Annotated in this window: 45 protein-coding genes (2 of these 45 only partly in view); 9 read left to right on the top strand and 36 right to left on the bottom strand. The window is 47.7% G+C overall.

Annotation, left to right across the window (positions count from 1 at the left end; genetic code table 11):
- The 13 genes in view from rfbD to kdsA are tightly spaced (at most 55 nt apart) and all read right to left on the bottom strand, a layout consistent with a single transcriptional unit that may run on beyond the window.
- Positions 1-694: the 5' portion of a dTDP-4-dehydrorhamnose reductase gene (gene rfbD, locus M2277_RS25440; protein WP_280755924.1), read on the bottom strand. Its footprint begins 191 nt before the window's first position; 694 of the gene's 885 nt are visible here — the first part of the coding sequence; the start codon lies at positions 692-694; the stop codon falls past the left edge of the window.
- Positions 691-1,713 carry a dTDP-glucose 4,6-dehydratase gene (rfbB, locus tag M2277_RS25435; RefSeq protein ID WP_063477948.1) on the bottom strand — a complete coding sequence of 341 codons (1,023 nt, stop codon included), beginning with the start codon at positions 1,711-1,713 and terminating at the stop codon, positions 691-693. The genes rfbD and rfbB overlap by 4 nt, the downstream gene beginning before the upstream one ends.
- 12 nt (positions 1,714-1,725) lie before the next feature.
- Complete coding sequence (rfbC, locus tag M2277_RS25430) at positions 1,726-2,274, bottom strand: dTDP-4-dehydrorhamnose 3,5-epimerase (RefSeq protein WP_280755923.1); 549 nt, start codon at positions 2,272-2,274, stop codon at positions 1,726-1,728.
- Positions 2,275-2,292: 18 nt separating this feature from the next.
- On the bottom strand, positions 2,293-3,036 hold the full coding sequence (locus M2277_RS25425; RefSeq protein WP_280755922.1) for a sugar phosphate nucleotidyltransferase: 744 nt from the start codon (positions 3,034-3,036) through the stop codon (positions 2,293-2,295).
- Positions 3,033-3,506: an HIT family protein gene (locus tag M2277_RS25420; RefSeq protein ID WP_280755921.1), complete on the bottom strand. Its 474-nt coding sequence runs from the start codon at positions 3,504-3,506 to the stop codon at positions 3,033-3,035. Before M2277_RS25420 ends, M2277_RS25425 begins: the two co-directional genes overlap by 4 nt.
- A complete protein-coding gene (kdsB, locus tag M2277_RS25415; protein ID WP_280755920.1) occupies positions 3,506-4,246 on the bottom strand; it encodes a 3-deoxy-manno-octulosonate cytidylyltransferase in 741 nt (246 codons plus the stop codon). The genes M2277_RS25420 and kdsB overlap by 1 nt, the downstream gene beginning before the upstream one ends.
- On the bottom strand, positions 4,243-5,604 hold the full coding sequence (locus M2277_RS25410) for a capsular polysaccharide export protein, LipB/KpsS family (RefSeq protein WP_280755919.1): 1,362 nt from the start codon (positions 5,602-5,604) through the stop codon (positions 4,243-4,245). The genes kdsB and M2277_RS25410 overlap by 4 nt, the downstream gene beginning before the upstream one ends.
- Positions 5,605-5,659: 55 nt before the next feature.
- Positions 5,660-8,104, bottom strand: a complete 2,445-nt coding sequence (locus tag M2277_RS25405; RefSeq protein ID WP_280755918.1) for a glycosyltransferase — start codon at positions 8,102-8,104, stop codon at positions 5,660-5,662.
- A 19-nt stretch (positions 8,105-8,123) separates the two neighbouring features.
- Positions 8,124-9,674 (bottom strand): ABC transporter ATP-binding protein, encoded by a 1,551-nt coding sequence (locus M2277_RS25400; protein ID WP_280755917.1) that lies wholly within the window; start codon positions 9,672-9,674, stop codon positions 8,124-8,126.
- 9 nt (positions 9,675-9,683) lie between these two features.
- Positions 9,684-10,460 (bottom strand): ABC transporter permease, encoded by a 777-nt coding sequence (locus tag M2277_RS25395; RefSeq protein ID WP_280755916.1) that lies wholly within the window; start codon positions 10,458-10,460, stop codon positions 9,684-9,686.
- A 37-nt stretch (positions 10,461-10,497) separates the two neighbouring features.
- A complete protein-coding gene (locus tag M2277_RS25390; protein WP_280755915.1) occupies positions 10,498-11,481 on the bottom strand; it encodes a KpsF/GutQ family sugar-phosphate isomerase in 984 nt (327 codons plus the stop codon).
- Between the two features lie 18 nt (positions 11,482-11,499).
- The gene (locus M2277_RS25385) at positions 11,500-11,970 is read right to left on the bottom strand and encodes a KdsC family phosphatase (RefSeq protein WP_280755914.1); all 471 of its coding nucleotides are present in this window, start codon (positions 11,968-11,970) and stop codon (positions 11,500-11,502) included.
- A 1-nt stretch (position 11,971) separates the two neighbouring features.
- Positions 11,972-12,799 (bottom strand): 3-deoxy-8-phosphooctulonate synthase, encoded by an 828-nt coding sequence (gene kdsA, locus M2277_RS25380; RefSeq protein ID WP_280755913.1) that lies wholly within the window; start codon positions 12,797-12,799, stop codon positions 11,972-11,974.
- A gap of 186 nt (positions 12,800-12,985) precedes the next feature.
- On the opposite strand from kdsA, the gene M2277_RS25375 reads away from it, so the two are divergent.
- A complete protein-coding gene (locus tag M2277_RS25375; protein ID WP_280755912.1) occupies positions 12,986-15,445 on the top strand; it encodes an O-antigen ligase family protein in 2,460 nt (819 codons plus the stop codon).
- 77 nt (positions 15,446-15,522) lie between these two features.
- Here the strand turns inward: M2277_RS25375 and galU are convergent, their stop codons facing one another.
- Positions 15,523-16,395 carry a UTP--glucose-1-phosphate uridylyltransferase GalU gene (gene galU, locus M2277_RS25370; RefSeq protein WP_280755911.1) on the bottom strand — a complete coding sequence of 291 codons (873 nt, stop codon included), beginning with the start codon at positions 16,393-16,395 and terminating at the stop codon, positions 15,523-15,525.
- Between the two features lie 72 nt (positions 16,396-16,467).
- The gene (locus M2277_RS25365) at positions 16,468-18,432 is read right to left on the bottom strand and encodes a hypothetical protein (protein ID WP_280755910.1); all 1,965 of its coding nucleotides are present in this window, start codon (positions 18,430-18,432) and stop codon (positions 16,468-16,470) included.
- 631 nt (positions 18,433-19,063) lie between these two features.
- On the opposite strand from M2277_RS25365, the gene M2277_RS25360 reads away from it, so the two are divergent.
- Positions 19,064-19,813, top strand: a complete 750-nt coding sequence (locus tag M2277_RS25360) for a MerR family transcriptional regulator (protein WP_280755909.1) — start codon at positions 19,064-19,066, stop codon at positions 19,811-19,813.
- A 94-nt stretch (positions 19,814-19,907) separates the two neighbouring features.
- On the opposite strand, the gene M2277_RS25355 is transcribed toward M2277_RS25360, so the two are convergent.
- The 3 genes from M2277_RS25355 to M2277_RS25345 all read right to left on the bottom strand — a co-directional run bounded on the left by M2277_RS25355 (position 19,908) and on the right by M2277_RS25345 (position 24,166).
- Positions 19,908-22,421: a U32 family peptidase gene (locus M2277_RS25355; protein ID WP_063477960.1), complete on the bottom strand. Its 2,514-nt coding sequence runs from the start codon at positions 22,419-22,421 to the stop codon at positions 19,908-19,910.
- A gap of 378 nt (positions 22,422-22,799) precedes the next feature.
- Positions 22,800-23,057 carry a hypothetical protein gene (locus M2277_RS25350; RefSeq protein ID WP_280755908.1) on the bottom strand — a complete coding sequence of 86 codons (258 nt, stop codon included), beginning with the start codon at positions 23,055-23,057 and terminating at the stop codon, positions 22,800-22,802.
- A gap of 11 nt (positions 23,058-23,068) precedes the next feature.
- The gene (locus tag M2277_RS25345; protein ID WP_280755907.1) at positions 23,069-24,166 is read right to left on the bottom strand and encodes a DNA alkylation repair protein; all 1,098 of its coding nucleotides are present in this window, start codon (positions 24,164-24,166) and stop codon (positions 23,069-23,071) included.
- Positions 24,167-24,584: 418 nt separating this feature from the next.
- On the opposite strand from M2277_RS25345, the gene M2277_RS25340 reads away from it, so the two are divergent.
- Complete coding sequence (locus M2277_RS25340) at positions 24,585-25,793, top strand: MFS transporter (protein WP_280755906.1); 1,209 nt, start codon at positions 24,585-24,587, stop codon at positions 25,791-25,793.
- A 164-nt stretch (positions 25,794-25,957) separates the two neighbouring features.
- Here the strand turns inward: M2277_RS25340 and M2277_RS25335 are convergent, their stop codons facing one another.
- From M2277_RS25335 to uvrB, 7 genes are all read right to left on the bottom strand, one after another.
- Positions 25,958-27,913: a GTP-binding protein gene (locus M2277_RS25335; RefSeq protein WP_280755905.1), complete on the bottom strand. Its 1,956-nt coding sequence runs from the start codon at positions 27,911-27,913 to the stop codon at positions 25,958-25,960.
- Between the two features lie 252 nt (positions 27,914-28,165).
- Positions 28,166-30,100, bottom strand: coding sequence for a copper amine oxidase N-terminal domain-containing protein (locus M2277_RS25330; RefSeq protein ID WP_280755904.1), 1,935 nt, complete (start codon positions 30,098-30,100; stop codon positions 28,166-28,168).
- Positions 30,100-31,176, bottom strand: coding sequence for a S1C family serine protease (locus M2277_RS25325; RefSeq protein WP_148246379.1), 1,077 nt, complete (start codon positions 31,174-31,176; stop codon positions 30,100-30,102). The genes M2277_RS25330 and M2277_RS25325 overlap by 1 nt, the downstream gene beginning before the upstream one ends.
- Positions 31,177-31,414: 238 nt before the next feature.
- Positions 31,415-31,624, bottom strand: a complete 210-nt coding sequence (locus tag M2277_RS25320; RefSeq protein WP_006213009.1) for a hypothetical protein — start codon at positions 31,622-31,624, stop codon at positions 31,415-31,417.
- Between the two features lie 184 nt (positions 31,625-31,808).
- Entirely contained in the window at positions 31,809-33,404 is a 1,596-nt protein-coding gene (locus tag M2277_RS25315; RefSeq protein ID WP_280755903.1) for an S-layer homology domain-containing protein, read from the bottom strand.
- 261 nt (positions 33,405-33,665) lie between these two features.
- A complete protein-coding gene (uvrA, locus tag M2277_RS25310) occupies positions 33,666-36,536 on the bottom strand; it encodes an excinuclease ABC subunit UvrA (RefSeq protein ID WP_006213011.1) in 2,871 nt (956 codons plus the stop codon).
- A gap of 116 nt (positions 36,537-36,652) precedes the next feature.
- Positions 36,653-38,644 (bottom strand): excinuclease ABC subunit UvrB, encoded by a 1,992-nt coding sequence (gene uvrB / locus M2277_RS25305; protein ID WP_006213012.1) that lies wholly within the window; start codon positions 38,642-38,644, stop codon positions 36,653-36,655.
- Positions 38,645-38,952: 308 nt separating this feature from the next.
- Between uvrB and M2277_RS25300 the strand changes: the two genes are divergently transcribed.
- Together M2277_RS25300 and M2277_RS25295 are read left to right on the top strand one after the other, a co-directional pair.
- Positions 38,953-39,747, top strand: coding sequence for a flagellar motor protein (locus M2277_RS25300; protein WP_006213013.1), 795 nt, complete (start codon positions 38,953-38,955; stop codon positions 39,745-39,747).
- Positions 39,731-40,543 (top strand): flagellar motor protein MotB, encoded by an 813-nt coding sequence (locus tag M2277_RS25295; RefSeq protein ID WP_280755902.1) that lies wholly within the window; start codon positions 39,731-39,733, stop codon positions 40,541-40,543. Before M2277_RS25300 ends, M2277_RS25295 begins: the two co-directional genes overlap by 17 nt.
- A 257-nt stretch (positions 40,544-40,800) precedes the next feature.
- Here the strand turns inward: M2277_RS25295 and M2277_RS25290 are convergent, their stop codons facing one another.
- The 3 genes from M2277_RS25290 to M2277_RS25280 are packed head-to-tail and all read right to left on the bottom strand — an operon-like array spanning position 40,801 to position 44,121.
- On the bottom strand, positions 40,801-41,964 hold the full coding sequence (locus M2277_RS25290) for an ABC transporter permease (protein WP_063477969.1): 1,164 nt from the start codon (positions 41,962-41,964) through the stop codon (positions 40,801-40,803).
- On the bottom strand, positions 41,957-43,138 hold the full coding sequence (locus M2277_RS25285; protein ID WP_063477970.1) for an ABC transporter permease: 1,182 nt from the start codon (positions 43,136-43,138) through the stop codon (positions 41,957-41,959). Before M2277_RS25285 ends, M2277_RS25290 begins: the two co-directional genes overlap by 8 nt.
- A 44-nt stretch (positions 43,139-43,182) precedes the next feature.
- On the bottom strand, positions 43,183-44,121 hold the full coding sequence (locus M2277_RS25280; protein ID WP_280755932.1) for an ABC transporter ATP-binding protein: 939 nt from the start codon (positions 44,119-44,121) through the stop codon (positions 43,183-43,185).
- A 194-nt stretch (positions 44,122-44,315) separates the two neighbouring features.
- Between M2277_RS25280 and M2277_RS25275 the strand changes: the two genes are divergently transcribed.
- A complete protein-coding gene (locus tag M2277_RS25275) occupies positions 44,316-45,479 on the top strand; it encodes a sensor histidine kinase (RefSeq protein ID WP_280755901.1) in 1,164 nt (387 codons plus the stop codon).
- 37 nt (positions 45,480-45,516) lie between these two features.
- On the top strand, positions 45,517-46,167 hold the full coding sequence (locus M2277_RS25270; RefSeq protein WP_036639885.1) for a response regulator: 651 nt from the start codon (positions 45,517-45,519) through the stop codon (positions 46,165-46,167).
- A gap of 82 nt (positions 46,168-46,249) precedes the next feature.
- Here M2277_RS25270 and M2277_RS25265 read toward each other — a convergent pair whose 3' ends face one another.
- From M2277_RS25265 to ftsE, 5 genes are all read right to left on the bottom strand, one after another.
- Positions 46,250-47,569: a PDZ domain-containing protein gene (locus M2277_RS25265; protein ID WP_280755900.1), complete on the bottom strand. Its 1,320-nt coding sequence runs from the start codon at positions 47,567-47,569 to the stop codon at positions 46,250-46,252.
- A gap of 106 nt (positions 47,570-47,675) precedes the next feature.
- Complete coding sequence (locus M2277_RS25260) at positions 47,676-49,145, bottom strand: S41 family peptidase (RefSeq protein ID WP_006213021.1); 1,470 nt, start codon at positions 49,143-49,145, stop codon at positions 47,676-47,678.
- 131 nt (positions 49,146-49,276) lie between these two features.
- Entirely contained in the window at positions 49,277-50,545 is a 1,269-nt protein-coding gene (locus M2277_RS25255; protein WP_006213022.1) for a murein hydrolase activator EnvC family protein, read from the bottom strand.
- 27 nt (positions 50,546-50,572) lie between these two features.
- On the bottom strand, positions 50,573-51,481 hold the full coding sequence (gene ftsX / locus M2277_RS25250; protein ID WP_006213024.1) for a permease-like cell division protein FtsX: 909 nt from the start codon (positions 51,479-51,481) through the stop codon (positions 50,573-50,575).
- Positions 51,471-52,157 carry a cell division ATP-binding protein FtsE gene (gene ftsE / locus M2277_RS25245; protein WP_280755899.1) on the bottom strand — a complete coding sequence of 229 codons (687 nt, stop codon included), beginning with the start codon at positions 52,155-52,157 and terminating at the stop codon, positions 51,471-51,473. Before ftsE ends, ftsX begins: the two co-directional genes overlap by 11 nt.
- A 206-nt stretch (positions 52,158-52,363) precedes the next feature.
- Here ftsE and M2277_RS25240 point away from each other — a divergent pair, with 206 nt between their 5' ends.
- Positions 52,364-53,800, top strand: coding sequence for a VanW family protein (locus M2277_RS25240; RefSeq protein ID WP_076150813.1), 1,437 nt, complete (start codon positions 52,364-52,366; stop codon positions 53,798-53,800).
- 69 nt (positions 53,801-53,869) lie between these two features.
- On the opposite strand, the gene M2277_RS25235 is transcribed toward M2277_RS25240, so the two are convergent.
- Positions 53,870-54,604 (bottom strand): hypothetical protein, encoded by a 735-nt coding sequence (locus M2277_RS25235; protein WP_006213027.1) that lies wholly within the window; start codon positions 54,602-54,604, stop codon positions 53,870-53,872.
- A 69-nt stretch (positions 54,605-54,673) separates the two neighbouring features.
- A complete protein-coding gene (locus tag M2277_RS25230) occupies positions 54,674-55,402 on the bottom strand; it encodes a bactofilin family protein (protein ID WP_076150812.1) in 729 nt (242 codons plus the stop codon).
- Between the two features lie 295 nt (positions 55,403-55,697).
- Between M2277_RS25230 and M2277_RS25225 the strand changes: the two genes are divergently transcribed.
- Complete coding sequence (locus tag M2277_RS25225; RefSeq protein ID WP_280755898.1) at positions 55,698-56,471, top strand: alpha/beta hydrolase; 774 nt, start codon at positions 55,698-55,700, stop codon at positions 56,469-56,471.
- A 210-nt stretch (positions 56,472-56,681) separates the two neighbouring features.
- Here the strand turns inward: M2277_RS25225 and argH are convergent, their stop codons facing one another.
- Positions 56,682-57,671: the 3' portion of an argininosuccinate lyase gene (gene argH, locus M2277_RS25220; protein WP_006213030.1), read on the bottom strand. It continues 426 nt past the right edge of the window; only the last 990 of its 1,416 coding nucleotides appear in the window; the start codon falls outside the window, past its right edge — the gene reads right to left on this strand; the stop codon is at positions 56,682-56,684.

The following is a 57,671-nucleotide window of genomic DNA, read 5'->3' as shown; positions in this document are numbered from 1 at the left end:
GTCCCAATTGTTCTCGTGCTTCTTCAAAAATAGCCTGAGTGAATTCATACCATGTACAAGAGCCGTTGTTGGAGGCATGATATAAGCCGTATTTTTCGGTGGAGATGAGGTTTAACAAAAATTGTGCCAGATCTACCGTGTAGGTGGGAGAACCCTTTTGGTCATTAACCACCTTCAGCTGAGGTTTTTCCTGACCTAGCCGGAGCATCGTTTTCACAAAGTTATTCCCGTGTAACCCAAATACCCAAGATGTCCTTACGATAAACCACTTGGAGCAGAAGTCCCGGAGCATTTGCTCGCCTGCCAGCTTGGATCGACCATAAATCGTTTGCGGGTCGGTGTCGTCGTACTCAACATAAGCCGTCTCACTAGTACCATTAAAAACATAATCCGTGCTGATATAGACTACGGCGGCACCTATCTTTTCGGCGGATACTGCGATATTTCGCGTACCTATCGTATTCACGAGATAAGCACCGTCTGTATCGGTTTCGGCTGCGTCTACAGCCGTATAAGCCGCACAATGGATGATGAAATTCGGATTATGAGATGAAATAACCTGTTCGCATAGCTCCATATTCGTAATATCCAGTTCTGCTCTTCCACAGCCGATAACCTGATGCCCAGCTTCAGCAAGAACATGCGTTACATCCTGGCCCAACTGACCGTTGGCTCCGGTTACGAGTACCTTCATTCAGCTTCACCCAACCGCTTCCCGTACTGCTGGGTCATATAATCCCGGTAAGCTCCGGACTGGATACGTGTCCACCAATCCTTATGGTTCAAATACCACTGAATCGTTTCCTTAATGCCTGTCTCGAAGTTATGCTTGGGCTTCCATCCCAGCTCATTCATGATTTTTGTGGGATCAATGCCATAACGACGGTCATGGCCTGGGCGATCTGCAACATAAGTGATCAAGGATTCCGGCTTGCCGAGCTCTTCCAGAATCGTTTTGACAATATGCAGATTGGTCCGCTCGTTGTTTCCCCCGATATTATAAACCTCACCTATTTTCCCCTGATGAATAACCAGGTCGATCGCACTGCAATGATCCTCGACATACAGCCAATCGCGGATGTTGAGGCCATCGCCATAGACTGGCAAAGATTCATCATTTAGGGCACGAGAAATAATCAGAGGGATCAGTTTCTCTGGGAATTGGTATGGTCCATAATTATTCGAGCAACGGGTGATGTTAATCGGGAGACCAAAGGTCTCATGATAAGCTCTTACAAGCAGATCCCCGCCTGCTTTGCTGGCTGAGTAAGGGCTGTTAGGAGCAAGTGGTGTGGTTTCAGAGAATAATCCCGTATCCCCGAGAGAACCGTATACTTCGTCAGTGGATACTTGAACAAACTTGGTCACGCCATATTTTTTGGCTGCATCCAGAAGAACCTGTGTGCCCATGACATTGGTGTTTACAAAGATTTCCGGTTCCAGGATGCTGCGATCCACGTGGGATTCTGCTGCGAAATTAACTACGACGTCGATGCCTTGTTGAAAAATGGCGTCTACTGCTGGTTTGTCAGCGATGTCTGCTTGGACGAACGAGTAGTTAGGATGGTGTTGAACGGATTTTAAATTTTCAAGGTTGCCCGCATACGTAAGAGCATCCATGTTAATGATCTGGTAATTCGGATACTGCTGAATCATATATAAAATAAAGTTACTGCCTATAAAACCGGCCCCGCCGGTAACAAGAAGTTTCATCCAAACTGCCCCCTAGTCAAAATTCATCTCTGCGTCTTTCAGCAGCGGGTGCTGCTGGTCTTTATCCGATAGAATCGGATTCGACGTTGGCCAATCGATCCCCAAAGCCGGATCACTCCATAATATGCCGCGGTCATTTTCGGGGGAATAATATTCGTCCACTTTATAGAGAACCTGGGTATTGGGCACAAGCGTACAAAAACCATGGGCAAAGCCCTTAGGAACAAGCAGCTGACGATGGTTGTGTTCGCTTAAAATGACACCAACCCACTGACCAAAGGTAGGAGAGCTTTTTCTGATGTCTAAGATCACATCGTAGATAGCACCTGTTAAGACACGTATGAGTTTGGTTTGAGCCTTAGGGTTGAGCTGATAATGAAGACCACGCAGGACACCCGGTTCGGCGGATAAAGATTGGTTGTCTTGGATGAAGTTGTATGTAATGCCGTGTTGCTTAAATAGCGAACCGTTGTAACTCTCCATAAAAAAACCCCGGTGATCGCCGTGGACCACCGGTTCAAGTACAAAGGCGTCTGTGAGTTTTAAAGGAGTTACGTTCATCGTTCAATTCCTCCCTAACTACAGTTTAAGTTTTCCGAAATCATCACCGAATCGAACATCTCTAGCCAACTCATTGGCCCGAGCGAGCGACGCATGCGTTCCCGCATCCGTCCACCAGCCCTGAAGCACATCAAAGGTAAGCTCCCCTCGTTCAATATATGCATTGTTGACGTCTGTGATTTCCAGTTCGCCACGAGCTGACGGTTTCAATGTCTTAATAATATCAAATACCGTATCATCATACATATATATTCCCGTGACAGCATAATTGGACTTAGGCTGTTTAGGCTTTTCTTCAATGGAAACGATTTGACTGCCTTGGATTTCCGGAACACCAAAACGGTTAGGATCAGGAACTTCCTTGATTAGGATCTTGGCACCCGATCTTTGACTTTGGAAGTTGACCACATAGGTGGAGATGTCATCCTGAAACACGTTATCACCGAGGATAACTGCTACTGGTTCGCCACTTGCAAATTGCTCCGCAAGGTTCAACGCTTGAGCAATGCCTCCTGCTTCATCCTGCACTTTATATGTAAAGGAGACCCCCATTTCGCTACCGCTGCCTAATAGGTTTACGACATCCCCCATGTGGTCCTTCCCCGTCACAATGAGTATATCTGTAAGACCTGCCTGACGGAGTTTATATACTGGATGGAAGATCATTGGATATGCGCCAACTGGCAGAAGGTGTTTATTGGTGACTTTGGTTAAGGGATAGAGGCGTGAGCCTGTTCCGCCGGCTAGGATTATGGCTTTCATGAGCTTTTCCCTTCTACTAAAGAATACTCTACTGCTATTTCTCTCTTTAAATGATTGACAAACTCATAATAGCTTGAACGATCAAATTCAATAGCATCAGGCTTCTGCTGTGTTGCCTGTTCTATAAGCGCTAAACCCTTCTTTTCCTGATTTTGATATCTTGGTATTAAATGGATATGAAGATGCCTTACCGCCTCACTAATTGTCACAGTATAGAGTCTTTCTAACTTCAAAATCTTCCTTAGTACTTTCTCTAACATTGGTAGAATTATTGTCATTTCTTCAAGTTCGTCAGCACTAAAACTTTGCCATTCTTCCACATGTCTTATAGGCTCTAAATAGATATAACCCAAAACCTGTGAATCAAATGGTCCCGCATATAGAAACCAGTAGTTGCTTTTATATAAAAATGCGTCTTGATCAATTAGACGATGTTTCTCACAAATTAAACATTTCTCTACTCGCTCCATTATTCTACACCCGAGTTTTCATCTAAATAATCTTCCACTCGTCTCAAATCTTCAGGAGTATCCACACTAATCAGAATATGATCCGTATCTACAACTTTAATTGAAATACCATTTTCCAACGCTCTTAATTGTTCTAGAGATTCAGCTAGTTCTAGTGGGGACTGCTGTAATTTAACAAATTGACTTAAGAATGACTTTTTATATGCATAAACACCAATGTGTTTATAATAATCAACATCGTCACGCATATCTCTGTTATACGGGATTGGAGATCTTGAGAAATAGATAGCCTTACCGTCACTATTAGCAATTACCTTAACTACATTAGGATCATCAACATCACTTAAATGTTTAATTTTCGATTTAAAAGTAGCCATTTGAAGTTCTGGATGCTCTTTAAAAGATAGGATCAACTCATCTAACATCTTTCCCTCAATAAGAGGCTCATCCCCTTGGACATTAATGATAATATCAGCATTAATTACGCTTAAACATTCTGCTATCCTATCAGTACCGGTCTGGTGATTACCGCTTGTAAGTATACACTTACCACCAAACGCCTCTACTTTATCAATAATGCGCTGGTCGTCTGTCGCCACCCAAACCTCACCGATGGATTCAGCCTGTAGAACATTTAAGTATACATGCTCAATCATGGCCTTTCCTTTAATGTTGGCTAGCGGCTTACCTGGAAAACGTGTCGATCCATACCTTGCTGGAATAACTGCAACAACCTTCATATTTTGTGACCTCCGGTAATTGTGTCAGTAATCACTTTCTTTAAATATCCCTTTGTATTATCTGTAAGTTTGAGAGAACTACAATATCTAAGGTATTTATCATTAAACTGCATTAAGCTCTTTTCTTTAGTGAATAAATGTCCTTCAAACGCCTTAGTAAGTAATAGTTCCAGATGTTCCATGTTATTTACAACCTGACCTAAACCTTTTCCCGTAAATATGCTATGACCTAGCACGAATACATTTTTTCGATACTGTAAAGCCTGATAACCAATACTAGAATTTATAGTAACCACTGCTATGGCATTTTGTATTAGTGAGGATGTATTTCCAGACCTTATAAACCTTACATAAGGAGAGCTATACCTTTTCTTTAATTTCTGAAAATAACCTCGAGTTTCTTGCCTAGGATGATCCTTAATTAATAAATAAATTGATTCATCTTGGTCCCTGTTTAGGTGCTCAACAATTTTGATCAAATCGGATATTGCTGATTCCTGACTACCGTTATAATTATCCAACAATTGGGAATCGGTTATAACCTGAAGCGGGAAGAAGATAAAACGATCTGGAAGCTTTCTTGAAGTTGTTAAAACATCAAATTGATTCATTATCTTCCTATAAATGGATTGTGAAAATTCATATCTGATAATATCTTTATATTGTTTATGTGACCGAGAATTAAAATACAACTTGATCCTTAATAGAAAATAAAGAGATATTTTATTCTGCATAATTTTTCTCTCTCTATTATGTTCAACCAACGCTCTTGATTTACCCTGTAGATAATCCGAACTCAACGAGGTAAATCCGCTTTTTGAATTCACACCTTGACTATCCAAAACAAAGGTTCCATTCTCATAACCGTTTTCGCAAAACAAAATAGGAATAGGAGTATAATGATCTTTGGCCGCTTTAGCTAAAGCTAGTTGAGGTAATAAATAACCATTCCAACTGATTATCACATCGACTTGGTGTTCGATTAAAAACTCTTCCCAATATCGATAGTAAATTGACGCTTCTAAATTTATATTTTTCTCGGGCATTTCCTTATTTCTGACTCGCCAAGTATGCTCTATCTCAATTTTCCTTAGCTCATATTGAACTATATTTTTAATTGTTTCATCATTTATTACCGACATTATGCTATGTTTGCAACGGCCGACATCACTGTTGATTATTTCAGGTATAAATATGCATTTGTAAATTTTCTTTTTTTTTATATAGTGCCAACTACTAATTGATGGACACACAAATATTGCTTCATCAAACACTCCCTGCTTAATCAAATATTCAGCAATACTACAAAATAGCTCTGCTTGGTATCTAACAATAGGAAAAAAACAAATTCTTCCCAAATTAATCACAGCCTTTATGAATTTAACCGTTATTTGCAAACCTCGTTAAGATGGTTTAAGTTGATAATAATTTGGAATACACCTTAGTGTACTCACTAATTATATAGTCCCACGTGTGTAAGTTCGTTGTATTTATAGAATTCCGACCTAATGTCTCAATTTTTTCCGGTTGATTAATAAGTTCTATAATTTGGGCTGCAAAATCATCTGCTTCGTTGAGCAGAAATCCATTCCAACCGTTAACTATAAAATCTGGTACAAAGCCACAAGGAGTTGATATCACTGGTAAGCCAGAAATCATAGCCTCGGGCAATGAAGCCGGCCCTCCCTCAGCCTTTGAGGTAATCAAAAATAAATCCATTTTACTATATAAGTTAGGATAAAGAGAATAATCTAAATTTTCATATACTTCAGCCTCAATTCCTAAGTCACTACAATATTGGTATTCCATTTTGCGTCCTTCGCCAATAAAAATAAATTTAACAGGATGACCATTAAGTTTATCAATTATTTGATATAATAGCTCCTCCCCTTTTACAAGCCGTTCGTATCTCTTACTACAAAATCCAATAACCAGCTTTGTTTCTTCATCAAATTTAGTTTTATAAGTTCTATTTAATTTGAATGAAGGCTCGTAACCATGGGGAATAATTGTTATATTTTCTATTCCGTATTTCTTTAGGTTTTCTTTTTGATTCTCATTCAAACATACAACTATATCTGCTGCTCTATAACTATCGATAAAATGTCGAAGACTTAAAGATTCCTCATCCTTGAGAAAATCATGGTGCACAGTGACAATTGAAGGTGATTTGATATCCATAGCACTTCTATGCGGTCTCCAATATTGATAAACATGAGCATTAGGTATTGAATCCTTTGAAATCACAACTCTGTAATCCGTACCAAGGTTTTTTTTGAATTTTTCTAACATGTCATCGAAAATTTTACTTTTTGTAAGTTCACCCATCACCATATTGACTATTTTTTTTGATGATAGCATTGATGTGCTGACATCAAATCTATATATAATTTTTTTCCTAACATGTGTTATTGCTTTTCGCGGATTTTTAACACCTTTCTTTAACAAGCTTATAAATCTGCTATTAAGATATATACTTTTCGTATTGTTAGTTACTGTAATATTTTTGAATTTTTTATTAAAATTCGAATCCATCTCGTTACGTGTAAAACAATGGTTATGTAACAAATGATATAAAAATTTCTTGACTTCAATAGCTTCGATATGTGTTAATTTTGGCTCCTCCATAGCTAACCTTATACTATGTTCTAATAATTTTTTATGAGTAACATCGATCGTCCAACCTTTATAACCATAGAATGCATTACCAGCCTGAACCACTCTCTTCCCAGAATACAGCATTTCTATTCCCGCCTGACTGCAAGCAGTAATTCCAAACTCTGAAACTTCTATTAAAGAATCAATATTTACATCATACTCAATAGTAACATTATTATATTTATTTTCTTTAATATAATTAATTAAAACTATCTTTGTGATACCATCTTCATTATTTCTCTTCTCCCAAGGGTGGAGTTTGATAAACAAATGATATTTCTTATTTAACTGAAAAAAATCTACAACTCTTTTATAAAATTCAATACTTGACTCATAAATATTTAAATCATAAGTTAAAGAATAATCATCTATAACTTGCCCAACTAACAAAACTATTTTCCGCTCTGGATTAATGTTATAAGACGAATATATATCTTCTTTGCTAATTACTGACGGCTGAACCACATTAATATTAGTTTTTTTTTCCATCTCTTGTTGCAACCATAGTTCTTGCTCATTTGTTAAAACGAGTGATTTAAGTTTGACCCATTCACTTCTATTTGAGTAACTATGATTATTTGTTATGATACCAGAAGCATTATCAGCATAATGAAACTTTTTTAGAAACGTGCCTTCAAACGATATTACATTCAAATTCCTCCATTGGGCTACTAGAGTTGCACTTCTTGAATAAATAGTAGTACCACCAAATACACAAACATTGGCAGGTTTTCTCTTATTAAATTCTGCAGCCCAATAATCAATCCAAAAAGCAGCAACACAATAATTATTAATCAACAACTCACTAAGTGATTGATCAGTTGCATTCTGTGACAGTAATTTATTAATTCTACCGCTATCCTCTTTCTCATTTGAAAATGAGAACCGCTGATCAATTGAATAAACTCTGGGTATTAAATATCTCTTTAACTCCGCCTTTACTATATCCCATATTATGTACCCTTTATACGTAAATCCTTTATAGTTATTCAAAGTTACTGAAGCGAAAATTTCTTCATACTTCTTAAAGTTTTTCAATCCGCTAATATTCTTCAGTTGATAATTCCCTTGCATAGTTTTTAACCTTGGAAAGGCAGTATTATAGTAATATCTATACTTACTTTCAGTAAATCTCAAGAAATTACCTAAATTTTTTTTATTGAAATTTATATCATCCACAAAGTAAAAATCAATATTCAATGTCTATATCCTCCTGTTGCTAGCTCGTATAAAATTCTCCTTCAATCAAAAATAATGCCTCGGTATGTTCATCGCAGCAGCCTATTTCAAATGAGCAAAAGTGATCCACTCTTTTAACTAATTTCTTCTCACCATTAATTAACATATAGCCTAGCGAGTAATCTCCGTCAGCTAACATTGACATATCTATTTTACAAATGTACTTCTCTATGTTGCCACGTTTAACAGTAAAGTGGCTCAACCTAACAATGCTTTCATTTGTATTTCTGCTTAAAATTATAACGAGTTCTTCTACATTTTCAATTTCAAGGACCGCAAAATTGATATCTATAAATAAATTTCGGCTTTGCAAATCAAAATTTTTAATTCCAAAAATTTCGTCACATTCGATATCAATACTAATGCCGACTGTATATGGAAGTCTAATAATTCCTTCTAACTTGTAATCCAGCTTTGTGTCTTCAATTTTGAAAATTAACCCTTCATTTACAATCTGCTTTACTTGATTGTTCTCGAATAGTATTAAATCGATCTCATATATACCATCATAAAGCGGAATTTTATTTATACTAAATTTAACCTTTTCCGAAAACTTAAGTAGGTATTCTGAATATATAACAACTAAATCAGTGACCTTCGAATCCTTTGGTCTGATTCTTATTCCTAACTTAGGATTTTGTAGTTTTCCTAAATTAATAGCTACATCTATCTCTATATTTTCACCATGAGTTATTTTATCCCTGATTTTGTCTGGCAACAACTTATTTAGATAGGCACTTTTAATAGAAGGTTTGTTACTATTCAAAAAAGACTGATAATAATCAACCTTCTTATTCAGAACTTCATCTTGATAATATGAAATAGCTGACTCAGTATCACCATCAAACTTTAAAATTCCATTATCAATCACTAAACAACGAGTGCAGATCTTTTTTATTTGGTTTAAATCATGAGAAATAAACACTATTGTTTTTCCCTGCATATACTGATCCATAGCTTGCAAAGCTTTACTTCTAAATTTCGAGTCCCCTACTGCCAATACCTCATCCAATAATAAAATATCATTCTCTATTACTAGTGCTATAGAAAACCCTAAGCGTACCTTCATACCTGACGAATAATGTTTTAATGGCATATCAATAAAAGAGTCGACCTCAGAAAAACTAACGATATAATCTAATTTTTCATCAATCTCTCTTTCGCTTAACCCTAAAATCGCCCCGTTTACATAAATGTTTTCTCTTCCAGTTAATTCAGGGTGGAATCCAGCACCTAATTCAATTAAACCCCCAATATTTCCGTTTATTTCTATTTTACCGGAATTAGGTACTGAAACACCGGATATTAATTTCAGTAACGTACTCTTCCCCGAACCATTTTGACCTAAAATTCCTACTTTTTCACCTTTATCAATACAAAATGAAACATTATTAATTGCTAAAAATTCTTCTTTACCCATCCTTCTAGTTTTGAACAAAGCTAGTAATTTTGGTTGATTAGTTAGTTTATTTGTTATTAGGTTATATCGCTTGGTTACATTCTCGAAAATTATAGCAGTGTTATTATCCATATCATTCTCCTATAATACATCCGCAAAATTTTTCCCTATTTTTTTGAAAATTATTATAGAGGAAATAAATACTACTGTTGCCGTCAAGAAACAAAAAATCAACGAATTTAAATTAGGATATTCCTTATATAAAACAACATTGCGATACGCTTCTATAATTGGTGCCATTGGATTAATATAATATAGCCAATAATAATTCCCTAGACTCTCCTTAGAATATATAACTGGACTTAAATAAAACCATACACGAAGTATAATTGGCATTATTAATGAAACATCTCTGAAATAAACATTGACAGAAGATATGATTAACATAAATGAGAACATGAGATATATTTGTAGAAGTAATACTGGTAGAACAAAAAATATATGCATCGATAAATCAACTTGATAAAACACTATAAGTGCTATATAACCTAGCAAAGAAAACAAAAAATTTATGACTTCATTAAATAATCTTTGAATAACTAGAGCCGGTCTAAAGAATGGCCGCTGTTTTATCAATGAGGCATTGGCAGTAAATATCCCTGCCGAATTTCCTACCGAGTTGGTAAATAGCGTCCATGGCAAAAGAGCAGTATAAAGAAAAACCGGATAGGGAACAATCCCACTTGATATGTTAACAATTCGAGAAAAAACAATGGATAACACAATCATTAATAAAAAGGGTTGAATTACTATCCATAATTTTCCTAATATTGATTGTTTATACTTAGCTTTCAACTCTCTTTTTACTAATGCTTTAATGAGATTCTTATTTTTTTGAAATTCCTCTTTATTAAACACATTCTACCTCTTAAAAGTTTTTTAGTCTTTCTTTAGATCATAATCCCCTCAAAACATCATGGATTCTTAATGTCCCTAAATATCTACTTCCATCCAGAACCGGTAGCACAGAAATAGGGTGATCTCTTCTTTCCATTATTCTGATAGCATCTATTACTTTAGTTCCTTTTTGAATGGTGGTAGGTTTTGATTCGCTAATATTTTTAGCTACAAGTTTAAAACTCTCCTCTTGGTATTTTTCCAACAACCTTTTTAAGTCGCCATCTGTTATTATACCTACAATATTATCATTCCTCATAACCACAGTGGCTCCAATTCTCTTGGTAGTCAACTCAATAAGTATCTCTTGGAAAGAGCCCGTCTCCTCAACAGCCGAATAATGATTAACCGTTAGCAAATCTTCAACTTTCATGGTCAATCCCTCTCCTAATGCTCCTCCTGGATGATAAACAGCAAACTGTTCTTCAGAAAACCCCTTCATTTCTGCGACAATCGTCGCTAATGCATCCCCTAATGCCAAACTAGCAATAACACTGGAAGTCGGAGCTAAATTTAGATGCCCCGCCTCTTTCTTGATTCCAATTCTAAGAACAACATCAGAATACTGAGCCATTTTGGAATAAGGATTAGCAGTTATTGTAATTATGCTGGCTTTCAAGCTTTTAATAGCAGGATAGATTGCAATCAACTCTTTGGATTCACCGCTCTTGCTGATACCGATCACAATATCATTTTCCTGAACAATACCTAAATCGCCATGAACGGCTTCAGCCGGATTAAGATATACAGCAGTAATTCCTAGACTCACCATGGTAGCGGCCATCTTTCGTGCAGCATGTCCGGATTTACCAATTCCTGTAACAATCAATTTCCCTGTACATTCATTCATTAATGAAATAGCTCTAATGAAATTATCATCAAGTAGTTCTTTAGTTTGTTGAATAGCTTCAATCTCTTCTTCTAAAAGATCCTGTGCTTTCTGAAATATCATATCTGTTCCATCTATATAACTAGTATTCATATACAACAGTCCCATCAATTAATCGTTTAATATCATTTCGTCAATGAATTCACGGATTGCTCCTTTACCGCCACCAGTGTTCAAAATGATATCTGCTGCTTGCTTAGCTTTCGGATGAGCATCACCGACTACTACGAATAAACCAACTTCATCTCGCACCACTACATCGTTTACATCATCACCAATATAAGCAATCTCTTCTTTAACTAATTGGTGTTGTCTTTTCAATGTTCGGATAACTTCATCCTTATTACCACATTTTTGATATACAGAAGTAATCCCCAGTTCTTTTGCACGCTTTAATACAATATCGGATTCACGACCCGTTATAATTGCAAATAGGATACCTGCCTGCAGCGCAAGTTGAATGCCCATACCATCTTTGACATTAAATCCTTTGAATATTTCTCCATCCGTTCCAATGTAAATAGAACCATCTGTCATAGTACCATCAACATCTAAACAGATTAATTTTATTGAAGACGACATATTAAAACGACCCTTTCGTTATCTTGTCATACTGTTGAAGACGCTCTAGTAAGTTTTTCAACTCATGAAGTGGTACCATGTTCGGCCCATCACTAAGAGCATTATCAGGATCGTGATGGATCTCCATAAACAGAGCGGCGACACCAACACTAATGGCTGCTTTAGATAATGTAGGTACATACTCACGTTGTCCTCCAGATGATGTTCCGTTCCCACCTGGGATCTGAACACTGTGCGTAGCGTCAAAGATAACAGGATAATCCATGCCTTTCATAATTTCCAATCCACGATAATCCACTACTAGGTTGTTATATCCGAAACTCGTACCGCGTTCAGTTAAACAAATATTATAATTACCCGCTTCCTCTACTTTCTTTACGATATTTGTCATATCCCAGGGTGCTAAAAACTGCCCCTTTTTTACGTTAATCGTTCTACCCGTTTTGGCAGCAGAAACTAATAGATCTGTTTGACGACACAAATATGCAGGTATCTGTAGTACATCTGCAACTTCTGCCACAGGTTCAGCTTGATACGATTCATGAATATCTGTAACAACTGGTAATTCAAAAGTTTCCTTTACTTTTCGAAGAATCTTCAGACCTTCTTCCATGCTCTGTCCACGGAAGGAACTTCCAGAGGATCTATTAGCTTTGTCAAAAGACGCTTTAAAAACGTACGGAATCTGTAATTCTGTTGTAATATCTTTGATTTTTTCAGCTAAATGCATTACGACATATTCTGACTCAATTACACAAGGGCCGCCAAATAAAGCGAAGTTATTATGGTTTGAAAGTGACACCGTTTTGGATACATTAACAGTTCTCATTAATATACATCTTCCTTTTTAGTTGATGAAATAAACTACGTTATTTACTATTAATTCTACTTTATTTAATACTACTTGTCTGCAAAACCTAATCAAATTCTCTACGCAAGCTTGGCTGTAACTAGTAACCTATAAATCCCTATGCTAAAATAAATGTCGTATCTACTAGAAAAGGAGATTACCAAGTTGTCGAAATTCGTCTACGGGAAAAGAAAAACCGAATCTGCTAAAGCCACGACAAAACCGGCTTTATATTGGTTGTTAATCATTGGAATCATTCTGTTTTTAGTCTGGACACCTTTTCAGACTGCACTATTTAATGGGCAACAACTGCAATTTGAAAAACCGATCTTTTGGACTGCTTTATTAGCATGTCTTCTCATGTTGGTTTGGATAGCTCAATTCTATAAACGCATCCAACTAAGAGATCAGAGAGACTGGCTTGCTGTTGGCGTTATTTTACTCCCCTTAACGTACATAATCTCACTTATTAGTGCAGCCTCATTACATTTAGCCATGAATATGGTAATTATTAATTGTATTTATGCTATCATGTTCATCATCGGTTTATATTTAATTCGTGATAATTTGGGTAACCGTATCATTCAAATCACATTTATGGCAGTCGCTTATTCAATTGTTGGATTTGGTTTGCTTCATTGGTTTGGACAAGGAAAAGCTGCGGGTGCTGTAGTGAAGTGGTTTTCTAATACCGTTTATAACGGTATATACACAAATGCCGTCATGACAGATTCCAACGGTCTACGACTGACTTCTGTATTTCAGTATGCTAATACCTATGCTGCTTTTCTGATGGCTTTTTTGTTCGCTGCAGTATTTTTCGTCACGATTTCACGAAAATGGCACGGACAGTTTTTCCACGGTTTTATGCTAGTTCCCATCATTGTATCATTACTTCTAACTTTATCCAGGGGCGGACTTGTTATGCTCCCTGTCGTGTTTATTCTGTTGCTTCTATTCTTAAAACCAGTTAAACAACTGCTATGGATTCTATACTGCGGAATATCAGGCTTAGCTTCCCTTCTCATTTCCAAATCCGTTACTGAGCTAGGACTTGATTTAAATAAAACTTTTAGCGGTAATGATGCCATTAGAGGTTGGGTGATTCTGATTGGAACTTCCGTTGTAGTTGGTTTACTAGTGTTAATAATTCAACATATCATTGTTCCTAAACTAGAAGGAGTTTCTAATGGGCTGTCCGCAAGAAAAGGTTCTAACTTATGGATTCCACTTGGCTCCATCGTTCTCGGAGGACTAGCGATTCTGTTATTGATTGGAACTAACCTTAAAAGGTTGCTCCCTGAGAACGTTAGTATTCGACTAGAGAATATTAATTTCAATCAGCACAGTGTTCTGGAACGCATAACATTTTATAAAGATTCTATGAAGGTTCTTGCAGACTATCCCATTATAGGGGCAGGTGGCGGTGCATGGGCATCACTTTACCAGCAGTATCAGAATAACCCCTACACCAGTCTTCAAGCACATACCTTTTTCTTACAATATCTGATTGAGGTTGGTATATTAGGGTTCCTCATATTCATGTCCTTTATATTATTTATTTTTTACAAATATGTCCGAGGTTATATCAAAGACAATGAAGAAGGCCGGAACAATCATTTTTTCTATCTCATTATCGTGCTTTCCATTCTGATGCACAGTATTCTGGATTTCAATATGAGTTATGTATTTATGGGCATTCTTGTATTTCTAGGCCTTGGTGGTATGGCCGCTGTGATGGACAGCAAACCTTTAATTAAATGGAGTATTAAGGATTCCACCGCTAAGAGTGTATATAGTGCTGCCATTGGGCTTTGTACGGTCATCATACTTATTACTTCTGTTCGCTATGTTCAAGCAGCTGATTATGCTCAAAAGGCTCTAGTCACTGCGCAATCAAGCCGGTCATTCGAAGAAATCAAAACACCTCTTGATAAAGATTTAAGTATACGGCCAAGTCGTCCCGAGTCAGTTCTTTTGTTGGATTCATTATATCTGACTGCTTACCAACAGACGCAGAATGAGGATTTCTATCGAGTGTCAGTGAATTTATTAAACAATGCATTAAAAAATGAGCCCTTCAATAAAAATATCATGGGACGTTTGATACAAGGTTATGAGTTGAATCAACAACCAGAGCAAGCATATAAGATACTTATCGATAATTCCTATAAATTCAAATGGGATATCGAGTGGTACGAGCAAATCATTACTAAGGGATACGATCTGGGAATGAAGGCATTGGGTACTGGTGATACAGCAGTAAAGGAAAACTACTTCAAACAAGCAACCGCAGTTTTCACCGAAGTTCAGGAAGGTATAGAACACCTAACTACATTACCTGAAGGGCAGCTACAAGGTAACCCTTTCGAGAACACCCCCGACATGATCCTCCATGCAGGCAAAATGTATTTCATGTTGAATCAACCGGAGCAAGCAGCGGAAGCACTTAAGCTTGGCATACAAGAAGATCTCTCGCAAACAACCCAACAAGAAATTGTTCGTTGGTATCTGGCAGCATTGCAAAAGCAAAACTTAAGCGATGATGCCCTTATGGGGAAACTAACCCAAGTTGACCCGAATGCGAAGGAAAATGTGCAACAGCTTGCTAATCTTCAGTTCTAAATAAGTAAGGGACAGTTCGTGGTAGAATAATTCTACCCAACTGTCCCTTTTTTTCTTATGGGCTATGAAATCGTTCCCTACCGTACCTTCGCCAAAACCCCACTCATATAAGCAATCAAATCATCTCTCAACTCTTCCCGCTGCAATGCGTAATGAATACTGGTTTCAATAAAACCCAGCTTCTCGCCGACATCATGGCGTATGCCATCAAAACTGTAGGCTATAATCGGACTCCGGCAAGCTAGTACAGACAGCGCATCAGTCAGTTGAATTTCATCGTTCTTCCCAACCTCCTGATTCTCCAGCAAGTCAAAGATCTCCGGCGGCAAAATATAACGGCCCATGATGGCCAGATTGGATGGTGCCTCTGCACGGGACGGCTTCTCTACCAATCTTGATGTTTCATAAATTCTTTCCGATTTCCTTAAGCCATCCACGATCCCGTATCGATTAACTTCGTCCCACTCGACAGGCTGAACGCCCACAATGGCGGATTGATAGGTATCGTAGACCTTCATCATCTGCCTCAGGCAAGGCACCTCCGACTCCACGATATCGTCACCGAGCAATACCGCAAACGGCTCGTCTCCAATGAACTTACGCGCACACCAGATCGCATGCCCAAGACCCTTGGGCTCTTTTTGCCGAATGTAATGGATATCCGCCATATTGGACGGCTTGCGCACCTCTTCGAGAAGCCCCCACTTGCCCTTCTCCGCTAAATTATGTTCAAGTTCAAATGAGGAATCAAAATGGTCCTCGATCGCCCGCTTTCCTTTACCCGTCACGATGATAATGTCCTCAATGCCGGAAGCCACAGCTTCTTCTATGATGTATTGGATAGTAGGCTTGTCCACAATAGGAAGCATCTCTTTCGGCATTGCTTTCGTGGCCGGCAGGAACCGCGTGCCCAGTCCCGCGGCCGGTATGATCGCTTTACGAATGTTCATCCTATCTTCTCCATTCTCGTAAGTCTCCCACATATTGATGACATTGTACCATGAGTCCGATCAAACCTTCGATTAAAACCGATTTTTATCAAAGACTGGCAGCTTCAGCGTAAAGGCCGAGAACGACTCCTTGGAGTCGGGGAGCACGACGGTCACTACCCCGTCATCAAAAACATGGCTCGGCAAGGCTGAGGTCGTCGCCTGGTACTTATCTTTCATATCGACCGGAAGCTCCATGAGCACCTTGCCATAATCCCTGCTAGTGATGATGACAGGAATTATCTCTCCGTATTCACGGTTAGTCTGCATGCGGATGCTCAAGCTCCGGTCATGATTAAGCACAACTTGCACATTCCCTAATACGGCGCGATCCGCCTCGGTCATCTCCCAAGCAAGATCACCCACAAAACCACCGGATCCATCACCCGCCCGCTGAAGCCGCTCCACGATAGCCTGAAAGGCTTGAGGCTCCGTCTTCATAGCCGCCTCCGTCTTACGCAGCTCATCGCTGATTTGCAGTGTAGTGTTCATGACGTGTCTATTGGCCAGGGCAACCTTTAATCCCAGTTCCTTATTCCACTGTCCGAGCGGCAGGAACACCTTTCCGTCGACGACCACTTGCTTGTTCTGGCTGGCTGCAAGTTTGCTCGTTCGACTTTCCCGCTGGAACAGCAGTTCCTTACCCTTCACCTCATATTGGATATGGAATGCATCGGCGAACTCCTTCAGTGGAACGTAATACAGGCCGTTCATGTGGAACGCGGGCTGCCCTTCATAAGAAAGCACGCCGTTACCGGATGTCACCGCGACCGGAAGCGTCAAATAGAATAGGCCCTCATACGAGAAGGAGTCCCAGTAGTTGACCCAATCCCGGTACTGGTCGTACTCGATTTTGAAATGTTTCCCTTCCGGGACGTAATAGAAGGACGGCGGATAGGCGCCCGGATTAGAAAAATAGTATTCGATGACATAGAGCTCATCCGATGCCCACCGAATCCCGGTAACATACGCTTTATATAAGGCGTCGTATTGCTGTACCAGCTTCAAGGTTTTAAGATCATACATGTACACTTTGCCGTTCTGCGTCTTGTTGACGCCTCCTGAAGGATCCGCAATGATCACCAAGTACTTGCCGCCGGGGGAAACAAAGGTTTTTACTTCCTTGACCAGCCCCTTATAGAGAGAGACGGTTTTGCCGCCGCTGCGACTTCCCTCCACGGTCCATTGGTAGGTACCGTTTTGGTAACTGTTCTTCCATTTAATCCTGGTCCCTCCGGCCATAAAACTCTTCGTGGACGTGGATTGCTTGGAATCATATGCCACCCGGTTCTCCGTGACTTTGACCGCGCTGCCCTTCCCTCCGCCGAATGTAACGTTATAACAGCCGGTCAGTTGGCTATTAGGGCAATATACGCCAAAATTCTGTGAAGCCGGAGCCGGCGAGAGGCTGTAATCGGTTTCCGTCACATCCTCCGAAGTGATTAACCGCCCCCCGGACAGCTTTCGCTTGTTGTCCACCAGTGAGTAATACTGGATTCCGGTTTTTTCCGAATATAAGGAGTACAGGCCGAGCTGGGCTTCAAGCCCAACTCTTGGCCCCGGCTGGATCTCCTTCACTTTTCGCAGCGACAAGGTGGTGTAATCAAATTCATAAATAATAGTAACTTCACCTTTTCCTTGGACAGGGCTCTGTACCGCTACCGTATAGGCTTTGAGTCCTTGAGGCGTGTCCGCGACAACCCCATCCTGCATATTGAAGCCGTTCGTGGACCAAAACCGGTAGTGCGACGGCAACAATGTCTTATCGGTAAAATCATATTCACTCACCTTTTTCATCCCGATATCAAAGCTGATCCGGGTTGTACGGACCGTGACTTGATTCTGGGTTCCATCAAAAATGTAGGTTGCCCGGTGCCTTACCTTTTCCTTCCCATCGGCAGCAGCTGCCGACGTAATCCCCTTCTCTGGCAAAACGATCAGCAGGGCACATAGCAGCAGAAAAGCAATGCACCTTCTTCTTCTTGTGTTCGTGATCATGCTAAAGTCTCTCTCCCATCTCAAATCGTATATGAAGTAGCCAAGAAATGACTCCCTTGGACCTTTATCGGTTCTTGGTGCGACTTTGGAAAGCCAAGGCCGATATCTTGAGATAGAGAATTCGAGCATTTACCCATGGAACGGGCAGCCCATCACTTGTACAAAACTTCATTCGACAAAAAGCCAAAAAAGCTGATTGCTGATGATAGAAAGAAACGTCTACATCAATAATCTCGAAATTCACACTGATCCTGTTGGTGGACGTAGGGAACGCTAATCTCGCCGCGCAAAGCGCAGTTATAGAGATCGGTGGCCTCAAATTTGGGCGCAGTGCAGCTAAATATAATCCTGTTAAAAGTACACCTGCGATCGTGAGACCAGTGAGTGTACCGGAGTAAAGTGTATTTTCAAAGACGGTTTCATATATGGATTGCATCCCATACTTGACTACCACCATCACTAACACAAATTCAAGGACCAGCAACAACCAGCTCCCGCCATGTCCAAGGGTCCTTCTGCTTCCAAGTCTCCGTTCTGCTCATCATCCATTCCTCCAGATTCTCTGTGATATAATTCCACTATAGAGAGTGACGTGACGTCACCTGCAAGTTTTATGTTCAGGAGGAACGGCATGAATCGATGGACAACCGGGCAAGTAGCCAAACAGTGGAACATCTCGGTCCGAACGCTGCGCTACTATGATCAGATCGGTCTCTTAAAGCCAAGCGAGAAAGAGGATAACGGACGCCGTTACTATTCGGAAGACGACCTGTTTACGCTGGAAAAAATCACGCTTCTTAAATCGTTGGCGCTGCCGCTGGAGGAGATCCAAAATGTGCTGGATAAGTTATCCTACCGCGATATTTTGACTGCGCATCACAATCATCTGCAGGAACAGCTGTCTTTGTTACAGACCCATATTTCCAACACCACCTCCCTGATCCATATGATCGATCTGGAGGGTTCGCTCTCCTGGGAGCGAGTATCCCACCTTGTACAGAACGCACAAGCGAGCGCGAAAAAATGGACGGATTATTTCGAGGAAGAAGAGCGTGCCTTTCTACAGCAGGCACTCCCGAATCTCAGCCACAATGACCGGATGACGCAGCAGTACGTCTCACTGCTCCGGAGAATAGAGTGGTGCGTACAGCAGGCTATCCTGCCGGAATCCGATGAGGGATATAATATAGCCAGCGAATTAATGGCGCTGTCCAATGAAACTTTTGGCGGAGATGAAGACTTGATGGACAAGTTCTGGGAAGTGCGAAAGCGCCCGGCAGAAGAATCCGGGCTGTATCCTGTCTCGGAAGAGGTGCTGGAATTTGTGGAGCGGAGCATTGCATATGTGGAAGAACGAAATAACATTAAAGAGTTGAGATAGGATAGAAGTTATATTCATATTCTCCAGACAAAAAAAGCACATGTCAGCCCAATCGCTGGCATGTGCTTATATATTTCATAAAGATATCTATTCCTTACTTCACCAACTGCCCCCGCGTTACCCCAAGCTGGTTGGTTGCCTTCAGCTTCTTCCATACCTGGGTACCGTTGATCTCACCGCGCAGAGCGCGGTTGTAGAGATCGATGACCTCATGGACTTGCTCCGGCGTCTCTTCGAGAAACTCCACGCGGTAGCTGGATACGCCCAGCTCCATGAAGTTCGCGAGATACTCGGCGCCGGACTGCTCGATGGCATTGTATACCGTGTTACGGCAGCCTTCGTCTACCCGAACCGGGTGGGACATGCCGATCCGGTCCTGTAGGGACACGCGGCTCTCTTCGCACGGACGACCGCAGTTCGTAAAGTCCGTTCCTTCGCTGAGGAACGTGCAGTACACGCAGTGCTCCGTATGGAACATCGGAAGATGCTGATGGATGACAATCTCCATCTTGGACGTGTCGGCCTTACCGAGAAGATCCACCATCTGCTGGATGTTCAGGTCATAGGAAGGCGTGACGGCATCGCATCCGGCTTCGACGAACAGGTCAACCGCCTTATGGTTGGCGATGTTCAAGGAGAAGTCGCCGATCAGCCGGGGATGCTTCGCCCCCGGGTTCTCCATCCGGTGGCGCAGGTAGAAATACAGCGCACCGGTGTTGCGCACCAGCACGGCGTCCGGCTGGAGGCGCAGGATGTTGTTGTGGTAGCCGTTCTCGCCCGGCATGTGAATGCGCGGCGTTGCCAGCGCAATCTGTTTGCCGGCTGCACGCACGGCTTCCACCGCTGCCGGGAACTGCTTGATGAACTCGAAGTCGGCGTAGATCATCTCAACGCCGGCCTCGAGTGCAGCCTGCACCTGCGGCAGGCTGCGGCACAGCGCGGTGAGCTTCGCCTCACCGCGGCCCACGGGCGCAGCGGGCACAGCCGCATCGCCATACACCGCCACCGCCCGTTTCACGTACACGGGCGGTTTAGGCCGCTCGCCGGCGAGCAGCTCCACCGCACGGCGGCGGATGCTGTTGAGCTCGCGAATCGGCACGATGACGTCGCCGTACAGGTCGACGTCCAGTGCCTCAAGCTGGAACACCGTTCCGCCCAGGCGGCCAAGCTGCTCCTCCAGGATTTCCTGGCTGAGCGGGCGCTTCTGGGCAATCTCCAGTTCCAGCTCCGAATCCACCTGGACCGTCGTGCCCTTCTGCACATCGGTCCACCAGGTTGACAGCAGCTGTCCGGGACGGCCGCTGACACGTACATGTACCGGGAATACCCGGTACGGCTTCTCCGTCTCGTACGTCTGACGGAGGCGCTTGTCCAGTGCCGGATCATTGGTCTTCCAGATCCGGTCGCCGACATGCAGCTTGCGCAGGTCCACGTCGCTCCGGCCGGGAACAATATCAATGATCCATCCTTCCTCCGCTTCACCCTCCAGCTTCACGCCCTTGCGCCGTACGTCGTAGACGCGTCCGCCTTCTTCTTTTTTCGTAGGATCTCCAGCATCGAACACGATGCCGTCCCCGCGTTTGAGCGGCGCATCCAGCTTGCAGACAACACCGTCGCGCAGAATCTGCTCTACCCGGCCGAGATACACGCCGCGGCTTTTTGGAAACGTACCCTCAACCAGCTTTTTATTGTTCGTTCCATCCAGGAAGCCATGCGTGAAGCCGCGCGAGAAACTCTGCTGCAGCTCACGCACCTCTTCCTTGCTCGGTCTCGCATCTTCCCCGTCGAAATACCGGTCAATGGCCTTCCGGTACTTGCTCACGACGTTGGCCACATACTCAGGGCTCTTTAAACGGCCCTCAATCTTAAACGAAGTCACGCCCGCTTCGATCAGCTCCGGCATCAGATCAATGGCGGCCAGATCCTTTGGCGAGAGCAAGTAGGCGACGTCGCCCATCGGCTTCTGCTCGCCATCCACGATCAGATCATACGGCAGACGGCAAGCCTGCGCGCACTCGCCGCGGTTCGCGGAACGACCTCCCCACATTTCGGAAGTCAGGCACTGACCCGAGTACGATACGCATAGCGCACCATGCACGAATACTTCCATCGGCAGTTTTGCCTGCTCCCCGATCTTCTGGATTTGCTTCAGATTGTTCTCGCGTCCCAGCACGACGCGCTCCATATTAAACGGCTTTGTGAACTCGACTGCCTCCGGCGAAGTGATCGTCATCTGCGTAGAGCCATGGATCGGGAAGTCCGGCGAGATTTCGCGAATCATTTTCACCAGACCCAGATCCTGCACAATCACCGCGTCCACCCCGGCATCCACGCAAGCATCAATCAGTTCCTTGGCATCCTCCAGCTCGTTCTCAAACACCAGAATATTAAAGGTCAGAAATCCCTTAACCCCATAACTGTGCAGGAAGGCCATAATTTCGGACAGCTCATCCATCCGGAAATTATTCGCCCGTGCACGGGCATTAAACTTTTCGACTCCAAAAAAGATCGCGTCCGCCCCATTCGCCACGGCAGCCCGCATACAATCCCAATCCCCTGCCGGTGCCAGCAATTCCACGTCTTCTCTTTGTATTGCTTTCGTGTCCATCTATATCCTCCCAGACCGGTTCATGCCGGTATACTGTGTACTACTATTCTTTCATTGAAACCAACAAGCCATACTCTATTTTCATAGAACAGGACGTTTCACATCTATATCAATTGGTTGTTAACACTTGAATAGCTCTTCAACTTATCTAGTGTACCAAAAGTCCGGCTTCTCTTCTACCTGCTAGCTTGATTTCCACACATTTGATAGTGCTGCCATAATCCGCATGGCGCTCAGTTTTGCACAAAACAAAAACAAGCCCTCCCCTTGGAAGGCTTGCCTCACATGACCTGCTACGACCGCTGCCTGGCATGATCACCGTGCGGGGCTAGTATTATCATCTCTTTCTTTTGCATACGGGGATTACTTCCTCTTTCCTCAACCAGGGATCTGGAATACTGCATGTTGATCTCCGTATCCTTTAGTCAGAGCCTTCTTAACATCTCGGCGGTCGACAGCCATCCAAGCCTGCCTCGGACCACGCACCGTGCCGTGCGCCAGGGAGCAGTTGCCCACGATGTACAAAACTTTGGAACGGAACTCTCCCGTACCGTCAACCCGATTCAGGATTCCTTTGCCAGAGGTTTCCAGTGCAACGTCCTGCACCCAGGGTTTGCCGGTATACGTCCTGCACAAGTCCCCTACGCTTACTCCGCGCCCTCCAGCACAAAGTCCATGCTGGCCAATCGCTTGCCGTTCACCACAATGTGAAGGCGGTGATCACCGGAGTAGAAGCGGCGCGTCGAGATCGGCTTAAAGGATTGCTTTTTCTCGACCTTCCAACTTCCCGATGAATAGATCTTGTCCGAGCATTTATAGCGTTTCGGCGCAAGCTTGCCGTTCGCCTTCATATAATCAATCTCATAATCGATGCGCAGTGCCATCGGATTACCGGTTTCATTGACCACCTGAAAAACAAACTCCAGGTCGTCGCCCATCGCGATCACAGATCGCTTGATCCGAAGCTCGCGGACTTCAAGTCCCTCAAGCTCTTCCAGCTCCACATATCCGAAAATAGCCAATGCCCGGATGTCCCCTTTTCGCAGCAGAGAACGCAGCGCATGACGCACGATCCAATCCGTGAGAGGATGCTGGCCATACCACTTCGCGGCAATCTCAAGCACAAGCTCCGGGTGGTCCTTAGAGATATCGTTCAGGTGATTTGCCACGCTTTTTCTTACATAGAGGGAAGAGTCCTCTTTCAGCTGCTCCAGGATCGGCAGAGCCGGACGCGGATCCTTAATCAGCGCCGGCAGCTGCGGGGCCCAGGGCAGGCGCGGTCTGCAGCCCTCGCTCGCCAATCTGCGCAGATGCTCATCCTCAGACCGAGCCCATGTCATCATCTGGGTCAGCATCCGTTCCTGATCCTGCATAATAAAGGGGCGCACGGCAAACTCCGCCGTAGAAGAATGCGTGAATACCGCCAAAGCCTCCATCGAGGTCTCCAGGTCTTCCATGCCATTAACCTCAACATAATCCGGAAAAAACACATATTCCACGCCTCTAAAATGCGGTGCCACCTGTTTAAGGATCTGCACAGCATCGGGGTAGGAAGCGGGCAGCGTGTCCGTTAAGGCCATTGTAATATGACGAATGCGCTGCTTGAACTCCTCCCGCTCCCAAGCTTCATCATGAACAAGCCCCATGAACCGGTTCACATCGAATGCCGGATAGGCTTCCTTTAACCGGTCGGTCACTTGTTGGAACAATGTATTCGAATATAGATCCTTCAGCGTTTCTCTCATATCAGTTCTCCCCAAAAAAATAATTTTACGATATTATGTCAACGTCTTATCGATTCCTGAAAACCCTTTATTTATGCGATGACCAGGGGATTCCAAGCCATCCTGAAATGAGCCCTTAGCCTCCATACACCCGTACCCAGCCTCTTCCCATTCCATATCATGTGGTGTAGGATGAAGTTGCACGCCTTTCGCTTTAGTGCGGTAGTCTGGGTGATTCCAGTTTACCAAATTTGGGGGGCGTTTTGCTTTACCCGAATTGTGATATCCCTTTTGCGGGAATGACCGAAGTTAAGATTTTGATATTTATAAATAACCCAAGAGACCGTGAACAACTAATACATACACCATTATCTATTTAAAGATTGGAGGGGAAGCCCGAAGGATTACAACAAATCGCACATCAGGAGATGAAGAAGACATGGAAAGTTGGAAAAAGAATTTATGGATACTATGGTTCGGCTCCTTTATTGTTTCATCAAGCTTCTCAATGGTCATACCATTTCTCCCGCTTTTTCTGATTGAACTCGGCGTTACCAAGAATACGGAAATGTGGTCGGGACTGCTGTTCAGTTCCGCTTTTTTTGCGGGCGCCTTGTCCTCTCCCTTCTGGGGAGCTGTAGGGGACAAATACGGGCGCAAGCCGATGATTATCCGTGCAGGGCTCGTGCTCTTTGTCATCTATGTTCTGATGGCGTTTGTAACGAATGAGTACCAGGTATTGATTCTCCGCCTGCTGCAAGGCCTTCTCTCCGGCTTTATCCCGGGAGCTATCGCAATCGTCGGTACCAATACCCCTGAGAAAAAGGTCGGTTATGCCCTCTCGATGATGTCCACGGCAACCGCCACCGGCGGCATCATGGGTCCCATGATCGGCGGCACGCTGGCCTCCCTGTTCAGCAACCGAATGGCATTCGGATTGGCAGGGATGCTCTGCTTCGCAGCTACGCTGCTCGTCATATTCTGGGTCAAAGAAGAGAAATTCGTACCCAGCAAGGAGCGCGTCTCCGTCATGAACACCTTCAAAGTCGCCGGACACAACAAAGCGCTCATGACCGTGCTCATGCTCACCGTTCTGACGCAGTTCTCCGTCATGACAATCGAGCCCGTACTGCCACTCTATATCGCTCAGATTGGCGGCTCTTCATCCCATACTTCGATGATTGCCGGCTTCGTCTTCTCCATCGTCGGGATCGCGAGCATCCTGTTTGCAGCTAGGTGGGGGCGCTTGGCCGATAAAATCGGATTCCAGAAGGTGCTCCTGATCGGCCTGCTGGCCGGCGGAGTCGGATCGCTCGCTCAAATCCTGTTCAGCAATATTTGGGCGTTCTCAGCCATCCGCTTTGCCTACGGTGCGTTCTTCTGTGCCGTATTCCCCGCACTCAACGGCCTTGTTGTCAAACATACGCCAAGCGAATTCCGCGGACGGGCGTTCAGCCTCAACCAGACGGCCAACCAGATTGGCGGCATGGCCGGACCGCTCGTTGGCGGTTTGGTCAGCGGCGTTTTTAACATTCATTCGGTATTCCTGATGACCGGCGTCTTAATGCTGATTACAACCGGCATCACCTATTGGACGATGCGCCCTTCGCGCCAGCAGCCAGTAGAAAAAGGATCCCTCTCTTCATAATCCACTTGGACTGCGCACGCGTTAAGATCGATATGATGCATGCGCAGCACCTTCCGGACCTAAATAAAGCCTTGGTATCCCTTATTTGCCCATATTACTTGTCTGCACTGCTGGACGCATTATCACTCGATTTCCTAGCTGTACGCCTATTCGCTTCCGCTGAGCTACACATGCATATGTCGGTCCGCTTCATCCCAAGGCACAGCATAACCGCTACCCTTCGCACAAAAGATGGAGGAGGAGCTGTATTCAGGATCGGCATTCTTATCGTATCCTTTACGATCAATGACATCTGCCTCGTTATGACAACGGTCATAACCGCCGTAAACAAGGGATATCGCACCTCTTCCTTTGGTATAGGCGGCTAATTCCATACTGTAATTCATCATGGTCGATACAGGAGCTGACCCCGTGACCGTTACCTTGTCCCCTGATGTTTCCGGCGGCTCAAAGTTGGCTTTCGCCTGGGTCAGATCCGACATCAACCGTCCAATATGCTCCACATCCACCTTCACCTTGAAGTGATAGTAAGGCTCCAGCAGCCTATTGCTTGCTTTCTCCAGGCCCTGGCGAAGGGCTCGGTAGGTAGCTTCCCTGAAATCCCCGCCGTGTGTATGCTTGTTGTGCGCCCGCCCCTTGAGCAGGGTTATCTTGATATCAGTGACCGGAGAGCCTGTAAGCAGCCCGTGATGATCCCTCTCACCGACATGCTGGGCAACCAGATGCTGATAGTTGACCGGCAGAACATCGGGATGACAAGCATTGGCAAATACGATGCCGCTGTTGCGCTCTCCGGGCTCCAGCCGGAGATGCACCTCCGCATAATGCTTCAGCGGTTCGAAATGGCCGCAGCCCACAACATCCTCTGTGATGGTTTCTTTGTATAGAATCTCCGGTTCACCGAATGAAATCCGGTATCCGAACCGCTCGAACACGATGCGCTCCAGTACTTCAAGCTGAATGATCCCCATCACGTGAATATGAATCGCCTGGGCCGGCTCGTCCCACTGCACGGACAACGAGGGGTCCTCCGCATCCAGCAGACGAAATCCGCGCAGCATATCCTTGGGATGAATGGAGGATTCAAACAGCACCTTCGACTTCAATGTCGGTACAAGCTCGTATGCCGTCCGTCCGCTTAAAGCCCCGAGTCCGTCTCCTGCCGCAGCCGCAGAAATACCCGTCACCACAAACAGATCACCCGCATGCACCCGGTCGGTATTCATGACCCGTCCCCCGTTGATCAGGCGGATAAACGTCACCTTCTCCCGGATCATCTCGGCTCCGGACACATAAACGATTTCATCCCGCACCTGCAGCGTTCCGCCCATGGCTTTGATATAGGTCAGCCTCGTTCCCTGCTCATCATGGCGAATCTTATATACCCTCCCGGCAAACTCCGCCCCGGGATCATAATCCGTAACGGTCAGCAGATCCAGCTGATGCAGAAAATGAGTCACCCCCATATTCTGCAGAGCAGAGCCGCTGAAGCAGGGGAAGAGTTGTCCTTCCCGTATCATCGCTGTCATCGTATCCAACCACTGCGAAACCTCATATCCCTGCTCCATATAGAGCTCCAGCAGCTTCTCGTCCCGCTCTGCAATCGCCTCTATAAGAGAGGACTGCATCACGCCTTCGTGCAGCACATCCTCCTCTGTGATCATGCAGGCGTCCTCGGTAAGCTCATGTCGAATCTCTTCAAGCACACGCGGCACATCCGCGCCCACCCGATCGATTTTATTAATAAAAAAGAACGTAGGCACCCCATGCTTGCGCAGCAAATGCCATACCGTCTCGGTATGACCCTCGACACCCTCCACGGCACTGATGACAACAATCGCGGCGTCCATTACCCCAATGGCCCGCTCCATTTCCGGGGAGAAATCGACATGACCCGGTGTATCGATCAAATAATAGGTAGAGCCGTTGAACTGCATGGTCGCCTGATCGGCGAATACGGTGATCCCGCGTTCTTTTTCAATATCATGACTATCCAGAAAAGCGCTCTGATGATCCACGCGGCCGCGCTCCTGGATGGTATCGGTCATATATAACAGCTGCTCTGCAAGCGTGGTTTTCCCAGCATCCACATGAGCGAACATGCCTATTGTTTTTTTCATCCGCTGTTTCCCTCTTCTACAAGCCGATTTCATTGATTATAAATACACTCACTATTTTAATTTTAACATATCGAACCGCAAAAACGGCACATACGTTCTATATGTCACCAAATAATTTGGCGACATCCCCGCTGTCTATATCAAAACAGCTGCCCCTCTGCACCCCATGGATGCAGCTGGACAGCTATAAATGATGCCGATAATGAACCCTATTGCAATAAAAGGATCAGATGAGTTCCTTCATGTCTTCTATCATTTCACCAGTTCAAATGATGACAGCGCACGTTCAATCGCGGCTTTCTGCACGTCCGTTGCATTGGCATCGTTCAGCGTTGTCGTAATCGTGTAGGCAATGTTCCCGCTCTCAAAGACGATTTCCTGTGTGGTGAAACCTACACCGTTCTTGACCTGATGTACCTTGAACGACACGGCTGGGACACCGGCGTAAGTGATATTTTCAACCCCAAGCAGCTTCACCTTGGTTCCCGAGGCTGAGCTCGCTTCGTTATAATATCGCTTCAGATTGCTGACGATGTATTCTGCAGCGACGTCCCTTTGTGCAATAATCTCAAATCCGCCCCCGGCAAAACCATACTCCACGCTTCCCTGCTCGAACTGATCGTTCAGCGGCTCCCAATACCTTGGGATATCGATATGATAGCGATAAGCTTGAGAGTTTTTGGTTCTCATTTTGGATTTATCCGTCAGATAGCCTTCCTCGCCAATACGGCCGAAGTTCTCCGGCACGACCTCATAATCGATTTCAATCGATTCCAGAACCTTCTTCCAGTTGGAAGCCGCCCGCTCCTGGCCATCCGGTACCGCGTACTCCAGATAATAACGATAGCCGTTCTTCTGAATCATCACTTCATACTCGGTTACCCATTTATCGCCGAAGTTGTACCGTACCTCCTGAATCTGTCCTTTTACACCCGATATTTCAACAGGCGTAAGTCCGACATATTCGTATGCATCCTTGACAAAGGATTCCGGCAGCCAGTCTTTAAGCCGCTGCGCCCAAGCCGACAATGTAGAGTCGGCCCCCGTCGGAGCGGATGTCACCGAAACGGACAGGTAGCCCTCTCCTTCCCCGCCATACAGCATTTCCTTGTTGTTGATCTCCCAGCCTGCAGGAACGCCGAACCATATTCCGTATTCCTCACTTCCTGCTTCCCGGAGACCATTGACAATGGTCGATACATCTTTTGCTGATTTGTCCCCCGCACTATAGGTCGTTCTGAATGAGCCCAGCAAGCCCGCATGTTTGTCCATATCCTTGTAGTGAACCGCTTCTGCATCGGCAAAATACAGCTCATACACGCGGTCGTTGGCATAATACTGCCGCCCTTCCCATAAGACGCCGTCCACATCGCGGGAGATGACTCTGGCGTATCGTACGGTTCCGCCGGAGACCGTCTCCTGGTGAAGCACAACATCCCCGGAGTCGTTTACTTCCTTCAGAAGACGTTCCAGCAGGTCATCGGGACTTTGCTTCACCTTCTGGGAGGAAGCATGGATTTCCAAGTAGTAACGGCCCGTCGCGTCATTGAACGCGGCTCCGCTCTCGTCGTCCGTCCCTCTTCCAACCATCATCCAGGAGGGATAATTCATACTCCATTCATAATAACTATTCCCGATCCGGGTCTTTCCCGTGGTATTGTTGATTTCGCCTTCGCCCTGCTTCTCTTCCTTATCCATAACCATGAGGCTAATGGACAGCTTGCCTTGGGAAGAGCTTACCTTGGCGCCAATCCCTGCCGCAACCGGGCGCAGAGGCACCATCAGCGTGCCGGCTACCATCGTTGGTTCTGCCGGAAGCTGCACCTTTTTCCCATCGATCCAAGCCGTCTTGTTGTCGATCACGAGCACAACGGTATGCGAGCCTTGCAGCAATCGAACCCGATTCTCCCCTTCGAGCCTGATCTCGCTGCCAAAAGCTTTCTTGAACACGCCAAGCGGCACCATGAGCACCCCCTGTTTCAATTGGGGTTTGGCAATCGTGTAGGCTGTGCCATTCACCGAAGCTGTACTGCTGCCGCTCTGCACCGTCAATACCCGCTTCTCGGGAACCACGTCATCCCCCCATACCGGAAGTGACAGCGACGTAAATAACATGAAAGCCGCTACCGTACCCGCTGTAAACCGCTGCAGACGTCGGCTTGACTCCGTGCTTGCTCTCTTAACCATTACTCAGCCTCCCCAACGCTTGACGAAACAGCTTGGCTTCCATCCTGGCTGAGCGTCAGTTTAAGATTTACGATATCCCCGTCACGCTGCATCAGCAATTGAACATGCTGGCCCGGCATGAAGGACTTTAACCGTTCGTTTATATCCACAACGGAATATACGCGCTTTCCGTTAATTGCGTATAACACATCGTCTTCTTGAATCCCGATTTTGCGTGCCTCTGCAGACAGCACCTTGGTAACCGTCAGTGGGTCATCTGAAGGAAGCCCCACAATGGCCGACCAGCTCTCTTCCAGCTCCAACCCGAGTGCCGCTCTTCTCACTTCACCATATTTCAATAAGTGATCCGTCACATAACGAACGGTTTCCGCCGGAATGGAGAAGCCCATATTTTCAATGCCGACCGCGGCGAATTTCTTGCTGTTGATCCCGATAACCTCGCCCTTCAGATTAACCAGCGGGCCGCCGCTGTTTCCAGGGTTGATCGCTGTATCGGTCTGAATCAGACGGTAAGAACCGTCCACGCTGCGGTTTAGACCGCTAACCACACCGACCGAGGCTGAATTCCGCAGCGAGAATGAGATCGGGGTGCCGATGGCAACCACGGTTTCCCCCACCAGCGCATTTTGCGCGGTAGCGGCAAACTTGGCCGGCTTCAAGGATTTGGCATTGATTTTAACCAAGGCGATATCGCTCATCGGATCACTGTATACGCCCTTGGCTTTATAGGATTTGCCATCGGAGGTCACAATCGTGATGCCGGTTAGACCATCCACTACATGGGCATTCGTCACAATCCAGCCGTCTGACTTCCAGATGACCCCCGTGCCATGAGCGAGGTTATATCGATCGTCCACTTCCCCGCCTCCTGATGCAGCCTTCCCGATAATGCCAACGACCGACGGCGACATCAGGCTGATGACCTGTGGCACCGCGTTTTGTTCATATGTACTTTTGTTCTTTGATGCTGCAGCTGCCGCAATATCGGTATCCATAACGACACCGCAGCTTCCCGCCAGAATCACGGTCCCCAGCAGAACAGCAGCTAATCGCTGCTGCCAATGTATATTCTTCAATTGTTCGGTTCCTCCCCCGGTTCCATCCTCTATCCAACTTGTACTCCTCAATTTATCATGTTTTTCCATATACAGCCATTGCTTCTAGACCTATTTCTTTTTTATTTTCTTGCAGATTGTGTAACTTTCCCTCGAAGCAACAAAAAGACGCCTTCATCCTGCAAGAGCAGAAGGGCGTCTTGTTTGTATGTATTTCCTTCGTCAAATGAAGCCGCTTTAATAACGTACGAAATGCAGCCTAATTGTTAAACCATCCCGTAATCATGGCATAGTCAGAATACAGGAACACAAATAAGCTGACGAGGCCGAAAGCGATTGCGAATTTATTTTTTTGGCGGGCCATCAGCAAGCGAACCACACCAACCAAGATCAAAATCGTAAACAAAATCATAAAGATATCAAATGTCTTGAATGTTGCGCTCGCATCCGATGCTGCTGCAAGGATCATGAAACGTACCTCCTCGTGGGTTTGTTCTCGGGCAAATTTACATATCTTCTTATATGTTATCCATGTGCCCGTCCAGATGCAAGCCCTCTGTCCCCAAAAATAAAAAAAAGTCATAAAATTTTCTCATTTTTAACCAAATTGTCAGACTTCAGCATGACTTTCATCATGGCTGTGGCCCGTTATTTTAGGGAATGTAATCGGGTTGGGGCTGCTTGGAGCTCTCAAGCGGCACATCTGCAGGATCAAGATGATGTCCTCCATCGTCCTCCGTGACCGACTCCGGTTCGGCTGTCGTTTCCTCTTCCAAGTCATCATTAGGCAAGGCTACGGACGGGTCCGTGATCGTGATCCGATCCTCCGGATCCTTTTTGACATCGAGGGCAACCTCATTGGAAGGTTCACTGCTTACGTTCAGTCCGTTAACAGCGACCACATAAAGGGTATACCTGCCAGACGGGCCAGCTAACATATTGAGATTTGAGATGAGATACGCACGGTTATCTAACAGATCATCATTTAAGCGTGATCTCGATCCGTCGGGTCCTATGTAGTAAACATTATATTTAACGCCTTCCTGTGCATCTGACCAGGTTAGACTAATGGATTCCTCTTCCTCATTTAGAATAGCCTGAAGACCCGATACTTTATTCGGCCGGCTCGAAACTTCGCTGGAATAACCGCTCTTGCCGATCCTATTGACAGCTTCAATGACATAGAAGGTCGGCTCCTGATGAGTTGCGTTCAATATCACATAAGAACCCGCCTCCACACTCGCTCCGTCTGCCAATAACGTATAGCCTGCCCCCGGCTGTGCACTGGAATAGACGTTGTAGGTCTCGCCCTGTCGCTGAGTCCAGGTCAATTGAACCTGACCATTCACATCATGAAATTTCACATCATTAGGAGCTGAAGGTGGTGTTGTCGGCAGCTGTGATTGTAACGGCCCCTGCGATTCCGTTCCCGATTGCGGTGAATGTGGCTGCGCACCTCCTGAAGGTACTTCTGCTGCTTCTCGGGAAGGCGTCGCAACTCCATAGATGATCGGTAGCGTATCCTCTGATTGAGTCTCCTGCTCTTTCTCTGGCTGAGAATCCAGCTCTTCCTCGGGAGTATCCAACTCGCTCTCGGGGGCATCCAGCTTGATCTGCTCTGCCGCTTGCAGCCATTTGAAGGTTGCCGCGGCGGCGGCTTCCCTTGTAACTGTCCCCTTGGGGCTAAAACCATTTGCGGTTTCCGGGAAGAGACCTAGTTCCAGCGCAAGTGCTGTAGCATCCTTTGCATATTCGCTAATCGAAGGATCATTAGACTTCTCCTGCAAGGTTCCCTCATGCAAAATTTCCTTGCCGGTAATCTCTTGCAGGGCTCTCTGGCATAACACGGCCATATCCTGCTGTGTCAGCGGTTGTCCCAGTCCAAACCTTCCGTTTCCGACTCCCATGACGAGTCCCTTATTCACCGCAGCTTCTATAGCGGAGAAGGCATAATGATCGTTAGACACATCCTTAAATGTAGCCCTCTCGGGAGGATTGCCTGTACTCAGATTTAACGCATTTACGATCATGATAACAAAATCCTGCCGGCTCACGCTTTCTTTCGGATTGAACTCCTCGTACCCGTCACCTTGGAGCAGCCCGCTGTCTGCTAACCGGAGAATGGCATCCTTTGCATAGGATGGATCGATATCTGAAAAAATAACGCCTGCTTGAGCACTAGTGGATGAGTTTATGTATAAAGCACTTGCTGCCAGAGCAATCAGCATGGAATAGGTGTACCTCTTCATACAATCCCCCCATTAATCAAAATCACCAAGATCATACCATATCCTGGAACGGGATGGTATTGGAGGAATATATGAAAATACACAGTATATTCCTTCACCGACTACTCCATTCTCTAAGCTGCTCTTGGATAAGAAAAAAAGAGCCCCCGATTATTCCATCGGGTGCTCTTTTCTCAGACAACCTCTTGTTCATTGGCTGAAGTTATTTGTTGATTACAATGCCAGCGCAATCCCCTTCAGCATGGGAAGAAAGCCGAACTACTATGAACGCGCAGCCTCAACCTTGTTCAGTTCCTTGGTTCGCTTCGTATCACGTTCCAAGACCGGCTTCAGGTACTTGCCTGTATAAGACTCCGGCACCTTCACCAATTCCTCAGGCGTACCTGTGGCAATGATCGTACCGCCACCGCTGCCGCCCTCTGGACCAAGATCGATCAGATAATCCGCCGTCTTAATGACATCCAGATTGTGCTCGATGACCAGGACGGACTCGCCGGATTCTACCAGGCGGTGGAGCACAACTAACAGACGGTCGATATCGTCCACATGCAGGCCGGTTGTCGGTTCATCCAGGATATACATCGTTTTCCCTGTGCTGCGGCGGTACAGCTCAGATGCCAGCTTCACGCGCTGGGCTTCACCGCCGGACAGCGTTGTGGCAGGCTGGCCCAGCGTAATGTAGCCCAAGCCAACATCCATCAAGGTTTGCATTTTGCGGTGAATCTTCGGAATGTTCTGGAAGAAATCCGTTGCATTCTCAACCGTCATCTCCAGCACTTCGGAGATGTTCTTGCCTTTATATTTGACTTCCAGCGTTTCACGGTTATAGCGCTTGCCCTTACATACTTCGCAAGGAACGTAAATATCCGGCAGGAAGTGCATTTCAATCTTGATGATTCCGTCCCCGCGGCAGGCCTCGCAGCGTCCGCCCTTCACGTTGAAGCTGAAGCGGCCTTTCTTGTATCCGCGAATCTTCGCTTCATTCGTCTGGGAGAAGATGTCCCTGATATCGTCGAAGACGCCTGTATAGGTAGCAGGGTTCGAGCGAGGCGTACGGCCGATCGGAGACTGGTCAATGTCAATGACCTTCTCGATATGCTCGAGACCTTTCATTTCACGGTATTTCCCTGGACGCACCTTCGCCTTGTTCAAATCGCGGGCCAGCGTTTTATACAGAATCTCATTCACCAGCGTTGATTTACCGGATCCGGACACGCCGGTTACCGCAGTAAACACGCCAATCGGAATTTTCACGTTGATATTCTTGAGATTGTTTTCTTTCGCGCCCTTGATCTCAAGCCAGCGTCCATCAGTCTTGCGCCGCTCGCTGTTAACCGGAATGAATTTGCGGCCGCTCAGATATTGCCCCGTCAGAGAATTAGGGTCCTTCATAATCTCCTTCGGTGTTCCCTCCGCAATAACCTGGCCGCCATGGATGCCAGCGCCTGGACCGATATCGATGATATAGTCCGCAGCCATCATCGTATCTTCGTCGTGCTCTACCACAATCAGCGTATTGCCCAAATTCCGCATATGCTCAAGGGTGGAGATCAGTCGGTCGTTATCCCGCTGGTGAAGTCCAATACTAGGCTCGTCCAAAATGTACAACACGCCCATCAGGCTCGATCCGATCTGCGTGGCTAGCCGGATTCGTTGTGCTTCCCCGCCAGACAGCGTTCCCGCTGAACGGCTGAGGGTGAGGTAATCCAATCCCACATTGACCAGGAATCCCAGCCGGCTGTGAATCTCTTTCAGGATGAGGTTGGCAATCTGGGTTTCTTTCTCGCTGAGTTCCAGATGATCGAAGAATTTCAGGGAATCCCCGATCGACAGACTGGAAACGTAGGCCATATTGCGCTCATTGATCGTAACGGCCAGGCTCTCCTTCCGAAGACGATGCCCTTTACATACGTCGCATGGCTTGCTGCTCATGTAGCCTTCGATGTACTCGCGAATACCTTCGGAATTCGTATCCCGGTAGCGGCGTTCCAGATTCGGAATAATTCCCTCAAAGGTCACGTGCGCTTCCTTGCGCTGACCGAAATCATTCTCATAACGGAAATGAACCTTCTCTTTGCCCGTGCCATATAACAGCTTATTCATCTGTTCCTGGGTCAGGGTGCTGACCGGCTTGTCCTGCGGAATGCCGAAATGCACGCAGACCGATTTCAGAAATTGCGGATAATAGGTGGAGGTGCCTCCACTCCATGCGGCAAAGGCGCCTTCTTCTATACTTTTGCTCATATCCGGCACCAGCAGCTCCGAATCCACAATCATCTCCACACCCAAGCCGTCGCATTCCGGACAAGCTCCGAACGGGGTGTTAAAAGAGAACATCCTCGGCGTCAGCTCTTCCATGCTGAAACCGCAGATCGGGCAAGCGAAGTTGGAGCTGAAGCGCAGCTCCTCTTGTCCCATAATATCAACCAGAAGCTGGCCGCCCGACAGATTCAATGCCGTCTCGATCGAATCGGCAAGACGTGCCTCAATATCTTCCTTGACCACGATCCGGTCAACCACAACCTCGATCGTATGCTTCTTATTCTTCTCAAGCTCGATGCTGTCCGACAGATCACGCAGCTCCCCGTTGACACGAACCCGGACAAAGCCCTGCTTCGCAATATCGGCAAACAGATTCTTATGCTCGCCTTTGCGTCCAGAAATGACCGGTGCCAGAATCTGCAGTCTCGTCTTCTCCGGATACTGCATGATACGGTCTACCATCTGTTCGACCGTCTGGGAAGTGATCTCCACGCCATGCTCCGGGCAATGAGGATGTCCAATGCGAGCGAACAGGAGTCGCAGATAATCGTAGATTTCCGTTACGGTACCCACCGTGGAACGCGGGTTGCGGCTCGTCGTTTTCTGGTCAATCGATATCGCAGGCGATAAGCCGTCGATGGAATCGACATCCGGTTTTTCCATTTGTCCGAGGAACTGGCGGGCATAAGCGGACAAGGATTCCACGTAACGACGCTGACCCTCGGCATAAATGGTATCAAATGCGAGCGAGGATTTGCCCGAGCCGCTAAGACCTGTAAGAACAACGAACTTGTCACGAGGTATCGTGACGTCGATATTTTTCAGATTGTGTGCGCGGGCGCCTTTGATCACAATATTTTCACTTGCCAAACGATATCATCTCCTACTCCATATGGCATGCATGTATAGCTGTATTTATTTCACAAAGAGAACGACCGCTTGGCCGTCCCCCTTGACATTCTTCAACCCATATTCTTCAACCCATATTATTCAGCCTGCAGCTCCAGAAGGGCATCACGAAGCTCTGCCGCACGCTCGAATTGCAAATTCTTTGCGGCTTCCTTCATCTCGGACTGCAGACGCTGAATCAGATTCTGACGTTCTTTCTTCGACATCTTCTGTCCTTCGCCCACCAGATAATCGGTCTTGCCCTCTGCAACCTTCGTTGCTTCGATGACATCGCGGATCTTCTTGCGGATCGTCTGCGGCGTAATGCCGTGCTCCTCATTATAAGCGACCTGAATGCTGCGGCGACGTTCGGTTTCCTTGATCGCCCGATCCATGGAATCGGTGATCTTGTTGCCGTACATGATAACTTTACCTTCCGAGTTCCGCGCAGCCCGGCCAATCGTCTGGATAAGGGAACGGTCAGAACGGAGGAAGCCTTCCTTGTCCGCATCCAGAATCGCAACCAGGGAAACCTCTGGCAGGTCAAGACCTTCCCGTAGGAGGTTAATACCCACCAGCACGTGGAATGTACCAAGCCGCAGATCGCGAAGGATCTGCATCCGTTCCAGCGTTTTGATGTCGGAGTGCATATAACGAACCTTGATCCCGATCTCCTTCAAATAATCGGTCAGATCCTCCGACATTTTCTTCGTCAGGGTGGTCACGAGCACACGCTCATCGCGCTCCACCCGGTCATGGATCTCGCTGATCAGGTCATCGATCTGGCCTTCTGTAGGACGCACATCGATGATCGGATCAAGCAGTCCTGTCGGACGGATGATCTGCTCAACCATCGTCTCGCAGTGCTCCATCTCATACGGACCCGGCGTAGCCGATACGTAGATGATCTGGTTCACCTTCTCCTCGAATTCCTCGAACTTCAGCGGACGGTTATCCAGCGCGGACGGCAATCGGAAACCATGGTCGACCAGCACGGTTTTGCGCGCACGGTCACCGTTGTACATCGCGCGGATCTGCGGCAGAGTCACATGCGATTCATCAATGACAAACAGCATATCGTCCGGGAAGTAATCCAGGAGTGTATAGGGGGTTGCCCCCGCCTCTCTGAAGGTCAGCGGACCGGAATAGTTCTCGATGCCGGAGCAGAAGCCGACTTCCTTCATCATCTCAATATCATAACGGGTGCGCTGCTCCAGTCGCTGCGCTTCCAGCAGCTTGCCTTCCGAACGAAGAAGTTCGAGACGCTCTTCCAGCTCCCGTTCGATATTGACAAGCGCTACCCGCATCGTTTCTTCACGGGTAACGAAGTGAGATGCCGGGAATATGGCGACATGGTCGCGTTCTCCAACCAGCTCGCCCGTCAACACGTCAATCTCTGTGATCCGTTCAATCTCGTCGCCGAACAACTCAACGCGAACGGCATGCTCCCCCTTCGAAGCAGGGAAAATCTCGATGACGTCCCCCCGAACGCGGAATGTGCCGCGAACGAAGTTGATATCGTTCCGCTGATATTGGATGTCAACAAGTCGGGACAAAATCTGATTGCGAGGTTTCTCCATACCCACCCGCAGCGAAAGCAGCAGTTCACCGTACTCATGCGGCGAACCCAAACCGTATATGCAAGATACACTCGCCACAATGATGACATCGCGTCGTTCGAACAGCGAGCTTGTTGCAGAGTGGCGTAGCTTATCAATCTCTTCATTAATACTGGAGTCCTTCTCGATATACGTATCAGAGGAAGGGATATAGGCTTCCGGCTGATAGTAATCGTAATAACTCACGAAATAATCCACCGAGTTGTTCGGGAAGAATTCCTTGAACTCACTGGCCAGTTGAGCAGCCAGCGTCTTGTTATGTGCAATGACGAGTGTCGGACGGTTTACCTTGGCGATTGTTTGCGCGATCGTAAACGTCTTACCCGTTCCTGTTGCACCCAGCAGTGTCTGATGCTTCTTCCCTTGGTGCAATCCTTCGACCAACGCATCAATAGCCGTGGGCTGGTCGCCCTGCGGCTGGAATTCAGACTCGATCTCAAAGGATTTGGTACTGACAACTAAATCGCTCATTGCCCTTCATCACCCTCATACTCTAAAATTAAATTCATGCTAAAAGATATGTCGAAACTTCCCGATGATATATTATGGGAAATTAGTGGTGTCTACTTAGGGAATAAGAATATTTGTTCCCGTCTCATTATACCCCTTCCCTTTTTTTGATGCAAACAGTTTAATGAAAATTTCAATAAGTTCCAGTTCCCGTTGTCGGGATTTCAACTTATAGAGTCTGGCAGACCTCATGACCCGCATTGAACAAGCTTTATATCAAACTTATGACTTCATGAATTTAACTTCCTTAAAGGAGATGGTACAGCGTTATGGATATTACGATTATTTTTGGCATTCTCGCCGGTCTCGCCGCGTTGATCGGGGGATTCTTATGGGAAGGCGGTCATCTGAGCGGTCTGCTGCAAGGTGCGGCAGCCCTTATCGTATTCGGCGGCACCATAGCCGCCGTCATCGTCAGTTTCCCTGCCACCCGGCTCCGCACCATCCCTGCTGCGCTCAAACTGGCCTTCGGCCGCAGCGAGCGTTCGTCAGAGAAGCTGATTGACGACATCGTCGATATGTCGGTAACGGCCAGAAGAGACGGCGTGCTGGCGCTGGAGCGCATCTCGGCCGACCACGAGGATCCGTTCCTTCGGGAAGGCATGCAGATGGTTGTGGACGGCAACGACCCTGAAATGGTGCGGCAAATCCTGGAGCTCGATATCAATGCCGCCGAGCAGAAGCATGAAGGCTATGCCAAAATTTTCGAATCCGCCGGGGGATATGCCCCTACCATGGGCATCATCGGTACCGTCATGGGATTGATCCATGTATTGGGCAGTCTGCAAGACCCAACCAATCTCGGTCCTTCCATCGCTGTTGCATTCACCGCAACTTTATACGGTGTTGCGAGTGCCAATATTATCTTTTTGCCCATTGCATCGAAGATTAAAGCACGCTCCGAAGAAGAAATTGCAAACATGGAGCTGCTGCTCGAAGGAATTATGGCTGTTCAGAACGGCGAGCACCCGCTGTTGGTCCGCAAAAAGCTAGCCTCCTTCGCTTCCGCTGGCACCACGGATACTCCGTCCTCAAGGGGGATCGCGCATGAGACAGCCGAATAGACGGCGGCGCAACCGTAAGCAGGATGGAAGCGATCAGCGCGACCGCTGGATGATCACCTATGCGGATCTGATTACGCTGCTCCTGATCTTTTTTGTTGTAATGTATGCCATGAGTCGGCTGGATACGGAAAAATACAAACTGGTCACCCAGTCCCTGCAGGCCACCTTCCAGAGCGGTGACAGCATCCTGGAGATGGGTTCGGGCATTACGGGCACAGCCGATACGCAGAACCATAAGAATTCGCCGCCACAAACAGCCGTCACTGAGGATAAGGAGGAAGATAACGGGGAAGCACCTTTAACCGAGCGTGAGCTGGCCTTCCGAGCCCAGGAAGAGGAACTTGCGAACTTTATGGGACTCATTCAGCAGTACGTGAAAGACAACCAGCTGGAGGAGGACATCTTCATTTCGGACGAGCCCCAGGGGATTGCCATTACGTTAAGCGACCGCTTTCTGTTCGATGTCGGGAAGGCCGAGCTTAAATCCGGGGCTGCCCCGGTGCTCGGCAAGCTGGCAAGCCTGTTCGGCGATTTGAATACAACGGTAAGCATCGAAGGGCATACGGACAACGTGCCGATTGGTCGCCACTCCAGCTACAAGGATAACTGGGAGCTATCCGGCGCCCGTGCCATGTCGGTGCTGAGATTCTTCCTGGAGGACAGCAAGCTGGACCCGGCAGGATTCCAGTACGCTGGTTATGCCGATACCCGTCCGGCAGCGGACAACGCCACACCCGAAGGCAAACAGAAAAACCGCCGGGTTGAAATCACGGTGTTGAGACAGCTGAAGCAGTAGTCTCGTTCTACATAGTGAAGGGTGGATTCAGCTGATTCTTCACATATTCAAACAGGTCCAACACACTCAAGATGACTTGGGTACCGTGTTGTCCGCAGCACACTTTATATTCCATGTAACAAGCGCCCGGCAGACTGAATCCATGTACATTCAGATCTGGCCAGGCGCTCTTTTTTATATGATTTGATCACGAAACCCAATAATTATGCCGGCAACGACGATATCTCTGCAGTTAACAAGGATTTAAAGCCTTGCGCCTAGGCGCCATGCCCTGCCCCGCTCTCGCTTGGCCGCAAGACAACAGACCCTACAGCCAGCAGAATGACAGCCATCAGCCCAAGAACCGCAAGCGGCAAACCGATATCAGACAGCGTCCCCCCCGTAGCTGCCGTCTCCACCGCCTCGATCGCCCATTTTTGAGGAATGAAATTGGCGATTTTCTGCATGAAGTCCGGCATGATGGCAAGCGGCCAGAAGCATCCGCCCAGCATACAGGTCGGTGTGACGATCATGGAATTGATCATCGCCGCATTTTGCCCGTTCCGGATTAACCCGGCTACCGTGCTGGCAACCCCTAATGAGACCAGCATGAAAGCCATCAGAATGAGGAAGTGCAGCAATAACGGGATACCGTAATCATAACGGAGTACATACCGGCTGAGAACAAGCACAATCACCACCTGCAGCGAGCCGACTACCAAGCTGCCCAGGAAATTGCCCAGAGCAATTTGATAAGCTCGCACAGGTGCCGTATACATGCGCGATAATGTTCTCTGCCTGCGGTCATCCATAATCATGGATACCACGCTGGAGATCAGAGTCATCATAAACATCAGGGTAAATCCCGTAACGTTGGAGAGCCCCGGTCTGGCATATAAATTTAAATCGGTAACCTGCGTATCCACCCGGTTCTGTGCAGACTGCCCGATCACCTCTTCCAATGCCATCATGGGATTCACACTTGGACCTGAGGTCTCCCGGATCAAGGCCGCAGTGCCGCTCAGGCGCGTTGCCGCTGAATCCGCCGTCATTCGAATCATAACCGAAGCTTCCGAGGTTGATATTTCGTACACCTTCACCGTTGACCATTGTCCTTCCAACAATGCATCGCTGAAGCCCTCCGGTATATAAACACCTACCGTGCTTTTATTCTCTATCAGCTCTTCCTTGAGCGTACTTTCGGTCACAGATTGCTTCAGTACATATTGTCCACTACGCTCCAGTTCGCTTATCAGGTATTGACCCGCGGGCCCCTCGTCCTCATTCACGTAGGAGACCAGAATGCTTGCGGCTGTCGTCTGCCCCATGAGAAACACCGTCAAAGTAACGACCACGCAAGGGACCAGCAGATAAACGATCCAGCCCCTTTTTCGCCCAAGCGTCCGCCTTACCATATGCCAGGCAATGGTCAAGCTATGCATGGTATCCCACCTTCCTATACATAAACATGGCTGCAGCGGACAAAGCTGCGGTAATAGCCGCCAGCATGCCGACACAGGTAATAATCAAATGCACTTCGCTATCCAGCATCATCCGGAGCATGCTCTGCATAGCCCAATGATTAACGGTGAAGGCTCCGATCTTCTGGAAGAACTCCATGGGCAGCGGCATGAAGCCTCCACTGACAAACGTCATGGCGATAATGATAGCCTGCATCAACCCTCTGGCCCCTGCAGCTGTCGAAGAAATTAGCGTTATGAACGTGGCAATGGTCATGGACGATAATGCAATTAATACACAGACCATCGTGAGCAGAAAGGGGTGAGGGCCCCATTTCACGCCATACAGCCACATGGACCCTAGCACGATGGCCGCTGCCTGTGCAAGTGTAATCAAAGTGCAGCCGATAATTTTCCCTGCAAATATGGTTCCGGGGGTCACCGGTGCGCTTTGCAGACGATAAAGGGTCTTGCTTTCCCGCTCTCCCAGCAGACTGCTGCTTGCCATCAGGCCCGAATATAGCAGAAACATAATCAGCATGGCAGCTGCGTAGTATTGCGCCGCCGAATACGTGGATTCTTTCTCACTCAGCTGCCCGATCGTAATGTTCGGTCCGGGTGTGGCCTCAACAGGCGCTGCGGCTTGTGCCGCAAGAACCTTATCTCGGCCCAGAACAACGGCCTCCGCCTGTTTGTGATTGGCATCTGCAATAAAGGTTTTAAAGATGGTGTCAGCCACCAGATTGAGATTACGGTCCCTTCCCGGCAGCAATTCAAGTTTTACTTCGTCTCCCTGGCCCATTCGTTCATCAAAAGAAGCTGGGGTCACTACCGCATAATCCACCTCGCCCCTGCGCAGCTTTCCTTCCGCCTCTTCACGGCTCGCAACGATCTCTTGTACCAGAATGTCTTGTAGTGCCGGTGTATTCATCAGAGCCTGAATGCTTTTTGGCAGTTGGCCCCCATCCGTAGGACTCAAGACAACTCCTACCCTGACCGGTTGTTGTTTAAATTCCTGATCATTACCGAACCAGCCCGAAAGTGCGTTGCCTAATATAAAAATAAGGATCAGCGGCAGCAAAAATTGGTTAATTAGCACCGAGCGGCTGGTAACCATCCGCCTCAGCTCAAACCAGGCGATAATCATCATATTCATCTCCGGTATTCCTCCTTCATAGATTCCCAGACGTGCGCATGTGATTAATCCCGGAGCGTCCGCCCGGTCAAACTGAGAAACAACGTTTCGAGGTCCGGCTCCTCACACTGCAAGGTTCGGAGAATGGTATCATGTTTACTGCAGATGAACAGGATATCCTGCAGCTCATTCTGGGCCGAAGGCACATAGACCTGAATCTCGCTGTCATTCTGCGTAACGCGCCTTACACGCGGATGAATCGTCAGTTGCTCGATCAAGTCCTGCGTTATCCCGTCTGCGGTAAGGATGATTTTCTCCTCATGGGCGACACGCGCCCGAAGCTCCTGCTGCGTTCCGCAAGCGATGACATGACCTTGATCCATAATCGCCACCCGGTCACTGATCGCGGCAACTTCCTCCATGTAATGACTTGTATAGATAACGGTAGAGCCCATACGGTTCAGTGTCTTCACTGATTCCAAGATATGATTGCGCGACTGCGGATCAATTCCCACCGTTGGCTCATCCATGATAATAAGTTTCGGACGGTGCGTGATCGAGCAGGCAATGTTCAGTCTTCTCTTCATCCCGCCGGAGAAGGTTGACGGCCGTTCTTTAGCCTGGTCCTGCAGCCCGACAAACTCCAGTGCCTCCTCCACCCGTTCCTTCAGCAGATTGCCGCGCAGTCCATACAATTTCGCAAAAAAAGTGACATTGTCCCAAGCGGACATCTCTTCATATAGGGCCAGATCCTGCGGCACCAATCCGATTCTCCGCTTCACTTCCAGCGGCTGCTCTTCAATCGAGATACCGTCAACTTTAATGCTGCCCTGGTCCTTCGTGAGAAGCCCGCAGATCATGTTGATGGATGTGCTCTTGCCGGCCCCGTTCGGTCCGAGAAGCCCGAAGATCTCGCCTTCATTCACTTCCAGGTTCATATGGTCCACCGACAGCTTGCTACCGTATCGTTTCACGACATCTTTCATCTGCAGAAAGACCGCCATCATCACCAACTCCATTTCTTTCGTATCTATCCGTTAAGTTCATTTTATCTAAGACCCTCAGCTCTTGAAGGTAGAGGAAGTCACCTTGTACGGGTGACGAAAGTCATCTCCTTATGTAAAACATCCTTGTGATATAATGAAGCCAATCGTGTGTACGGTTTGATTTTATTATGGAAAAGGGTGCTGATCGCATTGTGACCTCCCCACTCACCTATCTGCGCTACGGCCTGATTCTCCTTCCCGCTGCGGCTGATATCTTTCTGCAGCAGCTCGACTATTATGGAGAATACATGGTGTACTTTCTGCTCTTTCTGGCCCTTACAGTGTTAAGCCGCTTTGTACGATCCCCAGCCTATCTAAGAGCAGCGGTGCTGCTGGAGATGGCGCTGTCCCTGTGGTTATGCCATCAATACGGCTTCATGATGGTCTTCCTGTCCGTGTCTGCATTATGTGTCTATCTGCCCTTGTTTCAGGAGCGGTCAAGCAAATTCTGGATGGCAACCGCCCATCTCGTGCTGCTGAACATCGCCATTACCGATTATGATCCACTGCTGATTACAACGGCCAATCTCCTCTTTCTGTTTCTGGCCGTAACGTTCAGTCATATCCATCGGATGAATCAGAAACAAGTTGACCATATTCAGTTATACGACGAGCTCAAGAGACTTCATTTCCAGCAGGATGAGGCAGGTAGACAATTGCTGCAATTCGCGCATCAGGTAGAGAACGCGGCACAGGTGGAGGAACGCCACCGCATCTCGCGCCAGCTCCATGACGACATCGGCCACCGGCTGATTCGCGTCAAAATGATGATGGAAGCCGCCCTCCAAGTCGTACCTCATGATCCGGCCCGAGGTATGGATATGCTGCATCAGATCCGTGACCAGTTAGGACAGAGCATGGAGCAAATGCGCACGGCTGTAAAACAAATGAGCCCCGGCAGACGTATTGCTGACGATTATTCCTTGAGTCGGCTGCTTGAGGAAACGGGGAGGGAGACCGGAATCGAAACCGAACTTATCCTGCACGGCATGCCCTATCCGCTCTATCCTAGTCAGCAGGTGGTTCTGTATAAAAATGCCCGAGAAGCCATAACCAACGCCATCCGCCATGGCGAAGCCGGACGGGTTGAAATCTTGCTTCACTACGGGGAACAGGAAATTCGAATGGAGGTTTCCAATAACGGGGAGGTCAAAGAGACGGTCGCCCATGCGGCTGTCCCTGAACGTCAAGGCATCGGTCTAAGCGGCATGCTTGAACGAACTCAAGTTGTTGGTGGGACGTTAGAGATACGGCGAATGGCACCTTTTACCGTCATCACCCGGCTACCTGTCTATCGAAAGAGTGAGATTGTGTAATTCGATATCTATATTTTAGTAAAGGTCGTGGACATCCATGATATCAGTTCTGATTGTAGATGATGACCCGTTTATTCGAGAAAGTCTGAAGTTGCTGGTAGGGATGGACCCGGATATTGAAATCTCCGGTGTCGCGGCACACGGCGAAGAAGCTCTGGCTTTATTGGAGGGTGGACTTACGGCAGACGTGATCCTCATGGACATCCGCATGCCGGTATGCGACGGCGTTGAAGGCACGCGGCGAATTCGCCAACAACACCCGGGCACTCGGGTACTCGTGCTGACGACATTCGATGATGATGATTACATTGTGGAAGCGCTGCGGAACGGGGCCAGCGGATATCTGCTCAAAAACATTCCGCCGGACCGGATCATCCAGGGTATCAAAACGGTATACGACGGTAACATGCTGATCCATCCGGATATTGCCCGCAAGCTGACCGGCATGCTCCGTCCTGCACCCCAATCGGTCTCCCAGTCTGATGTTCTTGGATCATTAGGTCTTACCCCGGCCGAGAAGAATATTGTCGGCCTTATTGCAGAAGGCCTGTCCAACAAGGAAATTGCCGGCCAGCTCTACTTAAGCGAAGGTACCATCAAGAACTACGTAACCGAAATATTAGGCAAGCTGAATCTTCGGGACCGGACGCAAATCGCTATTTTTTATCTAAAAAAAGTGCAGGCTTAGACCATTTCGCATTCTGCGTTAGCTTATAAAGTCAAATAAAACAGGCCCTTGTCCATAGGACAAGGGCCTGTTAATTGTTCATTCACGAATGGAATCCTGCATCTTCGGAGCCACCGGGCGTCTTGCCCTCAGATGATCCTCGCTTGCTGCGAAGATGAAGTTTATTCGCTAGCAGGGTCAGCAAGCTTACCGGCTTCAAACCTACCGCTATGCCATCCCTCGGATCCGGAGCAACGATGGCTCCCAACTGATGATGATCGCCCGCGTAAATCGCACGCTGCAGGAACTTGCTCTCGCCTTGATGGTTCTGAACCTCCAGCTTACAGAAGGCCGAATTCTGCCGCAGCGCTCCATGCAGCTGCTCCTTGCTGTGAATCAGTTTGCCATTCACCTTCAGAATCGTCTCTCCCGCAAGAATGCCAAGCTCGCTTGCCGGGCTATCCGGAAGGACTGCGAGTACTCGCAGTCCACGAATCGGATGCACAAAGATCGGGCTTCGCTGCTGCTCTTCATAACGGCTGTACCACACCAAACCTTCATGGAGCAGCAGCGCTGATAATGCAGCCACGATCATAAGCGGCGTCCACCACTCGGCCAGCAGGCTCAATGCCAGCACGGTCGCCGCATAGAATACAAGCCGTTTCGCCGTAATTCCCGCCTTCTCCTGCGGCAGCATGCTCTGCGTCATTTCCCCGAAGCCAATCACGACCGGGAGCGCCATCATCGTAAAGCCGCCGCTCCAGGCATCGCCCCCGAAGAATGGGGTCCACGGCAGCACACTGCCTCCGCCAACCGCGGGGACAAGCAAGAACAGGGGCAGCGGCCAGAAGCTCTGCATATGATAGCCGCCCACAAGTCTGCCGCGCTTTCCTTCCAGAAACAGAGGGGTTGCAAAGCCCGTGCCTTGGAGCCTGACCAGCATGGCTTCTGCAAAGTGCAATACGGCGGATAAAGCCAGCAATGCCGGGATATCCAGACTAAGGATTGTCGTCGTTACATGGCTGATCCAGCCGTCTGGCTGCCAGTTCGGAAACCAGCCTAGGACGAACTGGAGGATGCCAAGCAGCCCGATGGAATAAGCAAAGCATAAATACCGAATATGAAACAGCATCAGAATCAGCGAAGTCACCCAAATGCATAGGATGGCTTCCAAACTTAACGATATACCCAGGAAGGCCACAACGATGGAAACGGCGATGCCTGCCAGCACCCCACCGAGAAACGTCCGCCAGGTCTGAATTCCCCAAGAATGCAGCTTCACATGGAACAGCTTACGCTCCACCAGCACCTGCCTTCGGTAAAACAGCATCACAAACAAAATCGAAATATAATAAAAGGGCTGCGTCAGCAGTTGTATGCCTGCCTCTATCCCATACATAAGCAGTTGTTTCAATGTCTCCAACAGCTTGCCACGCTCCTTTCAGCTCTAAAACGTAGTTCAAAATTCAAGAAACACTTCAACTGAACATGCACCTTAAAAGAAAAAAGAAGGCTAAAATTCAGCCTTCTTACTTGTTCGACGCCTTTGTGGCGATTTCCTTCCGAACCTCGGCAATTCCGCGATTCATTTGATTATCCTCTTTCGGATCCTGAATCTTCTCGATCAATGCGGCCTCCAATGCCTCGGCTGTCGCGGTATTAATAATACCATCCGCTTTCAGCTTATTCTTGCTCTGGAAGCTCTTGACCGCCTTCTCCGTATTCCGATCGAAGTAACCATCCGAACGCCCTGTCTTATAACCAACCGCTTCCAGCATGATCTGTGCGTTCTTGACATCGGTGCTGTTTGCATCGTACGCATAGGTTTTCTTCTTATCGATTGGTGCAACCGTGAAGTACTCCGGCTGCGACACCTTAATATCCGGTTCAATCCCCTTCTCATGGATCCAGGTTCCGTTAGGCGTCAACCACTTGGCAATTGTCACTTTCAGTAAACTTCCATCGCCAAGCTGCTTGTCAAAGCTGGTTTGAACGGTCCCTTTACCGAAGGAATGCTCGCCCATCAGGGTAGCTCCTGCAGATTGCTGCAGCGCGCCTGCCAGGATTTCGGACGCGCTCGCGCTTCCCTTGTTCATCAGCACCGTGATCGGATAGGATTTGGCTTCACCGTTCGAAGGATGCTTCTCCCGCTTCTTATCCTTATCCTCTACCTGAACAATCAGTTCGCCTTTAGGCACGAACTGCTCTGCAATATCGATCACCACGGACAATACGCCGCCCGGATTGTTCCGAACATCAATCAGCAGTCCCTTCATGCCCTGACCTTCCAGCTTCTTGAGTTCTTCTTCAAAGCGTTTGCCTGTATTCAGAGAGAATTGGGAAATCTCAATGACGCCGATACCGCCCTTCTCCATCCGGGCAGATACGGTTTCCAGATCGACATCATCGCGAACGATCACATACTCGATCGGCTGTTCGGATCCTGCACGCTTAATCTGAAGAACGGCCTTGGAGCCCTTAGGTCCGCGAATCTTGTTTACGGCCGCATTCAGCTCAAGCCCCTGCAAGGACTCGCCATTAACGGAAAGAATGGCATCTTTCGCCCGAATCCCTGCTTTATCGGCAGGAGATCCCTTGATCGGTGATACGACGATCACATTGCCGTCTACAGAGGAGACCTCGGCACCGATTCCCGTGAAGGAGCCTTCAATGCTCTCTTCAAACTGGGCTGCCGTCTCTTTTCCCATATAGTTGGAATACGGATCCTCCAGGGCCTCCATCATACCGTTGATGGCGCCGTCAATCAGCTTCGACCGGTCGATATCCTTGTAATAATTGCTTTCGATGAGGTCAATCGCTGTCCCCAATTTCTTCGCTTCAGACTGCTCCAGTCCATTCTTGTTCGCTATACTGGCCAGCAACCCCTCGCCGTCTCCGGTCTGACTGGGAGCAGGTAGCTGAGTCAAAGCCATCGTTAACAGTCCGCCGCACAACAGGGCAGCTATGACCAGAAAGACAGCCGTTCGTTTTTTCAGCAAGTACTTCACCGCCTTTGTACGTTTCAACTGCTAAACACACGGGGAATCCCGTCCACCTAGTATATGATTGGCTTGCCGGGAATATTTATACAGCGGTCTGAAGGTTATATAGTATCGGTCATAAGAATCAGTTACAGATACGGCGAAGGATTAACCGGTGATCCGTTGACCCGAACTTCAAAGTGAAGATGCGGTCCTGTGCTCTGGCCAGTGGAACCCACCTCGGCAATCTTCTGCCCTCTGGACACCTTGTCGCCTTCGCTGACCTTAATGCCGCCATTGCGGATATGTCCATATAAAGTCCACACACCGCCCCCATGATCAACAATAACACAGTTTCCGTAACCGCTCCACCACTCGGCCAAGATCACCGTGCCGCTCTCGGCTGCACGGATCTCGGTCCCTTGCGGAACAGCAAAATCCTGACCTGTATGCATCTTGCCGACTTCACCCGTTACCGGGTGCACGCGCGGTCCATAACCCGAAGAAAGTCTGGCACCGGAGACCGGAATCGCGAATGGGCCACCGTTTCCTGTGTATCCACCGCCGCCCTTGCTTCCGCCGAGGGTTGTCGCTTTCGCTCTCTTCGCTGCGGCCGCTTTGGCAGCCGCCGCTTTACGGGCTGCTTCCTCAGCAGCCAGCTTGTTCTTTTCCTTCTGCAGGTCGGAACGCTTGCTCGCCAGGGCAACCAGCATTTTATCCTGCTCCTCAGTCAAGATGTCAGCATCCTCGATATCCTGATCGTACTGGGCCAGAAGAACGCGCTTCTCCTGTTCCTTCTCGTTCAGAATGCTCTTGCGGTCTTCCATCTGACCATACAGATCTTTGGCTGTAGCATATTGGCCTTCAAGTTCCTTCTTCTTATCAATGACCAGCAGCTTGTCCTGCTTATGCTGTACGAGCAGATCCTGGTCCTGATCCACGATGGATTTCAACGAATCCGCGCGCTCAATGAAATCACTGAAGCTGGTCGAGGAGAGCAGCACATCCAGATAGGATACCTGACCATCCATATAAATGAGACGAATCCGGGATTCCAACAGCTTTTCACGGGATGCGATGCGCTCCTCCGCCGCTTCAAGCTCCTTTGTTGTTTTTTTCAAGGAATCTTCCGTTTGGTCGATCTTCACGGAAATTTTGGTTAATTCATTACTGACGATACTGATTTGCTCCATGACGTATTTCAGGTTCTGGTTCGTTTTATTCTTATAATGCTGGGCTTCTTGTTTATCATCCGCAGCCTTGTTCTTCTGTTGCCGTGCTTGCTTGACCTGCTCCTGAAGCATTCTCAACTCTTTATCTACGTCGGCAGTGGTCTTCTTCTCAGCTTGTCCGACATTCGGTTGGATCATAACAGTGGCCAGTAATAAGGCTGCTACTCCTGCGGCGATTTTCTTCAAGTTTCGCTCCCCATCCTTTACCTTGTTTTATACTTTCAAAAATTTACGAATCGACATGGTACTTCCCCAGACGCCAATCACGATGCCCAGCCCAACAATGATGGAGCCAATCAGCGGCCACAAATCCCCCAGCGGGATTAGGCTCTGTGCCAGCGTGATATCGGTTTGCGATGCAGCGTACAAACGATCGTAACCTACAAACAGCAGAACAACCGTTACAATCGACCCAAGCAGGCCGATCATGGCACCTTCTACGAAAAATGGCCAGCGGATAAAGTTGTTCGTGGCGCCAACAAGCTTCATAATCCCAATCTCCCGGCGGCGTGCCAGAATCGTAACGCGAATAGTGTTCGAGATCAGGAACATGGACATCAGACCGAGTCCTGCTACGAAAATAAACCCGATATTCCGAACCGTCTTCGTAATCTTAAACAGGGTCTCTACCGTTCCTTCGCCGTACTTGACGCGCAGGATCGGCTCCTCCGTATACTTCTGGTTCAGCGCGGTAATCTTGTCGGCTACAAAGCCGACCGTTGTTGGCTGAATGACGGAAACCTCAAATGCATCCGGCAGCGGATTCTGGTCCTTCTCGCTGAAGCCTTCCACCCATTCCGAGCCCAGGCTTTCCTCAAGCTCCTTCATTCCATCTTCCTTGGACACAAACTTTACGGCACTAACCTCCGGCATAGCCTCGATTTCACCCTTGATGGTTTCACGAAGCTTTTCATCCACGTTGAGATTTAAGTAAGTATTGATCTGCACATTGCTATCTGCTTTATCGGCTAATGCGTTAACATTCATGACTAACAGCATGAAAACACCCAGTATAAACAAAGACACCACGATGGAAGTAATCGATGCGACCGACATCCATCCGTTCCGGAAAACGCTCTTCGCCCCTTCCCGCAAGTGCCGCAAGAAGGTTCTAAAATTCATACCCGTAATCTCCTCTCTGCTGGTCACGGACGATCTGTCCATGCTCAATCGCAAGGACGCGTTTGCGCATGGTGTTGACGATATCCCGGTTGTGGGTTGCCATCACAATGGTGGTTCCCCTGAAATTAATCTCATCCAGCAGCTGCATGATCCCCCAGGAGGTTTCCGGGTCCAGGTTGCCGGTAGGCTCGTCCGCAATAATGACGGACGGGTTATTCACGATGGCTCTTGCAATCGCGATCCGCTGCTGCTCACCGCCCGAGAGCTGGGAAGGCTCGCGGCCAGCCTTGGCTTTCAAGCCCACAAGCTCCAGCACCTCCATCACCCGTCTCTTGATGAGACGCTGCGGCGCCTCGATAACTTCCATGGCAAAAGCTACATTTTCGTAAGCAGTCAGCTTGGGCAGCAGGCGATAATCCTGAAAAATAACCCCGATATTTCGGCGAACATAGGGGATTTTGCGCTGCTTCAGCTTCCCCATATTAAATCCGTTAACCGAAATTTGCCCCTTGGTGGGCACTTCTTCTCTATAGATAAGTTTCATAAATGTCGATTTGCCTGCACCCGAAGGTCCGACAACATAGACGAATTCATTACGATTGATCTTAACGGAAACTCCTTGAAGCGCATGGGCGCCGCTTGGATAGGTCTTCCATACGTCCTGCATTTCAATCACTTCATCACTTCCCAATCCATAATTAGCCATTATACTTTCGACAGTATCCATCGAATTCCTTTAAAATCCATGAAAAATCCTCACGACATCGTCTATTGTAACAAATTTGTTACCTTTTGAGTACCCGAAAGTTTAAGCCCACCGTGACATATACATGAACAAGTGCACGAACTGCGGCCAATACGAAGTTAAGAAGGTGGTTTCCAATGAAAAAAATTCATCTCGGTCTCATCATTGTCATCAGTTTTGCTCTTCTCCTCTCCGTCGGATTCGGTCTGTTGACGATGTATGTGAATCAGAAGGAACTCCCGAAGGGGGTCGTTCTCTCCGGCTGGCAGGTAGGCGGCAAACCCGCCGATGAGGTGCTCGCCGAGCTGGATCAACGGCTGCAAGCGATGAGTACGATGAAGGTGAAGCTGGCGGCGGAGGCCTTGAAGGGTCACACGGAAAGTTTTAGTCTGCAAGATGCCGGTGTTCAGTTCAGCGCAGCCGATTTTCAGGATGCCATAGCCAAGATGTCTGAAGGATCACTGTGGGATCAGGTACTGTACAGACGCCATTTTCAATTGGAGTGGCATATATCAACCGACTGGAACCGCGATACGTTGAAGAAGCGGCTGAATGAAGACTGGCAAAAGGAGCGCTTTGGCGAACCGGTCAATGCGGTCCGAAGCATTTCCGGTGATGACGTTGTCCGCTATACCCCGGAGAAGACGGCCTACCGCATCGAGTGGGCGGCTTTCTATGAAGGGTTCAGCGCTGCGCTTCCGGATGAACGCCAGTTTACAGAGCCCAGAGGCGATGAAGAAATCACGGTACAGCTGCCCTTGATCCGTCAGAAGCCCCCGGTTACAGTAAAATCGCTGCAGGATGAAGGGGTGGAGCGTAAAATCATCGAATTCTCCACTGATCTTGGCTCCAGCGGACCCGGACGGGTTCATAACGTAACCGCGGCTGCCAAAGCCGTGGACGGGATGATTTTGAAGCCGGGCGATGAATTCAATTATGCTCATGTTATAGATACCGCGAAGAAGGAGTACGGATTTGAAGAAGCTCCCGTTATCGTTAACGGCAAGCTTGTCCCGGGCATAGGCGGCGGGATCTGCCAGGTATCCAGCACGGTCTATCATGCTGCTCTGCTCCTGGGCCTGGATATAACCGAACGGCGCAATCATTCCCTTCCGGTCAGCTACCTGCCCAAGGGGCAGGACGCCACCTTTGCCGAGGGCGCCATCAACTTCAGGTTCCGGAACAACACAGGCAAACATCTGCTGATCCTTTCCAGCGTGTCAGACGGAAAATTAACCCTGAAGATGTTCGGTACCTTCCCGGAGAATACGGAGTATGAACTGGTATCCACCACCATCGAAACCCTGCCTTCCCCAGAGAAGGTCATCCATAATACCACACTGCCGCCAGGACTCAAGCAGGTAGTCCAGAACGGGAAACCTGGCTATGTGGTCGAAACCTACCGAACCAAGAAAGTGAACGGCAAGGTCGTGGAGAACGTGAAGATATCCAAAGACACTTACCGCGCGCAAAACAGCATCGTTGCGATCAATCCAACAAACGAAGTCCAGATGCCGGAAGCAAAAGAATCGCCAAAAGAGGAAGTGGTTGAGGACGGAATCAGTACACCTTAAACATTGACATAACTGAAAAAAAGCCCGTATACGCGAACTCACGCGAATACGGGCTTTTAGCCTTAAAAATCATATGGAATCTATTTTATAAAAATCTTTGACAACGGCCTTGGCATCTGCACTGAAAGTCTCGGTATATTCCACCCGGTCTATGGTGCAGCCTTTACCAATATGCACTCGGCTGCCCCTGACAACAGACGCTCTCGTATTCTCCAAGCGAATCTCCTCGCCTACGATCCGCTCGGCATTCAGATGTCCCCTGCGGGATGAATGAAACAACTTCGCCAGCTTCGTCGGCGCTACCGTGATCATGCGGCTTCGAATTTCAGGGACACTTGAAATTTGCTTGATTAACGTTAAGTTCAATTCCCTGGCCTGTACGTGCCCATTCACGCTTAGCGTTCCCCGAACCGTCATCTGCTCTGCTTCCACATTGCCTTGAACGGTAACCGTGCCATTCACGACCCCCTTGACGAAGAACAGATCCATCCCTGTACTCAGATCTCCATTCATACCAATGTGGCTGATCCTTGCGTTTCTCCCAGCATCAAGACTCCCGTTAATGCGGATACGCTCCATTTCTACATGGTCAGAGACCTTTAGATGACCGTTAACCCGTGCCAGCCTTCCGAGCAGGCTTCCATTGACAATGGCACTTCCATTACAGCGCAGCAGATGGCAATCAGTATCTCCGTTAATGACACCTTCGCCGTTAATTCGCAGCCTTCCCACGACACCGCCGCCAACGGTTCCGTCACCCATAATAGAAATACCGGGTCTTTCCACAGCCGTATCATTAACCACTCTTCGCCGCCTCCTTGATTCCCACCTAATCGGCCTTAACCTGAATGCTTATGGCATGGTTAAACTAACTTAAAACCGCCGGGATGCTTTGACTTCTGCCTCCGGATGCTGCGTCAATTCGTCTCTGTATTCCACTTGCCTTACCTCGCATCCTTTGCCGAGAATCACCCGGTTACCGCGGACAATATCGGCCTCGATATATTCTAAATCCAAGATATCCCCTTCAATAATCCGTGCCTCTACCCGCGCTCCCTTTAATGGCAGGGACAGCATTTCCCAGAGGCGCTTCCCCTTCTTGCGGATGGTAATCCGGTCTCCCACGATTTCTTGAGCGGAACAGCGACCAAACACTCGAATATCCGCTGTTCCTACATGCAGACGGCCATCAATCTTAAAGCCTCCCTTAAGCGTGGCCGACTCACTCCGAACATCCCCACGGCTTCGCAAATTTCCGTTCACTTCAAGCCTCTCGGATTCCGAATCTCCGTGAATGCTGCAATGTCCGCCAATAACAATAGAACGGCAGCGCAACCCTTCCTTCAGACTCAAGCTGCCGGCAACATTCAGTTCTTCGGCGTCTACAGCTCCCTTGATGCTTCCCGAACCGTTAACGCGAATTGTACGTGCGGCTACAGCTCCATTCACACTCATCGTTCCGTTACCTATTAATTCCTCGCAATCCAGATATCCGTTCACCTGCCCTGCACCATCAATTCTCACCTTGTTATACTGACCGCCGCTTGAAGTTCCTGTTCCCGATATTTTCAGGTCAGACAAGTTTTCGTTATGTGGTATCATGTTAATCCTCCTCTGGATTTAAAAGTAATGACCGTATATATATCAGCTACTGCCTGCAACGTTATTTATTTCTCAAGTATTTTTCATTACTTTGCACCGTTTAAAGTCATAATCTCCCTCTAAGATACCATAGTGTTGCTATTCATAAAACAGCCCGATGACGGAACTTAGTCTCGGTCTTGAGACCGAGGCATTTTCATACGAATTTCTTGGAGAATGGGCAAATAATTATGATATGATTCTGATATGCACGTCGTTGATCTCTCATATGTAAAAATGAAAGGGGATACATATCATGGCTCTTATGACTTGTCGCTTTTTTTCGGAGGTTCTCGGTCTCAGCACGTCCATGACCGTCATTCTGCCTCAGCAAACCACATCACAGATCGGGATGACCAACCATGCCAAAAGCGGGCTTCATCCAACGCTGTTCCTGCTGCATGGTTTATCTGACGATGATTCCATTTGGCTGCGCAGAACCTCCATCGAACGCTATGTCGCCGAGATGGGCATTGCTGTTGTTATGCCGCAAGTACACCGCAGCTTCTATACGGACATGGAATACGGAGGTAAGTACTGGACCTTCATCAGCAAAGAACTTCCGGCCATAGCCCGTTCTTTCTTCCCGCTGTCGCATGCCAGAGAAGATAACTTCGTTGCAGGCTTATCCATGGGCGGGTACGGTGCATTCAAGCTGGCGCTGCGCTGTCCGGAATCTTTTGCCGCGGCGGCCAGTTTGTCTGGAGCACTCGACATGGCAGGTCATATCGAAAGAAATGAAGCCTTGTTTGAGCACCAATTAGTCTACGGAGAACGGGACATCACCGGCACCGACAACGACCTGCTGTGGCTGCTTCAGGAAGTGGACCGCATGGAAGGGCCAAAACCCCTCCTGTATCAATGCTCCGGAACGGAAGACTTCCTGTATCAGGACAATCAGGCCTTCCGCAAGGCTTGTGAAGGAACGTCCCTTGATTTCACATATCAGGAGGGACCGGGCGGCCATGATTGGGGCTATTGGGATACCCACATTCAGGACGTGCTGAAGTGGCTTCCACTGAAGGCCTGAGAAACAGAAACTATGACATGAGAATACCGGAGGCGCTGATTGGTTGAGCGAAGTATCCATGGAGCTATGCCTGCTTCGAATCGGGATTCGAAAGCCTGTACCTGCTGCCTGCTTCTCATGCTTATGATACAAAAAAAGATGGATCGGCACATGGTTTGTGCTGATCCATCTTTTTTATTTTAACCTTGCCCTCTGTGTACGTTACTCTACTTACTCTACGTTTCCTTGACGAACGTTCAGCCACTCTTCCGTCGCTTGTTGTGTCTGCACGGAACGCTCGATCGCAGCCTTCACCTGACTGGTTGCCGTACCACCGTACACATTACGCGCATTAACCACCGTCTCGGGCTGAAGCACATCGTAGATGGAGTCATCGAACAGCTCCGAGAACTGCTTGAATTCTTCCAGCGTCAGGTCCAACAAGTACTTGCTGTTCTGAATGCAGTACAATACCGTCTTGCCGATCACTTCATGCGCCTGACGGAATGGAAGTCCCTTGCCGACCAGGAAGTCCGCAATATCCGTTGCGTTGGAGAAGTCGGTATTCACCGCCTCCCGCATGCGGCCCTTGTTGACCTTCATCGTTGCGATCATCGGAGCAAACAGCTGCAGTGCACCTTCCAGCGTGGCCACCGTGTCAAACATGCCCTCTTTGTCTTCCTGCATATCCTTATTGTAAGCAAGCGGAAGCGACTTGAGGACGGTAAGCAGGCCCATCAGGTTGCCGTATACCCGACCGGTTTTGCCGCGGACAAGCTCAGGCACATCCGGATTCTTCTTCTGCGGCATAATGCTGCTGCCTGTGCAGAACGCATCGTCAAGCTCGATGAAATTGAACTCCGTGCTGCTCCAGAGCACCAGCTCCTCGCTTAAGCGAGACAAGTGCATCATGATGATGGATGCATCCGAGAGGAATTCCAGAATAAAATCACGGTCGCTGACCGCATCCAGACTGTTCTCGTAAACGCCGTCAAATCCAAGCTGCTCCGCCACGAAATGACGGTCAATCGGGAACGTTGTGCCAGCAAGCGCACCCGCTCCAAGCGGAAGCACGTTAATGCGCTTGTAGCTGTCGATCAAGCGGTCGATATCCCGCTGGAACATGGACACGTAAGCCATCAAATGATGAGCGAACAAAATCGGCTGTGCACGCTGCAGATGCGTATACCCTGGAATGATCGTATCCAGGTTATCCTTCGC

It is taken from the genome of Paenibacillus sp. LBL, from assembly GCF_029893715.1.
In the GTDB taxonomy this organism is placed as follows: domain Bacteria; phylum Bacillota; class Bacilli; order Paenibacillales; family Paenibacillaceae; genus Paenibacillus_AQ; species Paenibacillus_AQ glucanolyticus.
Note: the sequence above shows the minus strand (reverse complement) of the source record. Positions and strands in the feature narration are given on the sequence as shown.

Excerpts from the sequence above, each read along its gene's own strand:
- M2277_RS25330 (WP_280755904.1), bottom strand. The coding sequence starts at position 30,100 with ATGGTTAAGAGAGCAAGCACGGAGTCAAGCCGACGTCTGCAGCGGTTT.
- M2277_RS25240 (WP_076150813.1), top strand. The coding sequence starts at position 52,364 with ATGAAAAAAATTCATCTCGGTCTCATCATTGTCATCAGTTTTGCTCTT.
- M2277_RS25290 (WP_063477969.1), bottom strand. The coding sequence starts at position 41,964 with ATGCATAGCTTGACCATTGCCTGGCATATGGTAAGGCGGACGCTTGGG.
- M2277_RS25285 (WP_063477970.1), bottom strand. The coding sequence starts at position 43,138 with ATGAATATGATGATTATCGCCTGGTTTGAGCTGAGGCGGATGGTTACC.
- M2277_RS25390 (WP_280755915.1), bottom strand. The coding sequence starts at position 11,481 with ATGAATACTAGTTATATAGATGGAACAGATATGATATTTCAGAAAGCA.
- ftsX (WP_006213024.1), bottom strand. The coding sequence starts at position 51,481 with ATGAATTTTAGAACCTTCTTGCGGCACTTGCGGGAAGGGGCGAAGAGC.
- M2277_RS25295 (WP_280755902.1), top strand. The coding sequence starts at position 39,731 with ATGAGACAGCCGAATAGACGGCGGCGCAACCGTAAGCAGGATGGAAGC.
- M2277_RS25355 (WP_063477960.1), bottom strand. The coding sequence starts at position 22,421 with ATGGACACGAAAGCAATACAAAGAGAAGACGTGGAATTGCTGGCACCG.
- rfbB (WP_063477948.1), bottom strand. The coding sequence starts at position 1,713 with ATGAAACTTCTTGTTACCGGCGGGGCCGGTTTTATAGGCAGTAACTTT.
- M2277_RS25345 (WP_280755907.1), bottom strand. The coding sequence starts at position 24,166 with ATGAGAGAAACGCTGAAGGATCTATATTCGAATACATTGTTCCAACAA.
- M2277_RS25385 (WP_280755914.1), bottom strand. The coding sequence starts at position 11,970 with ATGTCGTCTTCAATAAAATTAATCTGTTTAGATGTTGATGGTACTATG.
- M2277_RS25365 (WP_280755910.1), bottom strand. The coding sequence starts at position 18,432 with ATGATCACGAACACAAGAAGAAGAAGGTGCATTGCTTTTCTGCTGCTA.
- M2277_RS25280 (WP_280755932.1), bottom strand. The coding sequence starts at position 44,121 with ATGGCGGTCTTTCTGCAGATGAAAGATGTCGTGAAACGATACGGTAGC.
- uvrB (WP_006213012.1), bottom strand. The coding sequence starts at position 38,644 with ATGAGCGATTTAGTTGTCAGTACCAAATCCTTTGAGATCGAGTCTGAA.
- M2277_RS25320 (WP_006213009.1), bottom strand. The coding sequence starts at position 31,624 with ATGATCCTTGCAGCAGCATCGGATGCGAGCGCAACATTCAAGACATTT.
- M2277_RS25420 (WP_280755921.1), bottom strand. The coding sequence starts at position 3,506 with ATGGAGCGAGTAGAGAAATGTTTAATTTGTGAGAAACATCGTCTAATT.
- M2277_RS25400 (WP_280755917.1), bottom strand. The coding sequence starts at position 9,674 with ATGGATAATAACACTGCTATAATTTTCGAGAATGTAACCAAGCGATAT.
- M2277_RS25335 (WP_280755905.1), bottom strand. The coding sequence starts at position 27,913 with ATGAAAAAAACAATAGGCATGTTCGCTCATGTGGATGCTGGGAAAACC.
- M2277_RS25270 (WP_036639885.1), top strand. The coding sequence starts at position 45,517 with ATGATATCAGTTCTGATTGTAGATGATGACCCGTTTATTCGAGAAAGT.
- kdsA (WP_280755913.1), bottom strand. The coding sequence starts at position 12,799 with ATGAGAACTGTTAATGTATCCAAAACGGTGTCACTTTCAAACCATAAT.
- M2277_RS25340 (WP_280755906.1), top strand. The coding sequence starts at position 24,585 with ATGGAAAGTTGGAAAAAGAATTTATGGATACTATGGTTCGGCTCCTTT.
- rfbC (WP_280755923.1), bottom strand. The coding sequence starts at position 2,274 with ATGAACGTAACTCCTTTAAAACTCACAGACGCCTTTGTACTTGAACCG.
- kdsB (WP_280755920.1), bottom strand. The coding sequence starts at position 4,246 with ATGAAGGTTGTTGCAGTTATTCCAGCAAGGTATGGATCGACACGTTTT.
- M2277_RS25230 (WP_076150812.1), bottom strand. The coding sequence starts at position 55,402 with ATGATACCACATAACGAAAACTTGTCTGACCTGAAAATATCGGGAACA.
- M2277_RS25300 (WP_006213013.1), top strand. The coding sequence starts at position 38,953 with ATGGATATTACGATTATTTTTGGCATTCTCGCCGGTCTCGCCGCGTTG.
- M2277_RS25225 (WP_280755898.1), top strand. The coding sequence starts at position 55,698 with ATGGCTCTTATGACTTGTCGCTTTTTTTCGGAGGTTCTCGGTCTCAGC.
- M2277_RS25425 (WP_280755922.1), bottom strand. The coding sequence starts at position 3,036 with ATGAAAGCCATAATCCTAGCCGGCGGAACAGGCTCACGCCTCTATCCC.
- galU (WP_280755911.1), bottom strand. The coding sequence starts at position 16,395 with ATGAACATTCGTAAAGCGATCATACCGGCCGCGGGACTGGGCACGCGG.
- M2277_RS25315 (WP_280755903.1), bottom strand. The coding sequence starts at position 33,404 with ATGAAGAGGTACACCTATTCCATGCTGATTGCTCTGGCAGCAAGTGCT.
- M2277_RS25360 (WP_280755909.1), top strand. The coding sequence starts at position 19,064 with ATGAATCGATGGACAACCGGGCAAGTAGCCAAACAGTGGAACATCTCG.